This is a genomic window from Cohnella ginsengisoli (assembly GCF_029525555.1).
Lineage (GTDB): Bacteria > Bacillota > Bacilli > Paenibacillales > Paenibacillaceae > Cohnella > Cohnella ginsengisoli.
In genome coordinates this window covers 575,934-631,846 of record NZ_JAPDHZ010000004.1, presented here as the reverse complement: position 1 = coordinate 631,846, position 55,913 = coordinate 575,934, and the positions used below count along the sequence as shown (strand labels likewise).

The 55,913-nt window shown below is 59.0% G+C and carries 60 protein-coding genes and 9 pseudogenes (2 of these 69 cut by a window edge); all 69 read right to left on the bottom strand.

The annotated features are described in order from the left end of the window. Nucleotides 1-1,034 carry the 5' portion of a flagellar biosynthesis protein FlhF gene (locus OMP38_RS24020; protein ID WP_277567325.1) on the bottom strand. Its footprint begins 559 nt before the window's first position, so the window shows 1,034 of its 1,593 coding nt (coding positions 1-1,034); its start codon is at nt 1,032-1,034; the stop codon falls past the left edge of the window. Then, nucleotides 1,031-3,082 carry a flagellar biosynthesis protein FlhA gene (gene flhA, locus OMP38_RS24015; RefSeq protein WP_420869726.1) on the bottom strand — a complete coding sequence of 684 codons (2,052 nt, stop codon included), beginning with the start codon at nt 3,080-3,082 and terminating at the stop codon, nt 1,031-1,033. Before flhA ends, OMP38_RS24020 begins: the two co-directional genes overlap by 4 nt. A gap of 29 nt (nt 3,083-3,111) precedes the next feature. Beyond that, nucleotides 3,112-4,188, bottom strand: a pseudogene (flhB, locus tag OMP38_RS24010) (flagellar biosynthesis protein FlhB). Nucleotides 4,189-4,253: 65 nt separating this feature from the next. Further along, complete coding sequence (fliR, locus tag OMP38_RS24005; RefSeq protein WP_420869744.1) at nt 4,254-5,036, bottom strand: flagellar biosynthetic protein FliR; 783 nt, start codon at nt 5,034-5,036, stop codon at nt 4,254-4,256. Nucleotides 5,037-5,043: 7 nt separating this feature from the next. After that, nucleotides 5,044-5,313 carry a flagellar biosynthesis protein FliQ gene (gene fliQ, locus OMP38_RS24000; protein WP_090117374.1) on the bottom strand — a complete coding sequence of 90 codons (270 nt, stop codon included), beginning with the start codon at nt 5,311-5,313 and terminating at the stop codon, nt 5,044-5,046. Between the two features lie 24 nt (nt 5,314-5,337). Then, complete coding sequence (gene fliP, locus OMP38_RS23995) at nt 5,338-6,069, bottom strand: flagellar type III secretion system pore protein FliP (protein ID WP_420869742.1); 732 nt, start codon at nt 6,067-6,069, stop codon at nt 5,338-5,340. Between the two features lie 11 nt (nt 6,070-6,080). Further along, nucleotides 6,081-6,584, bottom strand: a complete 504-nt coding sequence (locus OMP38_RS23990; protein WP_277567321.1) for a flagellar biosynthetic protein FliO — start codon at nt 6,582-6,584, stop codon at nt 6,081-6,083. Between the two features lie 16 nt (nt 6,585-6,600). Then, nucleotides 6,601-6,963 (bottom strand): response regulator, encoded by a 363-nt coding sequence (locus tag OMP38_RS23985; protein ID WP_090117377.1) that lies wholly within the window; start codon nt 6,961-6,963, stop codon nt 6,601-6,603. Next, nucleotides 6,881-8,290 carry a flagellar motor switch phosphatase FliY gene (fliY, locus tag OMP38_RS23980; protein ID WP_277567320.1) on the bottom strand — a complete coding sequence of 470 codons (1,410 nt, stop codon included), beginning with the start codon at nt 8,288-8,290 and terminating at the stop codon, nt 6,881-6,883. Before fliY ends, OMP38_RS23985 begins: the two co-directional genes overlap by 83 nt. Then, entirely contained in the window at nt 8,280-9,281 is a 1,002-nt protein-coding gene (gene fliM, locus OMP38_RS23975) for a flagellar motor switch protein FliM (RefSeq protein WP_277567319.1), read from the bottom strand. Before fliM ends, fliY begins: the two co-directional genes overlap by 11 nt. A gap of 33 nt (nt 9,282-9,314) precedes the next feature. After that, the gene (locus OMP38_RS23970; RefSeq protein ID WP_277567318.1) at nt 9,315-9,797 is read right to left on the bottom strand and encodes a flagellar basal body-associated FliL family protein; all 483 of its coding nucleotides are present in this window, start codon (nt 9,795-9,797) and stop codon (nt 9,315-9,317) included. Next, entirely contained in the window at nt 9,794-10,027 is a 234-nt protein-coding gene (locus OMP38_RS23965) for a flagellar FlbD family protein (protein ID WP_090117381.1), read from the bottom strand. Before OMP38_RS23965 ends, OMP38_RS23970 begins: the two co-directional genes overlap by 4 nt. A gap of 87 nt (nt 10,028-10,114) precedes the next feature. Continuing rightward, the gene (flgG, locus tag OMP38_RS23960) at nt 10,115-10,939 is read right to left on the bottom strand and encodes a flagellar basal body rod protein FlgG (protein ID WP_277567317.1); all 825 of its coding nucleotides are present in this window, start codon (nt 10,937-10,939) and stop codon (nt 10,115-10,117) included. A 97-nt stretch (nt 10,940-11,036) separates the two neighbouring features. Continuing rightward, on the bottom strand, nt 11,037-11,438 hold the full coding sequence (locus OMP38_RS23955) for a TIGR02530 family flagellar biosynthesis protein (protein ID WP_277567316.1): 402 nt from the start codon (nt 11,436-11,438) through the stop codon (nt 11,037-11,039). Further along, nucleotides 11,431-11,883 carry a flagellar hook assembly protein FlgD gene (gene flgD, locus OMP38_RS23950; RefSeq protein WP_277567315.1) on the bottom strand — a complete coding sequence of 151 codons (453 nt, stop codon included), beginning with the start codon at nt 11,881-11,883 and terminating at the stop codon, nt 11,431-11,433. The genes OMP38_RS23955 and flgD overlap by 8 nt, the downstream gene beginning before the upstream one ends. A gap of 25 nt (nt 11,884-11,908) precedes the next feature. Next, nucleotides 11,909-13,315, bottom strand: a complete 1,407-nt coding sequence (locus OMP38_RS23945; RefSeq protein ID WP_277567314.1) for a flagellar hook-length control protein FliK — start codon at nt 13,313-13,315, stop codon at nt 11,909-11,911. A 43-nt stretch (nt 13,316-13,358) separates the two neighbouring features. Further along, nucleotides 13,359-14,267 carry a MotE family protein gene (locus tag OMP38_RS23940; protein WP_277567313.1) on the bottom strand — a complete coding sequence of 303 codons (909 nt, stop codon included), beginning with the start codon at nt 14,265-14,267 and terminating at the stop codon, nt 13,359-13,361. Nucleotides 14,268-14,299: 32 nt separating this feature from the next. Further along, nucleotides 14,300-14,683: a flagellar export protein FliJ gene (gene fliJ / locus OMP38_RS23935; RefSeq protein ID WP_277567312.1), complete on the bottom strand. Its 384-nt coding sequence runs from the start codon at nt 14,681-14,683 to the stop codon at nt 14,300-14,302. 70 nt (nt 14,684-14,753) lie between these two features. Beyond that, nucleotides 14,754-16,070: a flagellar protein export ATPase FliI gene (gene fliI, locus OMP38_RS23930; protein WP_277567311.1), complete on the bottom strand. Its 1,317-nt coding sequence runs from the start codon at nt 16,068-16,070 to the stop codon at nt 14,754-14,756. Then, nucleotides 16,060-16,185: a hypothetical protein gene (locus tag OMP38_RS23925; protein ID WP_277567310.1), complete on the bottom strand. Its 126-nt coding sequence runs from the start codon at nt 16,183-16,185 to the stop codon at nt 16,060-16,062. Before OMP38_RS23925 ends, fliI begins: the two co-directional genes overlap by 11 nt. Beyond that, nucleotides 16,151-16,894, bottom strand: coding sequence for a FliH/SctL family protein (locus OMP38_RS23920; RefSeq protein WP_277567309.1), 744 nt, complete (start codon nt 16,892-16,894; stop codon nt 16,151-16,153). The genes OMP38_RS23925 and OMP38_RS23920 overlap by 35 nt, the downstream gene beginning before the upstream one ends. Further along, nucleotides 16,887-17,903 (bottom strand): flagellar motor switch protein FliG, encoded by a 1,017-nt coding sequence (fliG, locus tag OMP38_RS23915; protein ID WP_277567308.1) that lies wholly within the window; start codon nt 17,901-17,903, stop codon nt 16,887-16,889. Before fliG ends, OMP38_RS23920 begins: the two co-directional genes overlap by 8 nt. 11 nt (nt 17,904-17,914) lie before the next feature. Further along, nucleotides 17,915-18,235 (bottom strand): LPXTG cell wall anchor domain-containing protein, encoded by a 321-nt coding sequence (locus OMP38_RS35050; RefSeq protein WP_338130626.1) that lies wholly within the window; start codon nt 18,233-18,235, stop codon nt 17,915-17,917. Between the two features lie 129 nt (nt 18,236-18,364). Then, a pseudogene (fliF, locus tag OMP38_RS23910) lies at nt 18,365-19,499 on the bottom strand (flagellar basal-body MS-ring/collar protein FliF); the annotation flags it as partial. Nucleotides 19,500-19,543: 44 nt separating this feature from the next. Continuing rightward, on the bottom strand, nt 19,544-19,858 hold the full coding sequence (gene fliE, locus OMP38_RS23905) for a flagellar hook-basal body complex protein FliE (protein ID WP_277567307.1): 315 nt from the start codon (nt 19,856-19,858) through the stop codon (nt 19,544-19,546). A gap of 60 nt (nt 19,859-19,918) precedes the next feature. Further along, a complete protein-coding gene (gene flgC / locus OMP38_RS23900; RefSeq protein ID WP_090117392.1) occupies nt 19,919-20,368 on the bottom strand; it encodes a flagellar basal body rod protein FlgC in 450 nt (149 codons plus the stop codon). Nucleotides 20,369-20,414: 46 nt separating this feature from the next. After that, entirely contained in the window at nt 20,415-20,822 is a 408-nt protein-coding gene (gene flgB / locus OMP38_RS23895; protein ID WP_277567306.1) for a flagellar basal body rod protein FlgB, read from the bottom strand. 235 nt (nt 20,823-21,057) lie between these two features. Then, on the bottom strand, nt 21,058-21,825 hold the full coding sequence (gene codY, locus OMP38_RS23890) for a GTP-sensing pleiotropic transcriptional regulator CodY (RefSeq protein WP_277567305.1): 768 nt from the start codon (nt 21,823-21,825) through the stop codon (nt 21,058-21,060). Nucleotides 21,826-21,860: 35 nt separating this feature from the next. After that, nucleotides 21,861-23,255 (bottom strand): ATP-dependent protease ATPase subunit HslU, encoded by a 1,395-nt coding sequence (hslU, locus tag OMP38_RS23885; protein ID WP_277567304.1) that lies wholly within the window; start codon nt 23,253-23,255, stop codon nt 21,861-21,863. Nucleotides 23,256-23,278: 23 nt separating this feature from the next. Further along, a complete protein-coding gene (gene hslV / locus OMP38_RS23880; protein WP_277567303.1) occupies nt 23,279-23,821 on the bottom strand; it encodes an ATP-dependent protease subunit HslV in 543 nt (180 codons plus the stop codon). Nucleotides 23,822-23,961: 140 nt separating this feature from the next. Further along, a pseudogene (gene trmFO, locus OMP38_RS23875) lies at nt 23,962-25,289 on the bottom strand (FADH(2)-oxidizing methylenetetrahydrofolate--tRNA-(uracil(54)-C(5))-methyltransferase TrmFO). Nucleotides 25,290-25,370: 81 nt separating this feature from the next. Then, a pseudogene (gene topA, locus OMP38_RS23870) lies at nt 25,371-27,469 on the bottom strand (type I DNA topoisomerase). A gap of 80 nt (nt 27,470-27,549) precedes the next feature. Further along, nucleotides 27,550-28,671, bottom strand: coding sequence for a DNA-processing protein DprA (gene dprA / locus OMP38_RS23865; protein WP_277567302.1), 1,122 nt, complete (start codon nt 28,669-28,671; stop codon nt 27,550-27,552). Between the two features lie 81 nt (nt 28,672-28,752). Continuing rightward, entirely contained in the window at nt 28,753-29,679 is a 927-nt protein-coding gene (sucD, locus tag OMP38_RS23860) for a succinate--CoA ligase subunit alpha (RefSeq protein ID WP_090117399.1), read from the bottom strand. Between the two features lie 27 nt (nt 29,680-29,706). Then, nucleotides 29,707-30,867, bottom strand: a complete 1,161-nt coding sequence (sucC, locus tag OMP38_RS23855; RefSeq protein ID WP_277567301.1) for an ADP-forming succinate--CoA ligase subunit beta — start codon at nt 30,865-30,867, stop codon at nt 29,707-29,709. 284 nt (nt 30,868-31,151) lie between these two features. Continuing rightward, complete coding sequence (locus tag OMP38_RS35045; protein WP_338130624.1) at nt 31,152-31,574, bottom strand: magnesium chelatase subunit ChlI family protein; 423 nt, start codon at nt 31,572-31,574, stop codon at nt 31,152-31,154. Nucleotides 31,575-31,656: 82 nt separating this feature from the next. Next, nucleotides 31,657-32,790, bottom strand: a pseudogene (locus tag OMP38_RS23850) (YifB family Mg chelatase-like AAA ATPase); the annotation flags it as partial. A 194-nt stretch (nt 32,791-32,984) separates the two neighbouring features. Further along, nucleotides 32,985-33,200, bottom strand: coding sequence for a YraN family protein (locus tag OMP38_RS23845; protein ID WP_277567638.1), 216 nt, complete (start codon nt 33,198-33,200; stop codon nt 32,985-32,987). 178 nt (nt 33,201-33,378) lie between these two features. Further along, complete coding sequence (locus tag OMP38_RS23840; protein ID WP_277567300.1) at nt 33,379-33,747, bottom strand: EscU/YscU/HrcU family type III secretion system export apparatus switch protein; 369 nt, start codon at nt 33,745-33,747, stop codon at nt 33,379-33,381. A 36-nt stretch (nt 33,748-33,783) separates the two neighbouring features. Continuing rightward, complete coding sequence (locus OMP38_RS23835) at nt 33,784-34,608, bottom strand: hypothetical protein (protein ID WP_277567299.1); 825 nt, start codon at nt 34,606-34,608, stop codon at nt 33,784-33,786. After that, nucleotides 34,508-35,140, bottom strand: coding sequence for a hypothetical protein (locus OMP38_RS23830; protein WP_277567298.1), 633 nt, complete (start codon nt 35,138-35,140; stop codon nt 34,508-34,510). The genes OMP38_RS23835 and OMP38_RS23830 overlap by 101 nt, the downstream gene beginning before the upstream one ends. Beyond that, nucleotides 35,046-35,603, bottom strand: a complete 558-nt coding sequence (locus tag OMP38_RS23825) for a hypothetical protein (protein ID WP_277567297.1) — start codon at nt 35,601-35,603, stop codon at nt 35,046-35,048. The genes OMP38_RS23830 and OMP38_RS23825 overlap by 95 nt, the downstream gene beginning before the upstream one ends. 83 nt (nt 35,604-35,686) lie before the next feature. Continuing rightward, nucleotides 35,687-36,334 (bottom strand): ribonuclease HII, encoded by a 648-nt coding sequence (locus OMP38_RS23820; protein WP_277567296.1) that lies wholly within the window; start codon nt 36,332-36,334, stop codon nt 35,687-35,689. 132 nt (nt 36,335-36,466) lie between these two features. Next, nucleotides 36,467-37,336, bottom strand: coding sequence for a ribosome biogenesis GTPase YlqF (gene ylqF, locus OMP38_RS23815; protein ID WP_277567295.1), 870 nt, complete (start codon nt 37,334-37,336; stop codon nt 36,467-36,469). A 96-nt stretch (nt 37,337-37,432) separates the two neighbouring features. Further along, nucleotides 37,433-38,149, bottom strand: a complete 717-nt coding sequence (gene lepB, locus OMP38_RS23810) for a signal peptidase I (RefSeq protein WP_277567294.1) — start codon at nt 38,147-38,149, stop codon at nt 37,433-37,435. Nucleotides 38,150-38,285: 136 nt separating this feature from the next. Continuing rightward, on the bottom strand, nt 38,286-38,627 hold the full coding sequence (gene rplS / locus OMP38_RS23805) for a 50S ribosomal protein L19 (protein ID WP_090117408.1): 342 nt from the start codon (nt 38,625-38,627) through the stop codon (nt 38,286-38,288). 234 nt (nt 38,628-38,861) lie between these two features. Continuing rightward, nucleotides 38,862-39,524, bottom strand: coding sequence for a tRNA (guanosine(37)-N1)-methyltransferase TrmD (gene trmD / locus OMP38_RS23800; protein ID WP_420869724.1), 663 nt, complete (start codon nt 39,522-39,524; stop codon nt 38,862-38,864). A 67-nt stretch (nt 39,525-39,591) separates the two neighbouring features. Next, nucleotides 39,592-39,669 (bottom strand): annotated as a pseudogene (locus OMP38_RS36190) (tRNA (guanosine(37)-N1)-methyltransferase TrmD); the annotation flags it as partial. A 35-nt stretch (nt 39,670-39,704) separates the two neighbouring features. Then, on the bottom strand, nt 39,705-40,229 hold the full coding sequence (gene rimM / locus OMP38_RS23795) for a ribosome maturation factor RimM (RefSeq protein WP_277567293.1): 525 nt from the start codon (nt 40,227-40,229) through the stop codon (nt 39,705-39,707). A gap of 120 nt (nt 40,230-40,349) precedes the next feature. Next, nucleotides 40,350-40,583: a KH domain-containing protein gene (locus OMP38_RS23790; RefSeq protein ID WP_277567292.1), complete on the bottom strand. Its 234-nt coding sequence runs from the start codon at nt 40,581-40,583 to the stop codon at nt 40,350-40,352. 31 nt (nt 40,584-40,614) lie between these two features. After that, nucleotides 40,615-40,887 carry a 30S ribosomal protein S16 gene (gene rpsP / locus OMP38_RS23785; RefSeq protein WP_090117412.1) on the bottom strand — a complete coding sequence of 91 codons (273 nt, stop codon included), beginning with the start codon at nt 40,885-40,887 and terminating at the stop codon, nt 40,615-40,617. Nucleotides 40,888-40,929: 42 nt separating this feature from the next. After that, entirely contained in the window at nt 40,930-42,315 is a 1,386-nt protein-coding gene (gene ffh, locus OMP38_RS23780) for a signal recognition particle protein (RefSeq protein ID WP_277567291.1), read from the bottom strand. 70 nt (nt 42,316-42,385) lie between these two features. Next, nucleotides 42,386-42,748, bottom strand: coding sequence for a YlxM family DNA-binding protein (gene ylxM, locus OMP38_RS23775; RefSeq protein ID WP_277567290.1), 363 nt, complete (start codon nt 42,746-42,748; stop codon nt 42,386-42,388). Between the two features lie 161 nt (nt 42,749-42,909). Continuing rightward, complete coding sequence (locus tag OMP38_RS23770; protein WP_277567289.1) at nt 42,910-43,110, bottom strand: hypothetical protein; 201 nt, start codon at nt 43,108-43,110, stop codon at nt 42,910-42,912. Nucleotides 43,111-43,117: 7 nt separating this feature from the next. Then, nucleotides 43,118-44,017, bottom strand: coding sequence for a stalk domain-containing protein (locus OMP38_RS23765; RefSeq protein WP_277567288.1), 900 nt, complete (start codon nt 44,015-44,017; stop codon nt 43,118-43,120). A 110-nt stretch (nt 44,018-44,127) separates the two neighbouring features. Further along, a complete protein-coding gene (locus OMP38_RS23760) occupies nt 44,128-44,961 on the bottom strand; it encodes a sugar phosphate isomerase/epimerase family protein (RefSeq protein ID WP_277567287.1) in 834 nt (277 codons plus the stop codon). A gap of 55 nt (nt 44,962-45,016) precedes the next feature. Beyond that, a complete protein-coding gene (locus OMP38_RS23755) occupies nt 45,017-45,997 on the bottom strand; it encodes a zinc-dependent alcohol dehydrogenase (RefSeq protein WP_277567286.1) in 981 nt (326 codons plus the stop codon). A 283-nt stretch (nt 45,998-46,280) separates the two neighbouring features. Beyond that, the gene (locus OMP38_RS23750; protein ID WP_277567285.1) at nt 46,281-47,528 is read right to left on the bottom strand and encodes a pyridoxal-phosphate-dependent aminotransferase family protein; all 1,248 of its coding nucleotides are present in this window, start codon (nt 47,526-47,528) and stop codon (nt 46,281-46,283) included. A gap of 6 nt (nt 47,529-47,534) precedes the next feature. After that, a complete protein-coding gene (locus tag OMP38_RS23745; protein ID WP_277567284.1) occupies nt 47,535-48,428 on the bottom strand; it encodes a Zn-dependent hydrolase in 894 nt (297 codons plus the stop codon). Further along, nucleotides 48,310-48,792: a zinc-binding metallopeptidase family protein gene (locus OMP38_RS23740; protein ID WP_277567283.1), complete on the bottom strand. Its 483-nt coding sequence runs from the start codon at nt 48,790-48,792 to the stop codon at nt 48,310-48,312. Before OMP38_RS23740 ends, OMP38_RS23745 begins: the two co-directional genes overlap by 119 nt. 5 nt (nt 48,793-48,797) lie before the next feature. Continuing rightward, a complete protein-coding gene (locus OMP38_RS35040; protein WP_338130651.1) occupies nt 48,798-49,550 on the bottom strand; it encodes an amidohydrolase family protein in 753 nt (250 codons plus the stop codon). A gap of 319 nt (nt 49,551-49,869) precedes the next feature. Then, a pseudogene (locus tag OMP38_RS35035) lies at nt 49,870-49,974 on the bottom strand (hypothetical protein); the annotation flags it as partial. A 240-nt stretch (nt 49,975-50,214) separates the two neighbouring features. Next, the gene (uraH, locus tag OMP38_RS23730) at nt 50,215-50,565 is read right to left on the bottom strand and encodes a hydroxyisourate hydrolase (RefSeq protein WP_277567282.1); all 351 of its coding nucleotides are present in this window, start codon (nt 50,563-50,565) and stop codon (nt 50,215-50,217) included. A 17-nt stretch (nt 50,566-50,582) separates the two neighbouring features. Next, nucleotides 50,583-51,104 (bottom strand): 2-oxo-4-hydroxy-4-carboxy-5-ureidoimidazoline decarboxylase, encoded by a 522-nt coding sequence (uraD, locus tag OMP38_RS23725; protein WP_277567281.1) that lies wholly within the window; start codon nt 51,102-51,104, stop codon nt 50,583-50,585. Next, nucleotides 51,101-51,556, bottom strand: a pseudogene (locus OMP38_RS23720) (nucleoside deaminase); the annotation flags it as partial. The pseudogene OMP38_RS23720 and the gene uraD, both read right to left, overlap by 4 nt. Nucleotides 51,557-51,598: 42 nt before the next feature. Beyond that, nucleotides 51,599-52,096: pseudogene (locus OMP38_RS23715) on the bottom strand ((2Fe-2S)-binding protein); the annotation flags it as partial. Further along, nucleotides 52,050-54,371: a xanthine dehydrogenase subunit D gene (gene pucD, locus OMP38_RS23710; protein WP_277567280.1), complete on the bottom strand. Its 2,322-nt coding sequence runs from the start codon at nt 54,369-54,371 to the stop codon at nt 52,050-52,052. The gene pucD and the pseudogene OMP38_RS23715, both read right to left, overlap by 47 nt. Further along, nucleotides 54,362-55,306 carry an FAD binding domain-containing protein gene (locus OMP38_RS23705; RefSeq protein WP_277567279.1) on the bottom strand — a complete coding sequence of 315 codons (945 nt, stop codon included), beginning with the start codon at nt 55,304-55,306 and terminating at the stop codon, nt 54,362-54,364. Before OMP38_RS23705 ends, pucD begins: the two co-directional genes overlap by 10 nt. Before the next feature lie 24 nt (nt 55,307-55,330). Further along, nucleotides 55,331-55,913 carry the 3' portion of an ABC transporter permease gene (locus tag OMP38_RS35030; protein WP_338130650.1) on the bottom strand. It continues 347 nt past the right edge of the window, so the window shows 583 of its 930 coding nt (coding positions 348-930); the start codon falls outside the window, past its right edge; the stop codon is at nt 55,331-55,333.

Sequence of the window (55,913 nt, the reverse complement as noted above, 5' to 3'; positions counted from 1 at the left end):
CCGACCCCGGTTGGACCGACGAAATGAACGATGCGCGTATCCGGCTCGATGCCGGCGTCCAGCGCCGGCGCAAGCCATGCTTGGAGCAATTCTCGCGCTTCGTCATACGCCAGACGTTCGGGAACGGATTCGGCGTCTTCTCCTTCATCCGCTTCCAAGCGTGACTTCAGCTTCGCGGAAATGGCGGCTGCGAATTCTTCGACGTAAACCGGCTCCACGCCCTGCTGCGCGAGCAGGCGGCTAAGGCGAAGCACGGGCTCGGGCATGCGCTGCGGGGCCGGCTCGCGGCCGGATTGGTGACGGAGGAGATCCTTCATGGCTCTCAGCTCGGCTAACAGCTCTGCCGTTTCGACCGGCGCGACCGATTGCGCCGAAGGCGATGGCGATGCATGCGCTTTAGCATGCGTCGGTTCGACCGACGCAAACGATTCGTCTTTGGCTGCCTGCAGGAGGTCGACGACGCTACGATCCGTCGCAGTATGAGCGCGCGCAGACGCGATAGCCCGGCTCATCGCTTCGTCAAAGCTCGCTTGCGCGGAAGTCAGCGTCTCCTTAGGCACGTTTGCCGCATGTGGAGCGCTATTCCGGCCGTTGTCTTCGCCGGCTTCGCGGAGGAAGCTATCCTGCCCGCCGGAAACGGGCTGCGCTTCTGCAACTGCAGCGGGACCGCCTAACGCCCCGCCCCCGTATCTTTGCCGAATGGCGCTGGCAGGAAGCGGTTGGACTGCGGGTTCCGAGGCGCCTCGCGCCAGGTCCGAATCTGAAGACTGCTCAGGTATTGACGCAGCGCTCAGCTGTTTTTTGAAGGCTTCCGGCTGTTGACGCACTATCGGCTTCGCAGAAGGACGCGCATGCGGTTTGGCGGACTCGTCGACCGCAGCGATCACTTCCATCCGCTTTTTGCGGAACATGCCAAGAAACCCGCCTGTGCGGATTTCTTTGGTGTTCAAGATGACGGCATCGGAACCGAGCTCGCTTCTGATTTGTTGGACGGCCTGCGGCAAATCATCCACTAAGTATCGTTTGACCTTCATGCATTCACCACCCCGACGCTTTGTACTTCAATATTGGGTTCAAGCTCGCTGTAGGAGAGCACGGGAATGTCCTGCAGACTGCGTTCGATCAATTGGCGCATATACATCCGAATGTTCGGAGAAGTCAGGATGATCGGTTGCTGGCCGGCTTGAAGCGTTTTGTTGATCTGCTCGCTTAGGCGGTTGTAAATCGCTTGCGTCGAGGAAGGCTCCATCGCCAGGTAGCTGCCCTGCTCGGACTGCTGTACGGATTCGGCGATCCTTTTTTCGACGCCCGGGCTGATCGTAATGACGCGCAGCGGTTCGCTCGGATTGGCGTATTGCTGCGTGATCTGCCTGGACAGCGCTTGTCTGACATACTCGGTCAGCACGTCGGGATCCTTCGTATACTTGCCGTAATCGGCAAGCGTTTCGAATATCGTCACAAGGTCCCGGATCGAGATTTTTTCCTTGAGCAGCTTGGCGAGCACCTTCTGAATGTCCCCGATCGTGAGGATATTCGGCACGAGCTCTTCTACGAGCGTCGCATAGCTCTCGCGCACGCTCTCGACGAGGGACTTCGTCTCCTGGCGTCCGAGCAGCTCGTGCGCATACCGCTTGATCACTTCAGTCAGATGCGTCGCGACGACAGACGGCGGATCGACGACGGTATAGCCGGACAGCTCCGCGCGCTCCTTCGTCGCTTCGTCGATCCAGAGCGCCGGCAGTCCGAACGCAGGCTCCTTGGTCGCGATCCCCGTGATCGAATCGTCCTCGAAGCCAGGGCTCATGGCGAGATAATGATGCAGCAGCAGCTCGCCTCGCGCCACCGTATTGCCCTTCATCTTGATGACATATTCGTTCGGCTTCAGTTGGATGTTGTCCCGGATTCTTATGACTGGCACAATAAGTCCAAGTTCTAACGCACATTGACGCCGGATGAGGATAATCCGGTCGAGCAGATCCCCGCCCTGCGACGTGTCCGCCAGCGGGATGAGACCGTAGCCGAACTCGAATTCGATCGGATCGACCTGCAGCAGGCTGATGACGCTCTCCGGACTGCGGACTTCTTCGATTTCCTTTTCTTCGACGAGCTGCTCTTCCGCTTTTTGGCGCTTCGCCACGTTCAGCTGCATGCGATAGCCGGCAATTACGAGAATGACCGCGTATGGAAGCGTGGCCAGCGGGCCGATCGGCGTCGCGATCCCGAGCAGAATGATCGTGCCTGCCACGATATAGAGCAGCTTGGGATAACGGAACAGCTGCTTGGTGAGATCCTCCGCCATATTGCCTTCGGAAGCGGCTCGGGTGACGATGATGCCTGTCGCCGTACTGATGAGAAGTGCCGGAATCTGACTGACCAGACCGTCGCCGATACTGAGAATCGAATAAGTGCTAAGCGCTTCAGTGATATTCATGCCATGAACGGCCATACCGATAATAAATCCGCCGATAAGGTTGATCGTTACGATTATGATACTGGCAATTGCGTCGCCCTTAACGAACTTGCTCGCGCCGTCCATGGCGCCATAAAAGTCCGCTTCCTTCTCGATCTTCTCCCGCCGTTCTCTCGCTTGTGCCTCATTGATCATGCCGGCGTTGAGATCGGCGTCGATGCTCATTTGCTTGCCGGGCATCGCGTCCAAGGTAAAGCGGGCCGCGACTTCGGCTACGCGTTCGGAGCCTTTGGTGATGACGATGAACTGCACGACGACGAGAATAAGGAAAACGATAAATCCGATCGCGAGCTGCCCGCCGGCGACGAAGCTGCCGAACGTAGCGACGACCTTGCCCGCTTCGTGCTCCGACAAAATCAGACGCGTAGTCGATACGTTAAGCGCTAGCCTGAACAAGGTCGTGATCAACAGCAACGTCGGAAAGATGGAAAAGTGCAGGGCATCCGTCGTATTCATCGCGATCAAAATGATCATGAGCGCCGCCGATATGTTGACGATCAGCAGCAAATCCAGCAGATGCGTCGGGATTGGGACGACCATCATCAGGACGATGCCGATGATGCCGACCAAAATGCTAACGTCCCGAATTTTCAAAGGTCTTCCCTCCCGCATGATTATCTCTACCAATTACTCGGGCCCGATTAAACATGACGGCGCCCTTTGAGCCTGTATACGTAAGCCAGCACCTCGGCTACCGCTTGGAACAAATCCGCAGGGACTGCGTCCCCGATATCGGTTCGCTGGTACAGCGCGCGTGCGAGCGGCTTGTTTTCCATCGTCAAGACGCCATTTTCTTTAGCGATCTGACGAATCCGGAGAGCCAAATAATCCTGGCCTTTTGCGATCACTCGAGGCGCGTCCATTTTAGATGCATCGTACTGGAGCGCGACCGCGAAGTGCGTCGGATTCGTGATGATGACATCGGCTTTCGGTACTTCCTGCATCATCCGCATCAACGCCAAGCGGCGCTGCTTTTTCTTTGATCTTGCCTTTGATGAGGGGGGTCGCCCTCCGAGTTCTTATGCTCGTCCTTGATATCCTGCTTACTCATCTTAAGACTTTTTTCATATTCGTATTTCTGGTAAAAATAATCAGCGATCGCGAGAATGAACAGCGTCACGCCTACCAATAAGCCAAGCCTGACGGTCAGGCTTGCAACATAGGAAAAAATATCTTCAACCGGCACGTATGCAAGCGACATAATCTTATCGTGCTCTGCCCAAATGGTTAAGTAAACGATAATGCCGACGGCGATCAATTTAAGAGAGCTTTTGAGAAACTCGACGATCGATCTCAGACCGAACAAATTCTTTAAACCGCTCAGCGGATTAAGCTTGCTGAATTTGGGTTGCAGAGGCTGAGTGGTAAATAACCAGCCGACTTGAACATAGTTCGCGCCTAGCGCGACAATGATCGTTACGATCAGAATCGGAGCCAGAATAAGAAGCAATTGAAGTACATAGTTCGCGAAAAGCCCCATGACGTTCGCATCCGTGACTTCCATCGTCATTTGTCTTCTAAATATATCGCCGAACAGGGCGAGAACGCGCTCTCGAAAAAACGGGCCTAACGCCATCAGAACGCTAACTGTCGCCACCAGAATAAATGAGCTGGCGATTTCGGCGCTTTTGGCGACTTGGCCTTTTTTGCCTTGCATCCGAATGCTTTTTCGCCGTGCCCTTTTCGGTTTTTTCTCCGGCGAACAATTGAAGGTTCATCCGCAAGCGATTGGCTGGCACGAATATTCTCCCCTTCGCTGCGATAGCGGACGTACGCGCCCTGTTTAAGTCGTTTTCATAATGACGAACATCTTTTCCAAGGCATCGAACATGCGATCGAATACGATTTGGAACAGCGTGCTAAACCCGGGCATTAACAAAATAATGAGTGTCAACCCTATCAATAATTTGATCGGTACGCCGATAACAAAAACATTATACTGGGGAGCAGTGCGCGCCAATAGGCCCAAACCGACGTCGGTAACGAACATGGCAACGACGAGCGGCGCCGATATTTGCAGCGCAAGCATAAACGTATCCGCGAACGTATGGACGAGGAAATCCGTCAATCTACCTTCATATATCGTCTGAAAAAAACGATTGTCTAAAGGTAACCATTTATAGCTGTTCATGATCGCGCCCAACAGGTAATGATGGCCGTTTGTAGACAAGAACACGAGCATCATCAGCATGAATTTTAGATTGCCGAACAGTGGCGCCGAAATGCCCGAGATCGGGTCGAGAATATTCGCAATACCTAGACCGATCTGCGTATCGATAAGCGTACCGGCGGTTTGAATCAAAGTAAAAAAAAGGGTTGCGGTATAACCGATCACCAGTCCGGCCAATATTTCCTTAAGAACCGCCCCGATATAAGCGGCATCGGTCGGTACCGGAGAATCGAAGCCCACCGTCAAAAACACGAGAAGAGAGATATAAACGCTAATGCCTGCTTTAAACGTTCGCGGGAGCGAGCGAGACGAAAAAATCGGCGCTACGAGCACAAACGATGAAATTCGACAAAGGACGAGCATATAGGCTGGCACGACCTGCATGATATCTTGGATCGTCATATCAGCCGATGTAATTCGCCAGATTGCCCAGCAAGTGGCCGGTAAAGTCGACCATCGTATTCAGAATCCAAGGACCGAACACCAGAATGGCCAAAAACACGGCTACGATCTTTGGTATAAAAGCAAGCGTCTGCTCTTGGATCTGCGTCGTCGCTTGGAATATGCTGACGAGCAGGCCCACGACGAGACCGATGACCAGCATAGGCGCGCTCACTTTAAGAACGGTGAACAGCGCTTGTCCGGCCAACCCGATTACGAATTCCGCACTCACTAGCGATCTTCCCCTCTTGCTCCGTCAAGTTTGAAAACTCGTCAGGAGCGATTTGACGATCAGATACCAACCGTCCACGAGCACGAACAACAGGATCTTGAACGGAAGCGAGATCATGACGGGGGGCAGCATCATCATCCCCATGGCCATCAACGTACTGGCGACGACCATATCGATTACGAGAAAGGGAATAAAGATCATGAATCCCATTTGAAACGCGGTCTTAAGTTCGCTGATCGCATAGGCGGGCACGAGCACCGTGATCGGGATATCCTGATAAGATGCCGGCTTCGCCGTCTTCGTATAGTTCAAGAATAACAGCAGGTCTTTCTCTCGCGTATGTTTGTACATAAAGGCTTTCATCGGCACCGAAGCTTTTTCCAGGGCGACCGTCTGCGTGATCTCGCCCTTGAGATAGGGCTGAACCGCCTGTTCGTTCACCTGTGAAATCGTCGGAGCCATTATAAAAAAGGTGAGAAATAAGGCAAGCCCGATCAGCACTTGATTGGGCGGCGTCGTCTGCGTGCCGAGCGACGTGCGGACGAATCCGAGCACGATGACGATACGCGTAAAGCTCGTCATCAGCACCAAAATCGATGGCGCCAAACTCAGGACGGTCAGCATGAGCAGCAGCGACAAAGACGAAGCTCCCACAGGCTGAGTGCCGTCGCCGGCCGTGATGCTGATGATCGGCTCGGCGTAAACGGACGAGGCCGCGGCGAATAACGTACCGGCGCTCAAAACAAAACTAAACATTAATTTGCGTTTCATGGTTCTTCCGTCCGATCCGCTGGCCGGCTGTCCGACAGCAGGCGATCGACCTGCTGCTTGCGCTCGGACAGCTGACGCAGGCGTTTTTCCAACGTTTGTTCAAAGCTGCTCGCATCCGTACCGCGTTCGACGACGCCGGAGGATTCGGAAGTGTCGCCCCTGCGGTTCAGCCATTGCTTGAGCCAAGGAGGAACCGGAGACTTGGCGGACGCATCGGCATGATCATATTGGGCGATTAGAGCCGCCACGACTTCGGGGTCTGTGATAGACTCCAGCAGCTGTACATTTTCCCCTACGCCTAGCACGTAGATGCGATTGTTCCACTCGACGATCTGCATCGACTTGTTCGCGCCTAGCGTCAATCCGCCGAGCGACCGCATGGATCGGTTGACCCACCACCCGCGGTTGCGTCTGCCGACGAATCGAAGCAGCATCACGATGCCGCCGATCATCATCAGCAGCACGAGCAGCACCCACAACATATCCCAAGATGAGGTCATGCCGTTCGTTCGCCCGTCAACCCAGCGTTTTTTTGATCGCTTCGATAACGCGGTCCGCTTGGAACGGCTTCACGATAAAGTCTTTGGCGCCGGCTTGAATCGCGTCGATGACCATCGCTTGCTGGCCCATCGCGGAGCACATGATGACTTTAGCGTTGGAGTCCATTTTGCGGATTTCCTTCAGCGCTGCGATACCGTCCATTTCGGGCATCGTAATGTCCATCGTGATGAGGTCCGGGGACAATTCCTTGAATTTTTCGATCGCTTGCGAGCCGTCTTGCGCTTCTCCTACGACCTCATAACCGTTTTTCGTCAAGATGTCTCGAATCATCATGCGCATGAATGCTGCGTCGTCCACGACCAAAATACGATTTGCCATAACGATTTCCTCCCAGGATGCTGATTATTGGATTTTTTTGAACGCGATCCCACTGACTGACGATGTCTGTCACACGAACGCCAAAGTTCTCGTCGATGACGACGACTTCGCCTTTGGCGATCAGCTTGTTGTTGACCAGAATATCCACCGGCTCGCCGGCCAGCTTGTCCAGCTCGATGATCGAGCCTTGGGACAGCTCTAGAATATCCTTGATTTGTTTGTGCGTCCGGCCCAACTCTACTGTGACTCGAAGCGGTATGTCAAGCAAAAGATTCAAATTGGTCTCGTCCGCGTGCGCGCCGCCCCCGGCAGGGAACCCCGCAAACTGAACAGGCTGTACGTTGACATTGCGGCCAGCCGGTCCGCCAAGGGTTTGCGGCTGCTGCGGCGGCATGGCGTATTGCGGTTGAGCATATTGAGGTTGAGCGTACTGAGGCTGTGCATACATCGGCTGCTGCGGCGGGTATCCAGGAGGCGGATATGCGCCGGGCGGCGGATAGTCGTATGCAGGTTGAGCTTGTGGTTGCGGCGCTGCAGCTTGCGGCGGAGGCGCGTACTGAGGCGCCTGCGCAGCCGGAGCGCTGGGCTGCAGGGCCTGCGCGGCTGGCGCCGCAGCCGGAGCCGGCGTTTCGTCCATGCCGCCGATGAGCGAGTGTACGAGTTCTTTGGCGAACGCCACCGTCAGGAGCTGCATAATCGTCGAATCGATCAAGTCTCCGATTTTCAGGCGGAACGAAATTTTAACGAACACTTTATCAGGCGGTATCTTTTCGATGCCGGTGTTCTTTTGAACGTCCATTACGTCGACCGCCGGCGGAGAGATGTTCACGAAGCGATTGAAGATCGTCGACATCGACGTCGCCGACGAACCCATCATTTGATTCATCGCTTCTTGAACGGCGCTGATATGAATCTCATTCAACTCTTCGGTCTGCACGTTGCCTTCGCCGCCGAGCATCAAGTCTGCGATCACTTGCGCATCATGCGTCTTGATCACCAGCGAATTGATGCCTTCGAAGCCGTCTACATAATCCACGTGAACGGCGACATGCGGTCTCGGAAACTCGCTGACGAATTTATCGCGAGAGATCATCGACACTTTCGGCGTCGTAATGTCGACCTTTCTGCTCAGCAGCGTCGATAGCGCGGTAGCCGCGCTGCCGAACGTAATATTGCCGATCTCCCCGAGCGCGTCTTGTTCCAGCGGCGTGAGATAGTCGTCGATATGCATCTCAGCATGCGCCGCGGGCGCCGGTTCCTGATCGCCGGCAGATTGCCTCAGCAGGGCGTCAATCTCCTCCTGGGACAAGTAATCCTTACTCGTCATGGGCTTCTTCCACTCCTTCGTCGATGATCTCGAGGATCTGGACCGCAATCTTGTCCCGAACCGTGCCGGGGCTGCCGATATACTTCAGCTTGTCCCCGACTTTAATATCCAGGCCGCTGTCTACGCTCTTGCCGAGCGTAATGACGTCGCCGACGCCGAGATTTAAAAACTCGTGGATCGAGATTTGAGAGGATCCGAGTTCCGCCGCGATCGGCAGCTTCGCTTTCGTGACCCGCTGCTCCAACTGCCTGAATTCTTCAGGCGCACGCGATTTCTTTTGGGATACGAACCAGTGGTGCACGGACAGCTTGGACATGATCGGCTCGATAACGACATGCGGTATGCATAAATTGATCATCCCGGTCGTATCTCCGATCTTCGTGCTGAGCGAGATCAAGGCGATGGTCTCGTTCGGCGATACGATCTGCATGAACTGCGGATTCGTCTCCAGCGCCTCAAGTCTTGGCTCGATATCGATGACGGTTCGCCAGGCTTCCTGCAGCGTCTCCAGCGCGCGGCTGAATATTTTCTCCATGATGATATTCTCGATCTCGGTCAAGCTGCCGATCTTGGACGGTGCGGAGCCCGCGCCGCCAAGCAGCCTGTCGAGCATGGCGAAGGCAACGTTGGGGTGTACCTCCAACACCATTCGACCCTCGAGCGGTTCCGCTTCGAAAATGTTCAGAATCGTCATCTTCGGGATGGATCGGATGAATTCATCGTAAGGCAGCTGCTCGACCTGCACGACATTGATCTGAACGAACGTCCGCAGTTGAGCAGAAAAATACGTCGTCAGAAAGCGCGCGAAGTTCTCATGGATACGCGTCAAGCTTCGGATGTGGTCTTTGGAGAATCGCGTCGCCCGTTTAAAGTCGTAAGCTCTGACCTTCTTCTGGGTATCCTCCTTGCGAAGCTCCTCGGCGTCCATCTCGCCGGAGGACAGCGCAGCCAGCAAGGCGTCGATCTCGTTTTGAGACAGAACGTCAACCAATTTTGTTCACCCCTTTCCCGTATCCGGCGCGACTTACAGCTCTTGCATTAAGAAGTTCGTAATGCCGATCTTGACGACCTTGCCTTTGGTGAGCACCGGATTGATCTCGTTCAGCAGCTCGGCCACCAGCTCGTCCTTGCCCTTCGTGCCTTGCATCTCGTCCGGCGTCGTATTCCAGAGCGCGCGATTGATGATGGGCTTGATGACGCTGTCTTTGATCTCGTCGAATTCGGCTTTCGCTTTTGCGTTGTCCAGTTGGAAGGTGAAGCCGAAGATTACGATGTAGTTCGTATCGGACAAGTTCGTTTTTATATCGTTTAAATCGGATGTGACCTTGCTCCGTTCTTCCGCGGAGAGCGCTTCGGCCTCTACGTGCTTCACGCTCTCCTGTACCGCCGTTTCCGTGTCTACGGCGTCTTTCTTGCCGAAGAAAGTGGACCAGGAATAGAGCCCGGCGATCACGATCAGCGTGATCGCCAGAAGCAGAGATACAAGCCAAGGCAACATTTTTTTCATGAAGAAGCTCCCTCCGTTTGCGTATCGGACGGACTCGTGAGCGCAGCCATGATACCAATGCTTCGCAGGTAATGGCGAATGGAGCGGATCACATCCGAACTATTTTCGACGACGATGTATTTTTTGCCGGTCGTGAGCGTGACGAGCGTATCCGGCGTCTGCTCTACCGATTCGATCAGCAGGGCATTAATAAAAAATTGCGTTCCGTTAAGCCGCGTGACGGCGATCATGGGAATCCCTCCGTGATTGGGGAGGGATTCCCCCTCCCGCGGTGATTCTGGACTTGCGTGTGATCATTATGATGCGGATACTAACGATTAACGCTTCAGGTTCACGACTTCTTCGAGGATCGAGTCCGAAGTGGTGATGATACGCGAGTTCGCCTGGAATCCGCGCTGCGCGACGATCATCTCCGTGAATTCGCTTGTCAGGTCGACGTTCGACATTTCCAACTGGCCGGCAACGATCGTGCCCGTGCCGCGTTCCGCGTCTTGCGCGGCGCCGAGATTCAGCTCGCCTCCCGGATTCGCGTTCGGCGTTACGCGGTACAAATTGCCGCCGATCTTTTCCAAACCGCTCGGGTTGACGACCTTGGCGACGCCGATTTGAATGCCGGTATCCACCTGATTGCCGTCTTGGTCGATCGAGACGATGCTGCCGTTCTGAGAGATGGAGAACGAGGTTACGCCCTCATCCAGCGTGATCGGCGCGTCTCCGTCGGCGGATACGACGAACATCCCGTCGCCGTTGACCAATTGACGGTTCGCGTCGAGCGTGAAGTTGCCTGCGCGCGTCAGATAAGTCGCATCGGAGTCTCCGCTAGGCTTGACTGCGAAAAATCCGTCGCCGTCGATCCGCAGGTCGGTCGGCACGTTCGTGGTCATCGCGCTTCCCGCCGTATGCACGTTGTCGATCGAAGCGACCGAAACGCCCAGACCGATCTGTTTGGCGTTAACGCCGCCGGAAGTCCCCTCGACTGGCGACGTGACGCCGGACATCGACTGGCTCAAAATGTCCTTGAACATAACGCGGCCTGCCTTGAAGCCGACCGTATTGACATTCGCGATATTGTTGCCGATAACGTCGAGTTTGGTTTGGAATCCCCGCATGCCGGATACGCCCGAATACATGGAACGCAACATTAAAATTCACTCTCCATTTAAGTTTCCTTCGCAGACGAACCGCTTCAATCATTCCACGGTACAGGCCTCCTCGGGAGGTCCGGCCTTTTCTGCTTGGCTATTTTACGAAGACGGCGCTATCGATGTTGGTGAACACGTGCTGTTGCATCGACTTGTCGTCCATGGCCGTTACGACGGTGCGGCTCGGTACGTTGACGATCATCGCCACGTTCCGGTAAAGCACGAGCGAGTCTTTGGCGCCCTTCGCGGAAGCTTGATCCACGGCCGATGCGATCGCGCTCAACTGTTCGGGACCGAGCTTGATGCCTCGTTGGGAAAGACGCTGTTCGGCATGATGGCTGAATTTCAGCGATTCTGAGGCTAGCATCGTTTTAAATGCTATGCCGTCCGGCGACTTCGATTCTTCCGTATTGCGCAACCCTTGACGCGTCGCCGACGTCAATGGAATGGCAGGCCTGCCTGCGCGTCCGACGCTCAGACCGGACAGCGGATCATTCACCGGTCTCCGCCTCGCCCTCCTGCGCGGCGATGGTCACGGACGTCAAGTCCTTGATCGCCACTTCGTCTTTGCCGATAACGGCGAACTGGTCTCCGTTTTTCATCTTGATCGAATCGACGACGCCCGACTTCGTTACCGTCGAACCATTATCCGTCGCGCCGAGCCATTCGACCTGCTTGCCGATCAGACTGGAGGCTAACGCCGCGGATTGGCTCAAGCTATGCAACTCGGTGGCCATGTTCATCGTCTGTTCTAGAGACGAGAAAGTCGCCATTTGAGCGATGAAATCTTTGTCCTGCATCGGCTCCATCGGATCTTGATTTTGAAGCTGCGTCAGCAGAATCTTCATGAATTGATCTTTGCCGAGCTCCGAGCTCGCTCCAGTAGGTTCCGTCTTGTTCAAGGTCGAATAGTTCGACCAAACCGTTTTCGAGATCGTTGCCATTTTTTCGGTCACCTCCTTGCTTTACTTATGCCGTGACGTTGAGGGAACCGCCGAAGCCTGCTTCTCTTAAGGTGGCGGATCGTTCGAGCTCCTCTTCGAATTCCTCCAAGGTTTCTACGGCGTCCGTAGACCGTTTCGATTCGCCGCCCTGCGATTGCCGCCTCCGCTGCTCCTGGTTCATAAAGGACGGGCTGTCCGCAGCGGGTTGCTGCTGTTGAACGACCTCCACCCGTTCTACCTGGATGCCTTGATTCTGGAGTGTTCCTTTAAGCTGCGCCATTTGAGTTTCGAGCAATTCCTTGGCAGCTTCATTGTGCGTAACGAATTGCGCGTTCAGGACGCCGTTTTGAATCGATAGGCGAATCTGCATTTCGCCCAGATGCTCCGGATGCAAATTGATGTTCGCTTCGGAGATCCCGTTTCCGCCCGTCAGCTTAAACTGCTTCACGAGAAACTTGTCCATCTGCTCCGCGAATTGATGCCCCGGGACCGTCACAGGCGCCTGCTGTTTGACGTTAGCAGAGAAATCCGCTTTAATGCCGGCATCTGAAGCGATCGGTTGCCAGTTAAGATTCACCGGTTGCTCCTCAGTATCGACAGTCGCATCCGCGAGCGTCGCTTGTTCGGAAGCGGCGCCTTCACCCTGCGCGGACGAAGCATGCAGGTTCCAGTAGACGACCGGCTCCTTGAATACCGGATAGGATCGTTTGACCTCAGCCTGAGAAGCGGCAGTATCGCCAACGTCGGCATCCGGTTCGGATGATTGTACGGCAGACGCCCCTAGCGTCGTCCCTAGCGGTTTGCGATCGGTTTTGGTCTGCGAGGGACCCGGCTGCTCCGTTTGCAGGAATCGTTGAATCCCCGCCCCGGCTTCGGCTACCTCGGCCGCCGACATTTGACCGTTCTCCAGCATCGAGCGCACCGTTTGGATCGCGTCCCTCAGTGCCGGCACGATGACAGAAATCTGCGCTTGCTCGGCGAACGGCGCGCTCGTTGCGACTCCGTTCTGCAGAGCGTCGGTTACCGCGTTCCCGGGAACGGCGGCTTGCCCCGCATTTTGTTGCAGCAGCGCTTGGAGACTGGCCAGCAGCTCCGCCATTTTCTCCAGCAGCGAATCAGAAGACTGGGTGTCCTGATCGACCTGACCGAGCTTGTCCTCCAGCCCGTTCAGCAGCTGGGCGAGCTCGCTTTCGCCATCCGTCGAGACTTCGCCGTTCGAATCCTCAGGCGATGCGCCTAATACTGCGGTTAGCATGCCGAGCAATCCTGCCATCGGAGTGGGATTTGCCGTCCCCGCACCGGCGGTCGTGCCCGCTGCGTCAATCTTTTGTACCAACACGCCCTGGAAAATGCCGGCTGCGACCGAACTTTTGGACGAGCCCGTACCGCTAGCGTTCGCGCTTGCCGTTGCGTTCGTCGATTGAACATTCATTGTTTTCACCTCCCTTCGATGAGGATCGTCCGTCGAGCCTCGTTTATGGGTTTGCCGGTACAAGCTTGCTTACGAGCGTCGCAGCCTTTTCCGCGTCTTTTTGCGACATGGCCGCGAGTACGCCGGATCTGGCGGTGTTATCCATCGCGCTCAGGATCCGCAGCGTTTTCGTCTGCTCCGTGCTCGCCATCTTCAGCAAGAGATCAGCCGCGCTTGCTGCGTTCATCGAAGAGAAGGTGCTCGCGAGTGCAGCGCTGTCGAGCGGACTCGACGCCGTCTTCGTCTTGCTTTCCAGTTGTTTGACTCTGGCTTGAAGCGCCGCGATCTGCTGGTTGGTCACGCCGTCGGCATCCTTAAGCCGCATCGTGATATCCGCCGCTACAGCCGGGGTCATCTTTTCGAGGATGCGGCCTCTGGAGGCATCGTTCATCGCGCCCATGACGAGCGCCGCTTCCTCGGCAGTCAAACTCTCCATAATCGGAGCGGCCTTGCCTGGCGTCATCTTGCCGTACATATCGGCCAGCCCGCGGATCTTGGCTTGATAGGCATCCTGGTTGATCTGATGGTCGCTCGCCTGTTTGTCGAGAGCGGCGATCTTTTCCTGAAGATCCGCGATCGTCTTCTGCTGCGTGACGCTTTTGGCGTCAGCGGCCTTAAGCGCAGCATCGCGCTGCGACAAAAGCGCCTTTAGCTCGGCTAATTTCGTACGAGCCTCGCTTACCGACTCGACCTCCGACTGCTGCGCGGGATCTACGGTGCTTTTCACGTCCGGAACGAGCGAATCGATGACCGGTATTTGATTGCCGATCGTCTGCGCTTTCTCGCGCCAGGAAGGATTGAACATGAGCAGCAGGACGAACAACAAGATTGCCGTAAATACGATCGGCGTTATAAAAAAGAGAAAACGTTCAAATCCGGAATAGCCGTTTTTTTCCGCGCTGGCATCCGCCACGGCCTTCCCCTCCATTCATCGAGCTGACTAAGTTACCTTCTGGCCGATGCTCTCCGCAGCGCAATTTCGTCCAATTCGTTCTGCTCGCGGATGAGCGCTTCCTGCCGGTACTTTTGCAGCGATTTGGAGCGTGCGTTTTGCCATACCTTCTCGTCCACCATTTTGTCGGTGAGGAAAACCTGACGCTGCTGGACATGCTCCTCGGCCGCGCGCACGCCTTGTCTTTGTTGCCTGATCCTGTCGTCCAAAAAAGAGATGTAATCCTGCAGCAGGTGAAGCTCGGCTAGCGCAGTCGGTCGCGACGAACGTTCTGACAACTCGCGTTCGTATGCGCCGCGCTCCTGTCGGAGCTGTTCGAGCTGCTCTTCTTCGCTACGAAGACGTCCGAGCGACGCGGCGTATTCCCATTCCGCCATCGACTTCTCGCTTCCCTTAAGATCTACGATCTTCTGCAAAAGGATATCGGAACCGCAAGAATATTCAGCCTCATCTCTTGTAGAAGTCAATGACCAACCGTTCCTGCGCCTGCTGCAGCGTCAGCTTTTCCGTTGTCCGCTGCCTGCAGTAATCGTTGATGGCGTCGATAAATTGAATGGCTTTATCGATCTGGGGGTTCGTCCCCCGCTGGTACGCGCCGATATTGATCAAATCCTCCGAATCGCGATAGACGGATAACAAACGCTTCAATTGTTCTGCGGCATCCTGCTGCTCGGAGGCGACGATATCCTTCATGACGCGGCTGATGCTGGCCAGTACGTCGATGGCCGGAAAGTGCCCTTTGTGGGCCAAATGCCTGCTTAATACGATGTGGCCGTCCAAGATGCCGCGAACGGCGTCCGCGATCGGCTCGTTCATGTCGTCGCCGTCTACCAGCACGGTATAAAAAGCGGTAATGGATCCGGCAGGTCCCGTCCCCGCCCGCTCGAGCAGCTTCGGCAGCGCGGCGAAAACCGACGGCGTATAGCCTCGCGTAGCCGGCGGCTCTCCGATGGCGAGTCCGACCTCGCGGAGCGCCATCGCGTACCGCGTGACCGAATCCATCATCATCATGACGTTCATGCCGCGGTCCCTGAAGTACTCTGCGATCGAAGTGGCGATTAACGCGCCTTTGATCCGAATCAATGCAGGCTGGTCGGATGTCGCCACGATGACGACGGATCTGGCAAGACCTTCGGGGCCAAGATCGCGTTCGATGAACTCGAGCACTTCCCGTCCGCGCTCTCCGATCAGGGCGATGACGTTGACGTCCGCCGACGTATTGCGCGCGATCATGCCAAGCAGCGTGCTCTTGCCTACGCCCGAACCGGCGAATATACCCATCCGTTGTCCTTGCCCGACGGTCAGCAAACCGTCGATGCAGCGAACGCCGGTTCCCAGCGGATCGGTCACGCGCGGGCGCTTGAGCGGATTGCTCGGTATGCTTTGCGTCGAATACCTGGGCATTCGCGCCGGCAATCTCCCGCCGTCGAGCGGTCGGCCGAGTCCGTCGAGCACTTGTCCGAGCAGCTCGGATCCGACCTGCACGGTCAGCGGCCGTCCGGTTGCGACGACGTCGCAGCCGGGCCCGATCGCCTGAAGCTCGCCTAAGGGCATCAACAGTACGCGGTTGTCGCGAAAGCCGACGACCTCAGCCTCGATCGGAGAACCGCCCCGAACCGGATAGATGAGGCATACCTCGCCGATCGCCGCATCCGGCCCTTCGGACTCCACGGTCAGGCCGATGATCTGCGCCACTTTGCCGTTTACGCGGACCGGATCGATATGCTTCAGCGCCTCGGCGTATTTCCCGAGATCAAGCGCCATCCGCGTTCGCCCCTTCTTCGGTAGAATGAGCCGCGATTTGCAGCAGTTCTTCGCGAATCGTCTCCAGCTGCGTATCGACTCTAGCGTCGATGCTGCCGTAGGCGGATCGGATCACGCAGCCACCCCCCTCTAACCGTAGGGTCAGGGACGATCTGAAGCTCCGCTTGCGAATCGACGGACAGCGCGAGCTCGTCTTTGGCTGCTTCCACGAATTCGAACTGATCGGGCGCGACGCACAGCGTGATGATCCCCTGCTCCTTGCGCCGTGCCAATGCCTGCTTCATCAGGTCCAGCGCCTTCTCCGGCGCGCCTTCCAAGGCGCCGCGCACGATTTTGCCGGCGATGTCGCAGCTCAGCTCGACGACGAATCGCTCCGCTTCGGCAATGATTCGCGCTTTGGCCTCGTACGCCTGCGACACGACGCGCTGCGCTTCCTGCATCATCTGATCCATCCTGGCCAGCGTCTGATGCTCAGCTTGCTCAGCACCGCTTGCGAAGCCTTCCTCATAGCCTCTGCGCTTAGCATCTTCTACGAATTCGGCATCTTCAGCCCTTCGCCCCTCCCACCACGCCGCCGCTTCCGCTTCGGCTTCGGTCAAGATTCGGCTCGCCTGCTCGGATGCGTCCTGAAGAATGTCCTTCGCCGTCTCCTCGGCATCGGCCAATATCCGGTCTTTAAGCTGAAGCGTCTCTGCGCCGACCGCTTCATCTTCATCAGAATCGGCGCCGCCGTGCTTCATCGATTGAGAGACGAATCGAATCTGCTCTAACCGCTTCAGTTGTTCGACTGAAATGACATGAGAGGATTTGATCAGATTAGACAATGATATCGTCTCCTCCGCCGCGAGCGATGATGATCTCGCCGGACTCCTCGAGCCTGCGAATCGTCGCTACGATGCGCGTCTGCGCTTCTTCGACGTCGCGCAAGCGGACGGGACCCATGTATTCCATCTCTTCGCGGAACGTCTCGGCCATGCGCTTCGACATGTTGCGGAAAATCGCGTCTCGCACTTCTTCGCTCGCGACTTTGAGCGCCAGCTGCAGATCCGCACTTTCGACGTCGCGGATGATCCGTTGGATCGAACGATTGTCGAGATTGACGATATCCTCGAACACGAACATCCGCTTCTTGATCTCTTCGGCCAGCTCCGGATCCTGAATCTCGAGCGAATCGAGGATGGTGCGCTCCGTACCGCGGTCTACGCCGTTCAAAATTTGAACGATCGCTTCGATGCCGCCAGCATTCGTGTAATCCTGGGTGACGGTCGACGAAAGCTTCTGCTCGAGCACCCGCTCTACCTGTGCGATGACATCCGGCGAAGTGCTGTCCATCAATGCGATTCTTCTGGCGACATCGGCTTGCTTTTCGGTCGGCAGCGAGGACAGAACCGCCGACGATTGCTCGGGCGCAAGGTAAGAAAGCACGAGCGCGATCGTTTGCGAGTTTTCGTTTTGGATAAAATTCAAGATTTGCGTCGGCTCCGCCTTGCGAGCGAAATCGAAAGGCCTCACTTGAAGCGTTGCGGTCAGACGATTCAAAATGTCGTTCGCCTTTTGCGAGCCGAGCGCCTTCTCGAGAATTTCCTTGGCGTAAGTGATGCCGCCTTGCGTCAAGTACTCCTGCGCTACGCATATTTGATGGAACTCGCTGAGGATCGATTCCTTTTCGTTGTGATCGACTTTGCGGACGTTGGCGATTTCGAGCGTAAGCTGCTCGATTTCTTCCTCCCGCAGATGCTTGAAAACTTGAGCGGACACTTCGGGTCCGAGCGTGATGAGCAGAATCGCCGCTTTTTGCCGGCCGCTCAGCTGCATTTGCGTTCCTTTAGCCATATATGCCACCTCTATTCATCCACCAGCCATGTGCGCAATAGATTGACGAATTCGTCCGGTTTGCGCTTCGCGAGCCCTTCGAGCTGCTTGCGGACCTGGCTCTCGTTCGTTACGCTCTCGATGTCGATCGTCGGCAGCTCCGCGCGCGGCGCGTCGAGCAGTTCTTGCGCGGCCGCAGCTTCGGCTTCCCTTGCGTTTTTGCGTCTGCGGTATACCAAATATCCGGCACCGCCCAGCAGCGCTAGCGCCGCTACGCCGATTCCCGCCAGCCAGAGCGACGAGGAGGATACGCCACCGCTACCCGCGGACTCGTTAGAAAATTCCTGCGACACGACGGAAACGCGATTTGCTAGGTCCGCGTCCGACAACGTTTGTCCGGAATCCGCAAGCAAGATCCGCACATTGTTGCGGAGCATTTGTTCGAGCTGCGTCTGCTTCTCCGGCGTCATGACCGTCGAATCGACGGCTACGCTGATCGCGAGATCCTTGACCTGATAAGGCGCGTACGCAATGTTCGTCGTTTCCCGGCTCGGTTCGTAGTTCGTCGTGCCGCTCGTGCTCTCGGAGCTCGCCGTTCCGGAAGTGCCCCCCGGACGGATAGTTCGGCACGTCGGTCGATCCGGTGCCCGCGACGCCGCCTGCCGTTCCCGTGCCGCCGGTCGTCGATTCGCTTTGCGTCTGCTCGCTGATAACGATGCCTTTGTTGTCGTTGTTATCAAGCGGCTTGACCAGATTGAGCTGCGTAGATCTCTGATCGAAATTGAGCGTCGATACGACGCTGACGACGAAATTGTCCATGCCGACCGTCTTGGCCAATATCGATTGAATGTTCGTCTTTACGCCGCTCTCGTACTGTTTTTGTATCGCGAACTGCTCGTCGAGGGCGCTGCCTCCGACCGCTCCCGTACCCCCAAGCTTGGCGGATGGAGCGAGATCTCCTGTCGTGCTTGTAATCGTGATGCCGTCGTATTCGAGATTCGGGACCGATGTCTTGACCAGTTTGTAATAGCTGTCGATCTCTTCTTGTTTAGGCCGGTATCCGGGTTTGAAGGTGATCTGCACGGAAGCCGTCGCGAGCTCCTTGTCCGAATCGTTGAGGAAAACGGATTCTTCGGGCAGATTGATCAGCACCTTCGCCTTCTTGACGCCCTGCATGCCTTGGAGCAACTGCTGCACTTCACCGTTCAGCGCGTTGCGGTACTTCACCTTGAATTCCTGATCGGTCGTGCCGATCGTCGAGGAAGATTGGCTCAGTTCCTCGAACCCGATGCTGCCGTTTTGCACGAGACCTTGAGAACCGACATCGACCCTTACTTTGTCCGCCGATGCGCTCGGAACGGAAATGCTCGTGCCGCCATCGCCGAGCTTGTAAGGAATGCCGCTCCCGTTCAGATACTCCATGATAGCCGCCGCGTCGCCGCTGTCGAGATCCTGGAAGGCCAGCTCGTACTGCGTTCGCGTAAGCAAATAGGAAATGAAAATGATAAAGATCAGAATAAACGCCGCGGAAGAAGCTAATATCCATTTTTGCTTTTTGCTGTATTGATTCCAAAAACCGATCAGTCTATCTCTCAAGCGGGCCCATCTTTCGTTCACAATTTCACCTCATCTGCGGACTTTGGATGCTTGTCTAACCCAAGTTACATCTGCATCCGCATGACTTCTTGGTAGGCCTCGACCACTTTATTGCGAACTTGAGCGGTCATCTCGAGACTGAGTTCGGCTTTGGTGGAAGCGATCATTACATCGCTCACATCCGCGTTTCCTACTATAAATTGATCCGTCACTTCATGCGAATTTTGCTCTTGAGCAGCTACGCTATCTACGGCCTTTTTCAGGAAATCCGCAAAGCTTGCCGTCGCTTCGGAAGGCGTCGTTCCGGCCTGCGCGTTTTGAAGCTGGGACATCGAAGCGGCCGTAATGCCGGAAGCGCCCAAAAGATTATTTATAATCATGTTTCAATCCATCCTCGCATGGGTAATGATGTTCATGGATACTGAGAGCAAATACATAAATTAAGTGCCTCTGCCGATCTCAAGCGTTTTGGAGAACATCGATTTGCTGGCATTGAGGGCCGTGACGCTGGCTTCGTAGGAACGCGTAGCCGAGATCATGTCGACCATTTCCTTCAACACGTCAACGTTAGGCATGCTGACCATGCCGTTTGCGTCGGCGTCGGGATGAGTAGGATTGTATACCTGTTTGAATGGCGTCTGGTCGTCCTTGATCGCCGTCACTTTAACGCCCTGGGCGCCCGTCGCGTCCATCTTGTCATTCAACAAATTTTGGAACGTCGTGTCGACTGGCGCGACTTCTACCATTTTCCTGCGATAAGGAACGAATTTGCCGTCGACATACGATGCGCGCGTCGTTTCCGCATTCGCGATGTTCGACGAAATGACGTCCATGCGCAATCTTTGCGCGGTCAAGGCGGAAGCGCTGATATCGAAGCTTCCCAGAATCATTAATGCCCCTCCTCGAGTGGGTCTTCCTTTGGTTCAAAGCGTACGCTTATTTACCCATTCCTGTGCGCATCATCTTTACGTCATGGTTCAGCTGTTGGATATATAAGTTATAACGCAGTTGATTCTCGGCAAGCTTGGTCATCTCGCTGTCGATATCTACGTTGTTGCCGCTGTTGTTAAAAATCGTCGTCTTGTCCGTCAGCACTTGCGCGTCCGGAAGCGAGCCCGAAGCGCCAATCGCGATATGTCTCGGATCCGTGCGTTTCCCGATTATTGTCGATCGCCCAGTGTTGTCCATCGCCTGACTCAGCAGTTGCTCGAATTGAACGTCCGACCTTTTAAAGTTAGGCGTATCGACATTGGCCACATTGTTTTGCAGAACGCTCTGCCTCAACGAAGCCGCATGCAATGCGCCCTCGAGCCGCTGGTAGCTTACGCCGCTCAGCAAATCCATGTCTCTACCCCCTTTATTAGAAAACTATCACTTCTCTAATAATAACTTCGTCCTAAAAATCCAAATTCCTCTTTTTTTTCGACAAAGTCTTCATCGGAAGTGGAAAAAAGTCGATATATAGGAGATTAAAAAATTCTAAAGATATCATCTATGAGCGGACCTAATCTGACAATAAGAAAAAAGCCCTAATCTTCACGAGGAAGTTTAGGGCAATTATTGTTTATATCTGGGATATTCAGGATTTTCTAGCCGCCAATTCCGGCAGCAATTTCGGATTCATAATTCGAATGTAAGTCCCTTTCATACCAAGCGACCGCGTCTCAATAACCCCGGCGCTTTCCAGCTTTCGAAGCGCATTTACGATGACAGACCTCGTAATTCCCGCTCTGTCCGCGACCTTCGATGCGACGAGAAGGCCTTCTTTTCCTTCTAATTCCTCAAAAATCTGGTCGACCGCCTCCAACTCGCTGAATGATAGCGAACTGACCGCGATCGCGACGACGGTCTTGCTTCGTGATTCCAGTTCGGCTTCTTCCGCCCGTTCCCTTAAGATCTCCATGCCGATAATTGTAGAACCGTATTCCGCAAGGATGAGGTGATCGTCGCCGAAAGGGCCCCCTTCTCGGGCAAGGACTATAGTCCCTAATCGATCCCCTCCTCCAATAATTGGAACAATTGTCACATGTGTGTCCGCAAAAGCGATATCGACCGGCGCCAAGAGCGACTGTACGTCAACATCTACCGCCGTCGTCTCGATTCGAAGCAGTCGCGCGTTCGTTTCGTTCGGAAAACGATATTCTTCTTGTCCTTCTTGCTTCAGCATCCATTCCTGAAAATGAGAAGGTAAAGCGGCCCCTAATATTTTTCCGCGCCTGCTAACGACGAACACGCCGCCCGTAAGCGTCCCTCGCAAGCCTTCGGCCATTTCTCGAAAGCTTAACGATTTCCCCGCGGCCTTCTGCAACAGCGCGTTCAGCGTGCGGGTCTTTTCCAACAGCGTCATGACTGCTTCCTCCTGCCTGACTTAAGCAACGGCTTTTACAATATATATTGGCTTAAATCGCGATTGCTCGCAATCGTGCCGAGCTTTTCCCGCACATACTCCGGCGTGATCTCCAGTCGCTCGAGCTGCAGCTCCGGCGCCTCGAAGGACAAATCCTCAAGCAGTTTCTCGAGCAGCGTATGAAGCCGCCGCGCGCCGATATTTTCGGTATTGCGGTTCACGTCCTGCGCCATATTCGCCAGCTCCGAGATCGCCTCCCGCGTGAATTCTACCTCGATCCCTTCGGTGCGCAGCAGCGCCGCGTATTGTTTTGTCAACGCATTTTCCGGTTCCGTAAGGATTCGTACGAAATCTTCGTCCGTCAAGCTGCTCAGCTCGACACGGATCGGAAAACGCCCTTGGAGCTCGGGAATCAGGTCCGACGGCTTCGCGACATGGAAGGCGCCCGCGGCAATGAACAAGATATAATCCGTCTTGACTGGACCGTATTTGGTCACGACGGTCGAGCCCTCGACGATCGGCAAAATGTCGCGCTGCACGCCCTCACGCGACACGTCAGGCCCCTGCCCGCGGCCGTTGCTGGCGATCTTGTCGATCTCGTCCAGGAAAATAATGCCGGATTGTTCAGCGCGCCGAACCGACTCGGCGACGACCTCGTCCATGTCGATCAACTTGCCCGCTTCTTCCTGTACGAGCACCTTGCGGGCGTCGCGGACGGGCAGCTTGCGCTTTTTCCGCTTTTTAGGCATGAACTGGCTTAGCATTTCCTGCATGTTCTGGCCCATTTGCTCCTGTCCGGGACCGGAAAACAGATCCATCATCGATGGCGTCTGGTCTTCGACCTCGACCTCGACAAGTTCGTTTTCCAGCTTGCCGCCTTCGAGCTTGGATAAGAGCTCGGCACGCTTGGAGACAAGATCCGCGTCGACCGGTTCGGGCTCCTCGGCCTGCGCGTTCGCATTGCCGCCGAAAAGCATCTCCAGCGGATTGCGCTGCGACTTCGCCTTTGCCGGAGAAGGCGCGAGCAATGCGGCTAACCGCTCATTGGCCGCGCGGACGGCCTTATCTTTCACCATTTCCGTCCGTTCTTCCTTCACCATGCGGATCGAGGTTTCGACGAGATCCCGAATCATTGATTCGACGTCGCGACCTACGTAGCCGACCTCGGTAAACTTCGTCGCTTCAAGCTTGATAAAAGGCGCATGAACGAGCTTCGCAAGCCTGCGGGCGATTTCCGTCTTCCCGACGCCCGTCGGTCCGATCATCAATATGTTTTTAGGCACGACCTCGTCTCTCAGCTCGTCGGGAAGTCTGCTGCGGCGATACCGGTTGCGCAGCGCCACGGCCACCGAACGCTTGGCGGGTTTTTGACCGACGATATATTTATCCAGCTCGGCCACGATCTGGCGCGGGGTGAGTTGATCGTTCATCGCTATCCCTCCACTTATCCGATTCAAATCTCTTCGACGACGAGATTGTCGTTCGTGAATACGCAAATTTCGGATGCGATCTGCAGCGCGTTTCTCGCTATCTCAGCCGCCGTAAGCTGCGGCGCATGGCGCTTCAATGCGCGAGCTGCGGACAAGGCGAAACTGCCGCCGGATCCGATCGCCAAGATCCCGTCGTCGGGCTCGATGACCTCGCCGTTCCCGGACAACAGCAGCATGCCCGTGGCGTCTACGACGAGCAGCATCGCCTCGAGACGGCGCAGTACGCGATCCGATCGCCAGTCTTTGGCAAGCTCGACAGCGGCCCGCTGCAGGTTGCCATGATGCTCTTCCAGCTTGCCTTCGAACTTTTCGAACAACGTAATCGCGTCCGCGACCGAGCCCGCAAATCCGGCCAGCACCTGGCCGCGATACAGACGGCGCACTTTTTTGGCCGACGCCTTCATCACCATGCTATTGCCGAACGTGACCTGGCCGTCTCCAGCGATCGCGCCCTTCCCATTGTGTCGGACGGCGCAGATCGTCGTCGCGTGAAAAGTTGCTTCCATGCTTATTCCTCCTTCATAAATCGCCAATGAATCATGCTTCGGTTCTTTGTCCGACATTGACCTTTTTCGAAATCGGCATCTATTGCGCCAAAGAAGCGGTCAGCTCATCATGCGCTGCCGCTGCTTCGATTGCTTTTGCCCTAAGAACCCGCCAACCGCGATTCCTCGGCGAATGTCCGGACCGCCTCAAGCGCGCGTTCCGCGATCGCCTCGTTTTTCTCTTTCTTGCTCTTCACTTTCCTGCCCAGCGGCGGGAACAATCCGAAGTTTGCGTTCATCGGTTGAAAATGGCGAAAATCCGCCGTCGTAATGTAATGCGCCATGCTGCCAAGCGTCGTGTGTTCAGACAGCGTCACCGGTGCCAGCCCCCTTGCGAGGCGGCCCGCATTCAGCCCTGCGATCAATCCGGAGGCAGCCGATTCGACGTATCCCTCGACGCCGGTCATCTGTCCGGCGAAAAAGAGCGAATCTCTTTCCCGATATTGATAGGTAGGCCGCAGCAGCTTCGGAGAATTGATGAACGTATTGCGATGCATAACGCCGTAACGCACGAATTCCGCATTTTCGAGCCCGGGGATCAACGAGAATACGCGCTTCTGTTCGCCCCATTTTAGGTGGGTTTGAAAGCCGACGAGATTGAACAGCGTGCCTGCTGCATTATCCTGCCGCAGTTGTATGACCGCATGCGGCAGTTTGCCGGTCCGCGGATCGACAAGGCCTACCGGCTTCATCGGGCCGAACAGCACCGTCTGCTTGCCGCGGCCCGCCATTACTTCGATCGGCATGCAGCCTTCGAAATACATTTCTTCTCGAAATCCTTGATCTCGGCCGTCTCGGCGTTCGTGAGCGCCTCATAAAATGCGTCGAATTGCTCCTCGGTCATCGGACAGTTCAAATAAGCGGCTTCGCCTTTGTCGTACCGCGATGCCAGAAAAACTTTGTCCATGTCGATCGAGTCTTTCTCGACGATCGGCGCCGCCGCGTCGTAGAAATAAAAATATTCTTCGCCGAACAAGTCTTTGATCTGCGCCGACAATTCAGGAGAGGTCAGCGGCCCGGTCGCGATGACGACGATGCCGTCCTGCGGAATCGAGGACAGTTCTTCGTTAACGACGGTGACGAGCGGATGCTCGCGTAAGCGGCTCGTCACTTCGCCCGAAAAGCCTTCTCGGTCTACTGCAAGGGCGCCGCCAGCAGGCACGGCATGGCGATCCGCAGCCGACAAGATAAGCGATTGCAGCAGTCTCATTTCTTCTTTAAGTACCCCGACCGCATTGGTCAGGCCGTTGGCTCTTAAGCTATTGCTGCATACGAGTTCTGCGAAGCGGTCGGTGTGGTGGGCCGGCGTTTTGCGAACGGGCCTCATCTCGTACAGCTTAACCGGTACGCCTTGGGAAGCGATCTGCCAAGCCGCTTCGCTGCCTGCAAGTCCTGCCCCTACCACCGTCACGGATGGATATGTATTCACGATCAGTTACCTCCTGCCCTGCAAATGCATTCGGCTCTCTCGATCGCAAGACGCGCTTGCGATCTGGAGAGCCGCCTATTTTTAGTCGAACGCTTCTTCGAGTTCTGCAGCCTCTTCCTGATGCGTGCACGCAGTGCAATGCCATTCCGTCTGGCCTCTCACGCGTTTCTCCACCATCATGCCGCCGCAATCGGGACAAGCTTTCGGTACCGGTTTGTCCCAAGAGACGAAGTCGCATTCCGGATACTTGTCGCAGCCGTAGAACATGCGTCCCTTTTTGCTGCGCCGCTCGACGACCTGTCCGCTCTTGCACTTCGGGCAAGTGACGCCAGTCGCTTTGACGATCGGCTTCGTATTGCGGCATTCGGGAAAACCCGAACAAGCAAGGAACTTGCCGAATCTGCCCATTTTGTATACCATCTGGCTGCCGCATTTCTCGCAGATCTCGTCGGAAGGCTCGTCTTTGATCTCGATTTCTTTCATTTCTTCCTCGGCCACTTCAAGACGCTTCTCGAACGACTTGTAAAATTCGCCGATGACGTCCACCCAATCTTCTTTGCCGTCTTCGACATGGTCGAGGTCGCCTTCCATATGCGCAGTGAATTCGGCATCCAGGATTTCGGGAAAAAACTCCTCCATCAGTTGAATGACGAGTTCCCCCGAGCTCGGTCGGGAAAAACTTCTTCTCCTCGATGGCGACATAGTTACGTTTTTGAATCGTCTCGAGCGTCGGCGCGTACGTGCTCGGACGGCCGATACCGAGTTCCTCAAGCGCCCGCACCAGGCGTGCTTCAGTATAACGCGGAGGGGGCTGCGTGAAGTGCTGCTTCGGCTCGACAGACTCCGTTAGCACTTTGTCTCCGGTCGTCAGCGCAGGCAGCAGTCGCTCCTCGTCAGGCGTGTCGTCATCGCTGCCTTCAACGTAAACCTTCATAAACCCGGCGAATTTAAGCTTCGAGCCGGCCGCGCGGAATGTCGCTTCTCCGCTCGTCAGATCGACCGTCATCGTGTCGAGCACGGCGGAAGACATCTGGCTCGCGACGAAGCGCTCCCAAACGAGCTTGTAGAGCCGTAGTTGATCGCGAGACAGATATTGCTTGACCTCTTCGGGCGTTCGCATAACCGAGGTCGGCCTGATCGCCTCATGCGCGTCCTGCGCGTTGGCATTCTTTTTTTAAATAGACGCGCGGCGTTTCCGGGTAGAAGCTCGCCCCGTATTTTTCCTCGATGAAACCTTTGGCTTCCTCTTGCGCGATCGGCGAGATGCGCGTCGAGTCCGTACGCATGTACGTGATAAGACCGACCGTTCCTTCGGCGCCGATGTCGACGCCTTCATACAGCTGCTGAGCGACCTGCATCGTTTTGGACGCGCGGAAGTTCAGCTTTCGTGCCGCTTCTTGCTGCAAGGAGCTCGTAATAAACGGCGGCGAAGGGTTGCGCTGCCTTTCCTTTTCCTTGATCTCTCCGACGGTAAACGGACGATCGCCGATTTTTTCAAGTACTTTATTGACGTCCGCTTCGGTGTGAAGCTCGCTCTTGTCGCCGGCCAGCGAATGGAACTTCGCTTCGAACGCAGACGCCCCCCTGCTTCAAGTGAGCGGTGATGCTCCAATATTCGACGGGCTCGAATACCTTGATTTCGTTTTCCCTGTCCATGATCAGCTTGACCGCAACCGATTGAACGCGGCCTGCGCTCAAGCCCTTTTTCACTTTTTCCAAAGCAGCGGGCTGATCTTGTAGCCGACCAGCCGATCGAGCACGCGCCGGGCTTGCTGCGCGTTGACAAGATCCATGTTGATCGGGCGAGGCGTCTTGAATGCGTCTTTGACGGCCTGCTTCGTAATTTCATTAAATACGACGCGACAAGCGTCCTTTTCGTTCAACTCCAAATAATGGGCAAGATGCCATGCGATCGCTTCGCCTTCGCGATCGGGGTCGGCCGCGAGATAGACGCGCTTTACCCGCTTGCTGGCGTCCTTCAGCTCTTTGAGGACGCTCCCCTTGCCTCTGATCGTTATATATTTCGGTTGAAAATCGTTTTCCACTTCCACGCCGATCTGGCTTTTCGGTAAATCGCGGATGTGCCCCATGGATGCCTTGACGATATACTTGCTGCCTAAATACTTGCCGATCGTCTTGGCCTTGGCCGGGGATTCTACGATGACGAGTGAATCCGCCACGTCAAAACCTCCTCTCCTACGGTCAACGGGCCCTTGGCTGGACCGTCGTCCGCTGGAAAATCCGGAATCGACGGGACGGCTCAAAGGGCTATATATACGGAACCGGGCTGCTGGTGTATTCGTTGCTTTATTTGTAAAGATATCAGAACCGCGTGTAAAAGTCCAAACGTGAGGCCGCTGCGATGGCACAACTCCTCCGCGGAAGCGGGCCCGTCGGCTAGCAGACGGAATATCCGCGCTTCCTGTTCTGTCAGCTCCGGCTCGCTGTACGAAGGCATTGCGGGAATCCGAACGCCGCCTAGATAGCGACGGTAATGCTTGATCACATCCTCCGCTTCAAGCACTTGTGCGGCCGCTCCGTCGCGAAGCAGCTCGAGCGTGCCGCGGCTTCTCGGCGAGCTGATCGGACCCGGGACTGCGAATACGTCTCGATTTTCTTTGATCGCTTCGTTTGCCGTAAGCAAAGCCCCGCTGCGCGATGCCGCCTCCACCACGACGACTCCGAGCGACAATCCCGCGATGATTCGATTGCGCATCGGAAACATGCCGGGATGAATCGAGACGTCCGGCGGCGTCATCGAGACAATTAAGCCCTCTTCGACGATTCGCCTGTATAGCACGCGGTTTTCCGGCGGGTAAACCACATCCGCCGGCGAGCCAAGCACCGCCACCGTCCCGCCGCTGCCGCGAAGCGCGCCGGCATGGGCGGCGGCATCGATGCCTTTGGCCATTCCGCTCGTTACCGCGAGCCCGGCATGACTGAATGCGGCCGATAAATCCTCGGCCGCCCGCTTGCCGTATATCGTCGCTTGGCGCGTGCCGACGACGGCAACCTGCGGTCTAGCAAGCAATTCCAATCGTCCAATATAATAGAGCACCCAAGGCGGTCTGTAAATATGCCTAAGCAAATCCGGGTAGTCCGGATCCATCGCCGTTATGACGGATAGTCCGGTTTTCTCCCATCGGGCACGGCGCTGTTCCATTCGTCGGCTTTCCAGGCTCGCGGCAACCGCCTCCGAGCGTCGGACGGATAGCCCCAATTCCCGCCATTCGGCAGGTCTTCGCAGCGCTGCGTCCTTGAGACCGTCTTTTGCCATAATCGTGTTGATCGTTTCCCAGCCGACGCCTTCCGTCTCGTGTAGCGCCGCCAACGTATCGCGCATCTGCTCGAGCAATCCCGGCACAACCTTCCTGTTTTTCAATAAAACAAACAGCCTTCCACGCTCCGTTTGGAGCGCGGAAGGCTGCCTGCCATCCGAAAAATCGCCTATTTTGTCTAAAAATTAGCTTTTGCACTTCTCCAGCATGCCGCGCTCTTCGAGAACCGCGACCAAAGTCGCGCCCATGTCGGAAGGCGTCGGCGCAACGCGAATGCCGCATTCTTCGAGCACTTTGATCTTCTCGGCAGCGGTGCCTTTACCGCCGGAGATAATCGCACCTGCATGACCCATACGCTTGCCGGCAGGCGCCGTAGCGCCGCCGATGAAGCCGACGACTGGCTTAGTCATGTTGGCTTTGACCCATTCAGCCGCCTCTTCTTCGGCCGTGCCGCCGATCTCGCCGATCATGATGACCGCGTACGTATCCGGGTCTTCATTGAACAGGTTCAAAATATCGATGAACTCGGAGCCTTTGACAGGGTCGCCGCCGATGCCCACCGCGGAAGATTGGCCGATGCCGCGCGTCGTTAATTGATGCACGGCTTCGTACGTCAGCGTGCCCGAACGGGATACGACGCCGACGTGACCCTTCTTGTGAATGTAGCCCGGCATGATGCCGATCTTGATCTCGTCCGGCGTGATGACGCCAGGGCAGTTCGGTCCGATCAGGCGAGTCTTTTTGCCCTCCATGTAACGCTTAACCTTAACCATGTCGAGCACCGGGATGCCTTCGGTGATGCAGATGACAAGGTCCAGCTCCGCGTCGACCGCTTCGATGATCGAATCGGCCGCGAACGGAGGCGCGACGTAAATGACGGACGCGGTCGCGCCGGTCTTGGCGACGGCTTCCCGAACCGTGTTGAAAATCGGCAGCGTAACCTTCGTGCCGTTCTCCAGATCGAAATCGATCGTTTGGCCGCCCTTGCCCGGCGTAACGCCGCCGACCATTTGCGTGCCGTATTCGAGTGCGCCCTTGGCGTGGAACGCGCCAGTTGCCCCCGTGATGCCTTGGGTAATGACCTTCGTATTTTTATCGATCAAGATGCTCATGACTTCACACTCCCCGGTTCTCCCTGATTATTTCACCAGCGCGACGATCTTCTGGGCGCCGTCCGACATCGAATCCGCGGCCACGATGTTGAGGCCGGAGTTGTTCAAAATTTCCTTGCCGAGCTTGACATTCGTGCCTTCGAGGCGAACGACGAGCGGCTTGTCGAGACCCAGCTCGCGCGCAGCGGCAACGACGCCCTCGGCGATGATGTCGCACTTCATGATGCCGCCGAAGATATTGACGAAAATGCCCTTTACGTTCGCGTCGGACAGGATGATCTTGAATGCTTCGGTTACTTTCTCTTTCGTCGCGCCGCCGCCGACGTCGAGGAAGTTGGCCGGCTCTCCGCCGAAATATTTGATAATGTCCATCGTTGCCATAGCAAGGCCCGCGCCGTTGACCATGCACCCGATGTTGCCGTCAAGCGCGATGTAGGACAGATCGTATTTGGAAGCCTGGATTTCCTTCTCGTCTTCTTCGTCCAGGTCGCGGAGCTCCACGATATCCTTGTGGCGGAACAGCGCGTTGGAATCGAAATTCAGCTTGGCGTCGAGGGCCATGACGTCGCCGCCGCCGGTGACGACCAGCGGATTGATCTCCGCGATGGAGCAATCCTTGTCCACGAACGCTTGATACAGCGAAAGCATGAACTTCGCCGCTTTGTTCACGAGTTCGTTCGGAATGTTGATGGCATAAGCGATGCGGCGAGCCTGGAACGTCTGCAGGCCGATCGCCGGATCGACGATTTCCTTGATGATTTTCTCAGGGGAGTGCGCGGCGACTTCTTCGATCTCGGTGCCGCCTTCTTCGGAAGCCATCAGGACGACGCGGCCGGTGCCGCGGTCGACGACCAAGCCGACGTAATATTCCTTTTTGATGTCGCAGCCCTCTTCGATCAGCAGGCGCTTGACTTCTTTGCCTTCCGGGCCCGTCTGGTGCGTGACCAGAACCTTGCCGAGAATGTCGGAGGCATATTGGCGAACCTCGTCCAGGCTTTTGGCTACCTTGACGCCGCCGGCCTTGCCGCGTCCGCCGGCATGGATTTGCGCTTTGACGACCGAGACGGCCGTACCGAGCTCTTCGGCAGCCTTGACCGCTTCGTCGACCGTAAACGCGACCTTGCCGCGAGGTACGGCGACGCCGTACTGTCTCAAGACTTCCTTGCCTTGATACTCATGAATATTCATGGCCCTGCATCCTCCCGTTTAAAACGCATCATAACAACCTTGTAGGCACTTCGTACAAGCACCAAACCTTACCCATTGTATCACTTTTCGACTTGGCGTTCCTCTGTTTTTCATCAAACTTTTAGATGACTTTGGCAACGATTTCATCTAAAAAGGAGAATGAAAGGCCTTTAAACGAGGCACACGATGTTTAACATGGCCCAATGGGCAGGCGCCATATTCATCGATTCCGCACTTTGATTCTAATAGGCGCGCCCATGTGTCCGTGGTTGATTTCAACTGCCCTAGTTGACTGCGGCTTTGCGATCTGCCGCGATTCCGTCGCCTCGCGAAGACGATTCCGGCTCGCCGCCGTCTCCTGCAGCCTGCATTTGTCGGATTGCGCCAGGCTCATAGCCTGTCGTTTGTCTGTCCAGCGCTCGATACTGCACCGCTTCGGCGACATGCTCCAGACGTACGGCATCGCAATCTTCGAGATCCGCGATGGTCCGGGACAACTTCAAGATGCGGTCGTGAGCGCGATAACTTAGGCCTAGCCTGCTATACATGCCGGTCAAAAGCGCCTCCGCGTCGCTCGCAAGCTTTGCGTGAACGGCCAACAATCGTCCCGACAGCTCGCTGTTCCACCGAATTCCGGCTTCTGCATAGCGCCGCTGCTGCCGTTCGTATGCGACGCCCAGCTTTTCCCTCGCTTCTTCGGACGACATTCCGCCGCCCCCCGAAGCTGACGGGCTGTCTCGGAATCTCGACTTGGAGGTCGATCCGGTCGGCCAGCGGTCCGGACATCCTGGCGCGATATCGGGCGAGCGAGCCGGCCGAGCAGGTGCATGGCTGCTCGGTCTGGTCGCCGCCCCAATAGCCGCAGGCGCAGGGATTCATCGCGGCCGCCAACATGAAGCTTGCGGGAAAGCGCGTCACGCCGCGCGCCCGTCCGATCGTCACATGACGGTCTTCAAGCGGCTGTCGGAGCGACTCGAGCGCGCTTCGCCCGAATTCGGGCAATTCGTCCAAAAAGAGAACCCCGCGATGCGCAAGCGTCACTTCGCCAGGCTTGGGCACGGGCCCTCCGCCGATCAAGCCCGATGTCGAAATCGTGTGATGCGGCGCACGAAAAGGACGCGCTCGAATCAAGCCGGCGCGGGCGCCCTGAAACTTTCCGCTTACGCTGTAGATCTTAGTCACCTCTAGCGCCTCTTCGTCCGCAAGCGGCGGCAGCAGTGACGGCAGCCTCCTGCAAAGCATCGTCTTGCCCGTACCCGGAGGCCCTAGAAAAAGCAGATTGTGCATTCCCGCAGCGGCAATAAGGAGCGCCCGCTTGCCCTGCAGCTGACCGGAAACGTCCGATAAGTCTGGAGAGGCGTCTAAAGCAGGCTCGCCAATCTGCGCCGTCTCGACAGGCTGCGACGAAGCGTTCGTCCCGCTACGGCCGCGAATCCAATCCGCCAGCGACGCGACCGATTTGACCTCGATGCCTTCGATCAATCCGGCTTCATGGGCGCTAGCTGGCGGCACGTATACGCGTCGCAACCCGCCCGATCGGGCATTCTCTGCCATCGCCAGCACGCCCGGTACGGCCTTGACATCCCCGTTCAACGACAATTCTCCGATAATTAAGGCGCCCTCCAGCTCATCCTGCGGCATCTGGCCGCTCGCGCACAGAATACCAGCGGCGATCGCCAAGTCGAACGCGCTCCCTTGCTTGCGCATGTCCGCGGGCGCCAAATTGACCGTAATGCGATCAAGCGGAAACTTCATGCCTGCGTTTTGAATGGCTGCCCTCGCGCGATCGATCGACTCGCGAACGGCAGGATCGGGCAGTCCGACCACGTTGACCTGGGGCAAACCTGCCGCGATGTCCACCTCGACCTCAATGAGCTTGCCTTCAACGCCGAGCACGATGGCGCTTAACAATTTGCAGTACATAAAAAATACACCTTCCCTCCGCAACGTATCTTCGTCGCCGGAGCAAGGTGCTTCCCTGCGTTCCGCATCCATTTTATTTCCTTACCGTTAAGTCTAATGACGCATCGGCCGCTTGTCAACCATTGCCAACGGAATAGCCGCCGGGAATTTTGCAGCCTATGATCCAGCCAACCTTGAGGATCAAGCGGCAGCGTTCAAAATGCCCCGATCAGATGCCGCACTTCCGTGATTCTGCCCGCCTCATCGTTCGTCACCGCCACGACGTCAAACCTTGTCCGCGTCCCTTCCAGACCCGCGAACCGCAAATAGACCTGGGCCGTCGCGCGCACCTGCACGCACTTGCGGGGCGTGACGGCTTCGAGCGCCGTTCCGAACCGGCCGTTTTCCTTTCGTGATCGGACTTCTACGATGACGGTAACGTCGCCGTCCGTCGCGATGATGTCCAGCTCCCCCTGTGCGGCAGCGCCAGTTCCGTTCGCGTATGCGATACCCCAGACGTTCCAAAAAAAACGGCGGCTTCCGCTTCGGCGTTGTCCCCGCGCATTTTACGAAGATCCGGCCTCCGAACGCTCGACCTCGGATTTCGCGTCAATTCGGTTGGCCTCCGTTCCTCAGAGACGCCCGCTTATCGGACCGGTAGACGAAGCTCAGCACTTCTGCAACGAGCTGGTACAGCTCCTGCGGGATTTCCTGCTCCAAATCCAGCTTCGAAAGCACTTCGACGAGCGAAGCATCCTCTTGGACGGGAACGCCGTTCTCCGCGGCGCGCTTCAATATTTCTTCGGCGACGGCGCCTTTCCCTTTGGCGACGACCACCGGCGCGGACCGAATCTCCGGATTGTACTTGAGCGCGACTGCCTTGCGGGGAACGTAGCGTTCGCCTTCGACTGCATCCCTGATTCCGTCAGGACGATCGGCCCCTCCGGCCTTCCGTCCGTTGCCTTTCGGCTGCTCCATACGCTTCCCACCTTGCTATTTCCTTGTGCGGGCCGGTTAAGCCCGATAATCGATGCCTTTGTAAAGCTTGGCGGCATATGCGCCCCCGGGCGCTTGGCCGGCTTCGGGCGCGCTCGCCTCGGCGGCCGGTCGCTCCGGATAGGGAGCTGCAGTCAAAGACATCAGCCGGTATCCTGCCGATCTAAGTCCATCCGCAGCCTCGCCCTTCGCAGCCTCGATCAGCTCCGCTACTTCGGGGTCGTCGTTCAACAATCGAAGCGAGACCGATCGATCGACGACCTGCACGTCGACGACGGTACGTCCCATATGCCGCATATCGAGATCGAACAGAAGCCTGCAATTGTCCGGGTCCAACTCGCCGCGACGGCCTCGCCGCGCTTCAATATGGACTTTGGCCGTCGTTTCTCCGTCCTGTCCCTTCATCGGAACGAACAAGGTCAAATGACTCATCATCGCCGTATTCTGTCGTTCCGCCGAGAGAAGGAGCTGCTGCCCCGTAATTTGCTGGACGAGGTTTTGCGCCGCTTCGCGCAGCGCCGGCGGAGCATCGTCGCTTGCGGTCAGTCCGAGCAGCAAGCTCTTTAACGAATCGGCCTGCCGCGCCGCTTCGTTCGAAGTTGGGTCCGCCCCGTTCGACAGGCCGGCCTGCAGCTCGCTCCAAGCTCCGCTTTTGAGCGCCGCATGCTCATGGTTCGCGCCAAGCGCGTTCAGCAGCTTGCCGATCCAAGACGGCTCCTTGTCCGCGCTCGACACGATGGACCTATCGCCCGTACCGGAGCTGCCATCCGTACGCGGGGGGAACGGTCGAAGCTCCCGCATCGGTTCGGCCTCGCCCGGATCCGGCAACATCGTCAGCCTCATCCGGCGAAGGCTCCGCGCTTTGCAATCCTGACGCAGCCGTATCCGGCGCCCGCCGGCCCGGCGCTTCCGCCCCATGCGCCGCGCCCTCGGGATCTACCGCCGAAGAGGCGGGCTGCGGCATAACGCCCTCACGGCTAATGGCCTCTTGGCGGGCTGCGGCTTGCCGACCCGCCTTGGCGGGCTCTGCGAGCCCGCCAAGGCCGTCCGTCTGCCGCTCCATGCTCGGCGCCGGCTCCTGAACCGCCGCACGATTGCCGCCTCCCGCCTTTTCGCCGGCGCGAGTAATCAAGCTCGCGTCGTCCGCTGCCTGCCCGTCGACCAGCGCGGACACCTCGCTAAGCAGCGACAAGATTCGCCGCGTGGCTTCGGCCGTTTCCGGCTTGACCGACGGGTCGGCAGCCGTCCGCCCCGCAAGCTCCGCCAGCGTGGACAGCTGTTCATGCAGCGGCGGTCCGTACAGCGCCTGCTTGAGCGAGCCGATCGTCGTCTCGGTCGGCTGGAGTCCTCGCCTGAAGGCGACCCCCCGCCGCATTCATCCACTCCTGCGCGTCGGCGCCAGGCGGCTTGGCCGTTGCCGCCTGCGCGAACCAGTCGGCCGTATCGCGCGTGACGGGATAGCCGTCGCGCGCGAGCCCGCGGAGCAGCTCGCGGCTCCACGGCTGCTCGGGCAGTCCGAAGGCTTTGACGCCCTCGCGGATCAGCGTCTCGTCGGCCCCATCCGCCTGCGCGGCATCCGCCAGCGGCCGCAAGGAGATCAACCCCGAAGACGAGTCCGGACGCACCTGCAGCAGCGTGCTCTGGCCGACGGACAAATCCGCCTCGAGCTTGGCCCTGACAGGCACGCCGTTGATGTTCATGAGCGCGTCCTGCCCGTCCAGCATCTCGATCAGCACGCCTCGCACGATCTGTCCGATCCGCAGTTCCAGCGCTTTGACGTCGGACGGCTGGCTGTCCTTCATGAACGCCCGCATCAAAGAACCGATGTTCATGTCCAATTTGGCGCAGCTCCTTCCTCGTGCCTGCCTTCGGCAGGGCTGAAGGTTATGTATTCGTTTATCGGTTGCGGCACGTCAATCCGTTAAAAGAGCGTTTGCTGCTCCGCGTCGTACTTCGTCAAAAACGACCTGCGATGCAGCGGCGTCGGCCCCAGCGCGAGCAGCGCTTCGCGATGAACCTTCGTCGCGTATCCCTTGTGGTCCTTGATGCCGTATCCGGCGTAATTCAAATCCCATATTTGTTCGCAAAGCCGATCCCGCGTCACCTTGGCGACAATCGAAGCCGCGCCGATCGACTGGCTTAGCAGGTCTCCCTTGATAATTTTCGTTTGCGGGAGCAGCAAATCCACCGTTTCCGCGTCGATCAAGAGGTGATCCGGCTTCGTCGCGAGCCCCTCGACCGCGAGCTTCATCGCCAGGCGCGAAGCCTGCCGGATATTGATTTTGTCGATCGTCCCGGCGTCGACGCGTCCGACCGACCAGGCGACCGCGTTCGCGAGAATGAGGTCGTACAGCTCGTCCCGCTTTTTCTCGCTCAGCCGCTTGGAATCGTCGATCCCTTCGAGCAAGAGGCCAGGCGGCAATATGACGGCCGCTGCGACGACGTCGCCGAACAAGCATCCTCTGCCGACTTCGTCCACGCCGGCGATGGCCGTGGCGCCCTCGGTCCATAACGTTCGCTCATAGGCTAATCTGTCGATTTCAATCGGTATCTCGGTTTTCAATTCCATCTCCGCCTTCGATGCCTGCGTTCGTATTTGTTCTGTCTTCTATTGTCCGTCAACTGCGTCGATCCGGCAACTGTTTTTCGCCATTCAATCGCCCCTATAAAAAAAGACCCGCCGACCGAAGTCGACGAGCCTTCAACTGATTACAGGCGATTCGAGCGAAATCCGCCCCAGCTTGCCGGAACGCAGATCGCGCAGCAGAACGCCCGCGGCCTTGTCGTAGTCCACGTGACCGCCGCTGCCGAGGCAGCCCCGGCGCCGGCCGATGTCGGCCAGCACGTCCGCCGCCGACGCCATATCCGGAAGCGTCGCAGGGAGCGCGTCCAATCCGTAGCGTTCGACCATCGTGTCCCTGTACGCATCAGCCAGATAACGGATCAGCGTACAGCCGACCTCGTCCACGTGGAGCACTTCTTCTTTGATCGCGCCCGTAGCGGCCAGCCTGAAGCCGACATCGGCATCCTCGAACTTCGGCCACAAGATACCCGGCGTGTCCAGCAGCTCAAGTCCGCCGCCCGTTCGGATCCACTGCTGGCCCTTCGTGACGCCGGGCTTGTCGCCGGTTACCGCCGCGCTTCGTCCTGCCAGCTTGTTGATCAGCGTAGACTTCCCTACATTCGGAATGCCGACGATCAAAGCGCGGGCGGGCCTCGGCTTAAGGCCTTTTGCGATCTGCCGATCGGTCTTTTCCTTAAGCAGCGCCTGGACGCGAACCGCGATATCCTTGACGCCCGTGCCGGTGCTGGAGTCGATCAGGAGCGCGCTATGACCGAGCGCCTGGTAGTGAGCCAACCAAGCCGCGTTCGCGACCGGGTCTGCCAGGTCCGCCTTGTTCAGCAAAATGAGCCTGGGCTTGCCGCCCACGATCTCGTCGATCATTGGATTGCGGCTCGCTTCGGGGATGCGCGCGTCCAGCAGTTCGAATACGACGTCGATCAGTTTAAGCTTTTCTTCGATTTGCCTTTTGGCCCGGGTCATATGACCGGGGAACCATTGGATGGTCAAATGAAACGGCCTCCTTAAGTATGCGTCTCAGGCAGCGCCCGCTTGTCTATTCGGCAGCCGTCGCCGTCATCCAAGACGCATCGCGTCAAGTACGGCTCAATACCCTTTGCCGATATATTTGATCTTGTCGAGCGGCCAGAAGACGAGCTCGGCCCGGCCGACGACGCGGTCGATCGGCACATAGCCGATCATGCGGCTGTCCTTGCTGTTCGGACGGTTGTCGCCCATGACGTACAGCATGCCGTTCGGCACCTTGCCGTCGGGGAACGTCTCGTTCGGGAAGTCGCTGCTCCATCTTTCATCGTTGTACAGCTGACCGGACGCATGCATCTCGTCGTACGTATCCTGCAAATACGGTTCCTTAATCTTCGTACCGTTGACGTACACGTCGTCGCCCTGGACCTTGACGGTATCGCCGCCGACGGCGATGACCCGCTTGATATAGTCCCTGTGCTCGTCCGGCACGTGAAAGACGATGACCTCCCCGGCCTTCGGCTTGCGAATATCGTACAAAGCCTTGTTCACGATGATCCGTTCGCCGTTCCAGAAGTTCGGCTGCATCGACTCGCCGTCGACGATAAACGGGTTGAACAGCAGCCAGCGTATCAATACGACGAGCACGCCCGCGATCGCCAGCGCCTTGACCCATTCGACGGCTTCTCTGCCGGCTTTGGACTTGCCGGCGCCGGGCGAGGGCGGAGGCGCCCCGTTCGCGCCGGGCTCCCCAGGGGAAGCTTCCGGAACGGATTGCCCGGAAGGCGAGCCGGGTACGGACGAATCGCCGAACGCGCTCCCCCGTTTGCTCCCATTCATTCCGTTTGTCAGATTGATCCATAAGCTCGCCTCATTTCTGCCTCAGCTAAGTATACCCGCCGCAGGGTATGTATTCGCTTGCGCGAAGAACGCAAAAAGAGGGCTTGAACGAATGCCAAGCCCCCTTGCTTTTTCATTATCGAATTTCCTTGATGCGAGCTGCCTTGCCGCGCAGGTTGCGCAGGTAGTAGAGCTTCGCACGGCGAACCTTACCGCGGCGCGCCACTTCGATCTTCTCGATGCGGGGCGAGTGAACCGGGAAAGTACGCTCGACGCCGACGCCGTAGGAAATCTTGCGAACCGTAAAGGTCTCGCTGATCCCGCCGCCGCGACGCTTGATCACGACGCCTTCGAAAAGTTGTACCCGCTCGCGGGAACCCTCGACGACTTTAACGTGAACCTTCAGCGTGTCGCCAGGACGGAATGCCGGAATGTCCTTGCGCAGTTGCTCTTGGGTGATCGTTTGAATCAGACTCATGGGGGTGTCCCCTCCTTCCGCCATAGACGTTCGTGCCGCTCCCCCGAATCTTCGTATCCGGATCGTAGCGCGCAGAGGACCGCCCGATTAATCATGCCTTAACCTCGCGGCACGAGGCCGAACATAGGCTTCGACATACACAACATTTGAAATTTTATCACAAACGCCCGCCGCATTCAAGTCCGAATTTATGCAAGCAGACGGCAAACTGCGCATCGCCGAGGAAAGGACGCCTTAGCGAGCGTCGTTCTCGTCCCGCGAGTGAACAGCGCCCTGGAGCCATTTTTTCTCCTTGTCGGTCAGCTCCGCACGATCCAGCAGCTCCGGTCGGCGAGCATGCGTCCGCAGCAGCGATTGCTGCCTGCGCCATTTGTCGATCTCCGCATGATGGCCCGACAGCAGCACGTCCGGTACTTGAAGGCCGCGGAAATTAACGGGACGCGTATAATGGGGGTATTCAAGCAGGCCGTCGCTGAACGAGTCGGTGACGGCGGAGCTCTCGTTGCCCAGCACGCCGGGCAGCAGCCTGACGACCGCGTCGACGACGGTCATGGCGGGCAGCTCTCCGCCCGTGAGCACGTAATCCCCGATCGACAGCTCGTCCGTCACCAGATGGCTTCGGATACGCTCGTCGTAGCCCTCGTAATGTCCGCAGATGAAGATGAGATGCGCCTCCCGGGACAACTCCTGCGCTTTCGACTGCGTGAACGTCTCTCCTTGCGGGCACATCAGAATGACGCGCGGCGGACGCGAGCCTTCCGTCTCTGCCTGTCCTTCTATCTCCGACTCCGGAGCTAGCGCCCCAGCCTCGGCCGCATTGTCGCCCGGTTCGGGCAGCGCTTTTCTTCCCGTCACCGCCTCTACGGCAGCGAAAATCGGGTCCGGCTTCAGCACCATGCCGCCCCCGCCCCCCGTAAGGCGTGTCGTCGACGGTATTATGCTTGTTGTTGGCGTAGTCGCGAAAGTTCACCGTATTCAGAGAGACGAGCCCGCGATCGCGCGCTTTGCCCAAGATGCTGCTGCCGAACACGCCTTCGATCATCTCCGGGAAAAGCGTCAGAACGTCTACGCGCATCGTCAGAGCAATCCTTCCATCAAATGAACTTTGACCTTGCGGGCGGCGATGTCGACTTCCTTGACGACCTCGTCAATATACGGCAGCAGCAGATCTCCGCCCTTCGGACGCTTGACGACCCAGACATCGTTCGCGCCAGGGGACAGAATCTCCTTGACGAAGCCGAGCGCCTCGCCTTCCTCGGTGACGACGGCGCAGCCGACGATATCGCTCAAATAATATTCGTCTTCTTCCAGCTCCACGCGGTCTGCGGCTTCGACTTTCAGCTCCCAGCCTTTGTACTTCTCGACCTGGTTGATGTCGTCCCAGCCCTTCAGCCGCACCACGAACATGTTTTTTTGCTCGCGGGCGCTCACGACCTCGACCTCCGCAGGCTGTCCGCCGGCTTCCGGGTTCACGAGGAGGAGCCGGCTGCCCGCGCGGAACCTGACTTCGGGAAAGTCCGTTTGCGGCCACACCTTGATCTCGCCCCGCACGCCGTGCGTATTGACGATTTTGCCGACGTTCAACAGTTGTTGCTCTGACAAGGGAACGCCCCCTTTTACGATAGAATATCCCGATGCGCTGCCTGCGCATACGCCTTCATTCAGCTCAAAAGGACGAAAAAGCCCGGTACGCTGTTCGCGCGCCCGGACTTCAGCTGCCTGCTATTCGGATACGATGTCCACGATGACGCGTTTGTGGGTCTTGACCGCGGCGGACGAGACGACCGTGCGCAGCGCCTTCGCGATCCGCCCCTGCTTGCCGATGACCTTGCCGACATCGCCGGGATGAACGGTAAGCTCGTACACCAGGCCTCGCGCGTCTTCCTTGACCTGAATTCGTACGTCTTCCGGATGATCCACCAATGCCTGTGCAATAACCCGTATGAGTCGTTCCATGGCCGTTAGCCTCCGGGAAAAATCCGACGTCTTACTTCGAGAGCTTGGATTCGTGGAACTTCTTCAGAACGCCAGCCTTGCTCAGGAGATTGCGGACCGTATCGGACGCTTGCGCGCCGGATTGCAGCCACTTCAGCGCCTTCTCCTCGTCGATCTTCACTTCGGCCGGTTGAGCGACCGGGTTGTAGATGCCGATCTCCTCGATGAAGCGGCCGTCGCGCGGGGAGCGGGAATCAGCTACGACCACGCGGTAGAAAGGGGCTTTGTGAGCGCCCATACGCTTAAGACGAATGCGAGTTGCCATTTTAAACTTTCACCTCCTTAACGAGATCTCGATCCTTGCGAATTAGAAAGGAAACTTCATGCCCTTGCCGCCTTTGCCGCCGAGCAGATTCTTGAGGCCCTTCATCCCGCCCTTGGGTCCCTTCGGTCCCATCATGCCGGAGAATTGCTTCATCATCTTCTTCATGTCCTCGAACTGCTTGAGCAGCCGGTTCACGTCGGCGACGGTCGTGCCGCTGCCGGCCGCGATCCGCTTGCGCCTGCTGTAGTTGATCATATCGGGCTTCTGCTTCTCCGCCTTCGTCATCGACTTGGCGATCGCTTCGGTGCGCGAGATCTGCTTTTCGTCGATCTTGAAGTTCGGATTGGCCTTCAGCTTGTTCATGCCGGGCATCATGTCGAGCAGCTGGTCGAGCGGCCCCATCTTGCGGACCTGCTCCATCTGCTCGAGGAAGTCGTCGAAGGTGAACTCGGCCGTGCGCATCTTGCGCTCGAGCTCCTTCGCCTTTTCCTCGTCGATGTTCGTCTGCGCCTTCTCGATGAGCGACAGCATGTCGCCCATGCCGAGGATCCGCGACGCCATCCGGTCGGGGTGGAATGCCTCGAGCTGGTCGATCTTCTCGCCCGTGGAGGCGAACTTGATCGGGCAGCCCGTGACCGCCTTGACCGACAGCGCGGCGCCGCCGCGGGTGTCGCCGTCAAGCTTGGTCAGCACGACGCCGGTCAGCGCGAGCTGCTCGTGGAAGCTCTTGGCCACGTTGACGGCCTCCTGGCCGGTCATGGCGTCGACGACCAGCAGCACCTCGTCCGGATTAACCGCCGCGTGGATCTGCTTGATCTCTTCCATGAGCGCTTCGTCGATCTGCAGCCGGCCCGCGGTATCGATCAGCACGTAGTCGCGGCCCTCTTCCTTGGCGCGCGCCACGCCCTGCCGGGCGATCTCGACCGGGCTGACCTGGTCGCCCAGGGAGAATACCGGCACGTCGATCTGCCCGCCGAGCACCTCGAGCTGCTTAATCGCGGCGGGGCGATAAATATCGCCTGCCACGAGCAGCGGCTTGTGGTTCTGCGACTGCAACAGCTTCGCCAGCTTGCCCACGAGCGTCGTCTTGCCCGCGCCCTGCAGGCCTGCCATCAGGACGACCGTAGGAGGCCGGTTCGACTTCGCGAGCTTGGACTGGGTGCCGCCCATCAGCTCGATCAATTCCTTGTGAACGATATCGACCACGACCATGCCGGGCGTGAAGCTCTTCGTCACTTCCTGGCCGACGGCCTTTTCCTTCACTTTGGCGATGAAGTCCTTGACGACCTTGAAGTTAACGTCGGCCTCCAGCAGCGCCAGCCGCACCTCGCGCATCGCCTCGTTGACGTCGTCCTCGGACAGCTTGCCCTTGCCCCGCAGCTTGCCGAACACGTTCTGAAGCCTTGTCGTCAATCCCTCGAATGCCATAAGCCGGTCCCTCCCTTCTTCAAAAATCTCGCATCTATTCGTTCAATCATATCATTAGTCGGGTTCGCGTTCAAAGCTCGCCGTCTTCCGATCCGCGGAGGCCTGCGGCCGTCCTGGCCAACGCCTCGCGGTGCGGCTCCGGGAGCCCGCCGATCTGGCGGTCGAGCGCGTCCAGCCAGCCGTGAAGCCGAACGTGCCGCGCCATGAGCCCGAGCTTGTCCTCGTAGCTCTCAAGCGCCTGCTCCGCCCGCTTCAGATGCTCGTATACCGCCTGCCGGCTGATCTCGAAGTCCGAAGCGATCTCGCCGAGCGAGTAATCGTCGTGGTAATAAAACTTCAGAAACGTCTGCTGCTTGTCGGTCAGCAGCGGCCCGTAAAAATCGAACAGCATGTTCATCCGGGTCGTCTTCGCGAGTGCGCGCTCTCCTTGCATCACGATCACTCCTATGCTGTCAAGGGAAACGACTTGACACGCCGCGTCCGAAAACTATCATAAGCTTTCGCCCGGACGTTGTCAAGGCAAATACCTTAACACTATAAAAAAGAACCCATGCCTCGGGAAAACGAGGCCATGGGTTCCGGCGGGAGGAGCGGTTATCGTCTCATGAAAAAGCCGAGCAGCTTCTCCGTCTCCGGGTCGAACACGATCGTGAGCGGTCCGATCAACGCGTCCTGATCCGTGCTGTAATAAACGGCGATCAGCTTGCCGCCGGCAGCTTTGATCTCCTCGACGCGCTTCTTCTCGGCGTCGCCCGCAGGCATCAGTCCGGCGCTGTCCGGTTCTATGACGGCCACCTGGGCTTCATTCTTTTTTGGTCAGCAGGTGCGGCATCTGCTCCGCCGGCACGAGCTTCCAGGCGATCTCGCGGTAAGCCGCGATCTGCTCGGCGGTCGGCTGTGCCTCCAGCACGACGACCGTATCGATCGGCGCGGCCTGGCCTTCGGTAACCGTCGGGCCGTAGTACGCCCGCACCGGCGTGCCGGGCTTAAGCTGCGTCCAATCGGCCGGCCGGCCTTCCTTGTCGACGAGACGCGTTTCTTTGCCGGACTGGAGGGTAAGCACGGGCGTATCGACGCCGTTTTTCAATTCGGAGAATCGGATCTTCCAGCCTCCGTCCGCTTTTTCAATGGAATAGACGGCCGATTCCTTGACGAGCCGCTCGGCCGTTACGGTGACGGAAGCTGCATGGGATTGCCCTGGATAGCTCATGGCGATGACGGGTCCGTATTCGGCGACGACGTGCATGCCGGCTTTGAGGTCGGCTGCCGCGATCTTCTTGCCGTCCGCATCGGAGATGGTCGACTTGGCGTCGGCCGTCAGGATGATCCAAGCATTCGGCCCGGTACCGAGCACTTCGAGCCTGACGCCGCCGTCCGCGGTCGCGGTCGCGCTTGCTACGACCCCGGAGGTCGTAATATAGCCGGCTTCTTCCGCCGGAGGCGTTTGTTTGCTCGTCAGATCCAACTGCTTTTGATTCCACGTGATGCCGTAACCGAAAGCTTCGGCCGCATCGCGAACCGGTATATAAGCCTTTCCGTTGATATATACCGGATGAAGCTGCGTTTGTTCACCGTTCACTGTGACGGAGATATCGCCGCGGAGCTGGCCGGTCACTTTCTCGACGAGTCCCGCCGCGCTGGCGCCCGTCGCGGCGAGAAGCCCGGCCGCGGTCGCAAGTATGATCCATTTCTGTTTTTTCATAATGATGCTCCCTTCTGTACGCGCGATGTGTAGTGATCAAGCCTTTGCATGGTCACTGACGCGCCTTCGCGTCCAAAAGTTACACCCGTTGAGCGGTTTCGCCCATTTTTTTATAAAGAAATATCCAGCTCCCGGGCCACGGAACGAATATAACGCGCCGCTTCCGCGCCTTCTTCTGGCGCATGCAGATGTTCGACGATGAGCGACGTATCCGGGTCCAGCTTGTTCAGCTCCCGAAGAAAGGTCCGATAGTCCAGACCGCCGCGGCCCGGCACGACCTCGTCCAAATGCATCGTTAGCTTGCCGGCCAGCTTGATGTCTTTGGCATGACAATTCCGGATATACGGACCGAGCTTGGCGAAAAAGTCGCGGATCATGTCGCCATTGTTATAGTAGATTCTCGGACTCGAGACCATGTTGACCGGGTCGAAATGGACGGCGAACGCCCGGCGGTCGATCGCTTTTAAGAGCGCGAGATACGTATCGGCGGAATCCGGAAAAATCCAGGGCATCGTCTCCAGCGCGAAATACGTGCGCGTCGGCTGCACGGCGTCGATAATCTCGCGTACGGTGTCTACGATCAGCGCGAAGGTATCGTCCGAAAAGTTGTCCGGATGCGGACCGTCCCATTGTTCGCCGCGGGATCCGGCGATATTGACGCAGCAGCGCGCGCCGATCGCATCCGCGAGCGCTAGCCGCCGTTTGCAATGGGCCAGCGCCTCCTGCCGTACCGCCTCGTCGGGGCTGATCGGATTGCTCCACGCGCCGACCTCGGAGATCGTAATGTCGTTCGCCTCCGCCGCTCGCACATAGGCGCGTACGACGTCGTCGGACGTATCGGTCAAATCGGGACAAACGGCGGAACGGTAACCGCCTTTAAGCACCTCGTTCACCCACGATTCAGGCGTGCTCGTATCTCCGAAAAGCTGGCTTCCCAATCGCATGCTTTACGTCCTCCCCGGTTCGTTTTCGAATGGCGCATCATTATATACGACTGCCTTAAGCAGCGTCTCGTCGCCGCCCATCACCTTGCCGAATTCGGACGGCAGGTCCGCGAGACGGAATCGGTGCGTCACGAACGCGAGCGGGTCCAGCTCGCCCGCGACCGCCATCCGCTGCAGCTCGGCGCCGTCTTCCATCGAAGAATACAGCGACCCGACGAGCGTGAGATGCTTGTGGATGAGACGGCTCGAGTCGAACGGGAACTTCGCGCCTTCTCCGATCGTGACGATCGTGCCCCCCGATCGCGATGTGCTCGAAGATTAGATCGTAGGAGGCCGCCTTGCCCGAGCAGTCAATGCCGTATCCGAAGCCGGAATCGCCGGCAACTTCGCGCAGCCGCCCTGCCGCGGCCTCGTCCGGAGAGAAGGCGATGGATGCGCCAAGACGCAGCGCGGCCTCTCTGCGCGCGGCGATCGGATCGACGGCCGCCACGACGGCGCCCCTCGCCTTGCATAGCGCCACGGTCGCGAGGCCGATCGGTCCGCAGCCCGTTACGAGCACGCTGTCGCCCGCGCCGAGACGCGTTCGCTTTAACGCCGCGTAAGGCGTGCCCCAGTTATCGAACAGCAGCGCGCCCTGCTCGAAGTCGATCGCGGGATCGAGCGGCAGGCAGTTGCGCGCAGGCACCGCCATCCGTTCGGCGAAGCCGAAGCCCATATGGACGAGCGGCGCGCTGCCGCATCGCACGAACCGTCCCGCGCGGCATGATTCGCATTCGCCGCAGCCCTTCACGTTGTTGACGGCAACCCGGTCGCCCGGCTTGAAGTCGGTCACGCCGGCGCCGGTCCTGACGATCACGCCGGCGGCCTCGTGCCCGGCCACGTAATCGCTCGGCGTTTCGACGTGCCAGAACCATTTATCCGATCCGCAAATGCCGCAGGCTCGGGTCTCGACCAGCACATCCTCGGTTCCAAGTTCGGGATCCGCGCGATCGACGACGCGCAAATCCTGCGGACCGAAGGCTTTTACCGTTTTCATCGGAAATCGCACCTCCATTATCGCAAAATTCGTTTGGGTTATTATTGATGTAAACACGTGTTTACGACCTTTATTATAGCAGACGGTCGGCGCACTTCAAACCGACGCCACCTTCGGCAACGACCGTTGTAAGACCGTTGATCTGCTTCTATATTTAAAACGCTGAGCCATCGACGAATATCGCATGTGAATCTACGGCATCACATGGTAACGGCTCATCTATGCAGCAGCAAAAAGCCCCCTTCCCAGCAGGAAAAGGGGACTGCATTCCGGATCTATGCCTTTACTCAATCTCGCCCGCTTCGTAAACGTCCAGCGCTGCCTGAACAGCCGCCCCCGTCTTGACGCTTGCGCCGTGCCTCGCAAGCACCGCCTCGAACGCGCCGAGCAGCCGAAGCACATTGTCCCTGCGGCAGCTGTAGCCCATCGTGCCGATGCGCCAGATCCGTCCCTTAAGCGGGCCGAAAGAGTTCGCGATCTCGATGCCGAACATCGACAGCAGCATCGCGCGCACGGATTCGCCGTCGATGCCTTCGGGAATCTCTACGCAGGTAACGACCGCCATTTTGCACGACGAGTCGCCAAACAGACGCATCCCCATCGCTTCCAGCCCCGCGACGAGCGCGGCCTCGTGACGGCGATGCCGGGCCCAGCGAGCCTCCAAACCTTCCTGCAGCGCGATGCGCAGCCCTTCGCGCAGCCCGTAAAGCATGCAGGTCATCTCCGTATGATGATTCAGCCGCGCGGCGCTCCAGTAATCTTGCAGCTGGGCCAGATCCAGATAGTTGCTCTGGATAAACCGGCGCCCTTCCGCCGGTTCGAGGTTCGCCATGCCGGGGACGCGCAGACCCCGCTCCACGCGCTTGCGCGCAAGAATTTTCGCTTCGGCACGCGCGTTGTAGGTGATCGGCGCCATGCCCGACGGCACGGACAGACACTTCTGCGACCCGCCGACGACGGCGTCGAGCTGCCAGGCGTCCGTCTCCACGGGCATGCCGCCGAGCGTAGCGACCGCGTCGACGACGAGCAGCGCGTCCGTCTCGCGGCACGCCGCGCCGATGCCGTCCAGCGGCTGCACGCGCCCCGTCGACGTCTCGCCGTGCACGACGGCGACAAGCTGGGGACGCTCCCGCCGGATCGCGTCCGCGATATCCGCCGGATCGAACACGCGCCCCCATGCCTGCTCCAGCGTCACGACCTCGGCGCCGCAGCGCTCCGCGATCTCGTGCAGCAGATGGCCGAACCGCCCGTAGATGGGCACCAGCACCTTGTCGCCGGGCTCGATCAGGCTCGTCAATGCCGCCTCGATGCCGGAGCGCGACGTGCCGTCGACCGGATACGCCCAACGGTTGTCGGTCCGGAAGACGAGCCGCAGCATCTCCATCGTGTCGTTCATGAGCGCGGTGAATTCAGGGTCGAACTGGCCGAGGATCGGATAGGACAGCGCGCGCAGCACGCGGGGATCGACCTCGACCGGGCCCGGCGTCATGATCGAGCGGGGCGACGGCGACAATTCAGCGTATGCTCTCATGATCATCTACTCCTTGTAGGCCAGATCGTACAAGACGGAAACGAGCACGGCAGCCCCTTCCGCAAGCTGCTCGGGCGACGTGTATTCGTCGGGCGAATGGCTGATTCCCGCGCGGCTAGGCACGAATATCATCGTGGTCGGACAAAGCGGCGCCAGCAGCTGCGCGTCGTGACCGGCGCCGCTGACCATGCGATGATAGGACAGCGACAGCCCCGCGCAAGCGGCCTCGACGCGGGCGGTCAGCCGCCCGCTCATCGGCACGGGCTTGGTCGCGAGCCATGGCGTCACCGCGAGCTTAAGCCGGCGCCGGTCCGCGATCCTTTGAATCTCGCTGAGCACGAGATCGGAAAAGGCCGACAGGCTCCATTCGTCCGAATGGCGGATATCGAGCGTCATCTCGACGAAACCGGGGATGACGTTCGGCGTATTCGGGCGCGCTTCGAGCTTGCCGACCGTGGCGACGAGCGGCTCTCCCCACGACGAGGCGAGCGATTCGAGCTTCAGCGCGATCTCCGCCGCGCCGGCGAGCGCATCCTGGCGCAGCGTCATCGGCGTCGTGCCGGCATGGTTGGCCGCGCCTTCGATCGAGAGCGAATACCTGCGCTGTCCGACGATCGTCTCGACGATGCCGATGCGCCGGTTGCGATGCTCGAGCACGAGCCCTTGTTCGATGTGCAGCTCCACAAAAGCCGCAAGCGGCGGCAGCCGGCAGTCCGGGCCGTCCGCGCGGCCGAAGCCGGAGGCTCTCATCGCCTCTTCGAGGGAAACGCCGTCCTCGTCTTTATATCCGCCGGCGTGCCGCCAATCGTAAATGCCGGCCGCATTGCCGGAGCCCCAATAAGCGATCGGAAACCGGCTCCCCTCTTCCTCGCAAAAGGAGACGACCTCGAGCGGCCGCAAAGGCTTGCCGTACGTCCGGCGCAAAAAAGCCGAGCGCCGCGATGCCGGCGGCGATGCCGTAAGCGCCGTCGAACTTGCCTCCATGCCGGACCGAATCGACATGCGAACCGGTCAACACCGCCGCTTCGCCGTCCCGCTTCCCCGGGAGACGTCCGTATAGGTTGCCCACGTTGTCGTACCGGACGGCTAATCCCGCTTCCTCCATGCGTTCGGCCAGCGCCGCCTGCGCGCTGAGCCAGGAAACGCCGTACAGCAGCCTTGTGACGCCCGGATCCTCCGGATCGTCGGTATGGGCGGCCATCTCGTCCAGCAGCGCCATAATCTCGTTTTTGAAGGCATCGATCGGAATTTCGGACAGGCTCATCTGATTCACCCTTTCCTCGGCGGGCTCAATGGTTCGCCGCAGCCCGCTCGAACGATTCCCTCGTTCAGCGAATAAACCAACTGGCCGCGCACGAACGTGTTCACGACCCTGCAGGAGAACGTTCTTCCGATATAAGGACTGTGTCGATGCCTTTGGTACAAATCCTCGCGCTTCAGCGTATAGGCGGCCGCCGGATCGACGATCGCCAGATCGGCGTCCAGGCCGACAGCGATCCGCCCCTTCCGGCCGTCGAGCCCGAAACGCCGCGCGGGACCGTCTGCGAGCAGCTTGGCGATGAGCGGCAGCGGAAGCCCCCGCTTCACGGCGCCTTCGTCCAGCATCAGCTCCAGGCTGCTCTGCGCGCCGGCGATGCCGCCCCAGGCGCTCATGAACGTGCGGCCCTCCATCGACTTCCAAGCCTCCGGCGAAGGAGAGTGATCCGAGGCGATCACGTCGACCAAGCCCGCGGCGACCTGCTCCCACAGCCGCTCGCGCCGCGCATCGTCGCGCATCGGCGGCGCGCATTTGGCCGCGGGGCCGATGCGCGCCATGTCCCGGTCGCTTAGCGTTAGATAATGCGGGCATGTCTCGGCCGTGACGTCGAGCCCCTCTCGCTTCGCCCGGGCGATCAGCTCGACCGCCTCCGGGCTGCTCAAGTGCACGAAGTGCAGACGGCAGCCCGTCTCCCGCGCGAACAGCAGCGCGCGGCTCACCGCCTCGAGCTCCGCCACGACGGGCCGGGAGGCGATGAAGGCCACCGCGTCCGTCCGGCCTTCGGCGGCTGCCTTCGCCGCGAGGCGCGAGGTGATCGCGTCGCTCTCCGCGTGCAGGCCGAGGAGACCCCCCGAACGAAGCGATCGTCCGCATGCCCTCCAGCAGCGTTACGTCGTCGACTTCCCTGAATCGGTCCTCCGTTTCTCCGCCCGGATCGGACAGAAACGCCTTGAAGGCGGCGACGCCGGCCTCGTGAAGCGGCTTCAGGTCGTTCGCGTTGCCCGGCACGAGCCCGCCCCAGAACGCATAGTCGACGCTCGATACGCCTGCGGCGCGATCCGCCTTCATCGCAAGCGCCTCCGCGTTCACCGTCGGGGGCAGTCCGTTCAGCGGCATGTCGACGAACGTCGTGCAGCCGCCCGCCGCAAGCGCCGCGGAACCCGTCGCGAAGCCCTCCCAGTGCCCCATGCCCGGCTCGTTGAGATGGACATGCGCGTCCACCATGCCCGGCAGCACCCATTTGTCCCGCGCATCGACGAGCTCGGTGTCCGGGCACGCGCGAAGGTCCGCGCCGATCGCGGCGATTTTTCCGCCCTTAATGCCGATGTCGAGATGCGCCGCTTCATCCGGCAGCGCGACCAAGCCGCCTTTGACGATCAGGTCATAGCCGTCCCCCATCTCCTATCTCTCCTTTCGCCGAACCGCCTTTCAACTGCCCCGGTATGTGCTGTATCCGCCCGGCGAGACCAGCAGCGGCACGTGATAATGGCTCGACGGCTCCGATACCTCGAATCGAATCGGCACCTGGCTCAAAAAATAGGCATGCGCGTTCCCCCGAAAATAATCGCCGACGCCGAAAAGCAGCTCGTATGTCCCTTCCGCAAGCAGATCGCCTTCCAGCAGCGGAGCGTCAAGCCTGCCTTCCTCGTTCGTGAACGCTTCCCCAAGCAGCGTTCGCGCCGTCAAGCCTTCGCCTATGCCGAACAATTGCACGCGCATGCCAGCCGCAGGGCGCCCGATCGACGTATCGAGCACATGGGTCGTCAGTTTGCCGCTCATGCCTAGCCGCCTCCCTTCTATTCGTCCGCCAGCAGATCCGCGAGCCTGAAGCCCGTAATACGCGAGATTTGCGCGATCGCTTCCGCCAGCTCCCGCTCCGCGTCATGGTTCGAGCGCATCCGCATCGCTTCCAGAATCTCTTTCTTGCCTTTGCCCTTTACGGCGAGGATAAACGGGAAGCCGAATCGCTCCACGTACGCCTTGTTCAGGTTCGTAAAGGTCTCGTACTCCTCCGCCGTCAAGCGGTCGAGCCCCGCGCCGGCCTGCTCCGACGCCGAATAAGGCGTGACGGCAAGCCGCGTCCCGAGATCCGGATGCGCCCGCAAAAACGCGATTAGCCGATCCTTCGGCGACCTGCGGACGACGTCCATCATCGCTTCGTGAAGCGCGCCGAACGACGAATACGGACGACCTGGCCACGCAGCCTCCGCCACCCAAGGCGAATGTTCGAACACGCTGCCGAGCGCCGTTATGAACTGCTCCCGGTCAAGCCCGTTGATGACCGACAACGACATTTTCCCGACCGTCTCGCCGCTCATTTCCAATATCCCTCGTGGACCGCCACGACCTCATGCTCGATCTCGGGAAATGGCCCGACGACCTCGATCGGCTTTCGGCCCCTGGCCAGAATGTCCCGGCAGGGCATGTCGAGCGTCGGATTTTGCTCGTCGTCGCCGGTCAGCTCGGCCAGCCGACGCTCGGAAATGCCGTACACGACCCGTCCGACGTTGCCCCAATAGATCGCGCCCGTGCACATCGCGCACGGCTCGGCCGTCGAATACAGCGTGCTGCGCCACAAAAAATCCTTCGGATATTCGTGCGATGCGCGCTGCATGAGCGACGTCTCCGCATGGCCGGTGCAGACGCGAGCGGTGATCTCGACGTTGCCCTGCTCCATGAGGACGTCGCCGTCAGGACCGACCAGCACGCAGCCGAACGGCGTATTGCCCGCGGACCGCGCCTTGCGCGACACTTCCACGCATTTGCGGATGTAAAACAAATGAAGCTCCTTCTCGTTACCGCTCATCCCGTTTGCTCCTTTTTCAGCTCGATCGCTTTTTTTGACCGCCCGCCAAATGCCGCCGTAGCCGGTGCACCTGCACAGATTGCCCGATAGCGCCTCCTCGATATCCGCGTCGCTCGGCGACGGATCGTTCGCCAGCATCGCGGTGACCGACACGACCATGCCCGGCGTACAGTAGCCGCATTGATACCCGCCTTCCTCGAGGAAGCACCGCTGGACCGTCGTCAAGCCGCCTTCGGACAAGCCCTCGATCGTCGTGACCGATTTGCCCTCGCATTGGTAAGCCATCGCCAGGCACGAATTGACCGCTTTGCCGTCCACGAGCACCATGCAGGCGCCGCACCGCCCCATCTCGCAAGATCTCTTCGTGCCGGTAAGGCCCAGATCTTCGCGCAGCACGTGCAGCAGCCGCTTCGACGGCGGGACGTCCAGCGCCGCCTCCCTGCCGTTAACGTTGATGTTAAGCTTGGCGGAAGGCCCCGCCGATATTGGCGCTCTCTCGATCATGTCGCTCGCCTCCTTCATTGAAGCGGATCGGTTCCTGCAGCAAGGCGGGATCGATCGGCAGCTTGCTCGCGCGTTTGCCGGTCGCCCGGTAGACCGCTTCCGCGATCGCCGGCGCCAAGCCCACCGAGCCCAGCTCGCCCAGCCCCCGCGGCCCATGCTCGTCGCCTTCGGGCAGTTCTTCGATCGCGTCCACCGTCACGGCACCGTTGTGCTCGACGATCGTCGGCACAAGGTAGGTGTCCAGGTTTTTGGTCAAGTAATGTCCGCCGCTCATGACCGCGTCCTCCGTCAGCGCAAAGCCGAGCGCCATGCTGCTTCCCCCCTCGATCTGGCCGAGGTAGCCTTGCGGATTAACGACGGGACCGGCGGCGACGGCATGGTATTGGTCGACGACATGCACGCGCCCGGTCAGGGTGTTCACTTCGACCTCGACCGCCACGGCGGAGTACGAATACATATAATGCGCGCCGACCCGGTCGACCGGCGACGTCGGATAACTGAAGTGCGCCTGCGCCGCGATCGGTTGCCCGGCGGCCCCAGCGAGCGCGGCGTAGCTTAAAAGAAGCCGGCCGTCCCCGGCGTCGCGGATGCCGTCTTCGCCGATCGCCAGCGTCTCCGCGGGCAGCGCGAGCGCGCGGGAAGCTGCCTCGAGCAGCTTTCCGGCGAACGGGCCGCGGAGCCGGCGCAGCGATTGCCACATCATGCTCGTCGCCCGCGAGGCGGTCGTGGAGCCGCTGTCGGGGACGACGTCCGTGTCCCCGATCGTGATGACGATGTCGCGCTCGGCGAAGCCGAACGTCTCGATCAGCATCTGCATGAGCGACGCGATCAGTCCCTGGCCGAACTCCTCGTAGCCGAAGACGGCCTCGATCTTCCCGTCCCCCCGCAGCTGCAGCCGTCCGCCCGCAGGATCGGGGATCCCGACGCCGAGTCCTGCGCCGTGCATGACATAAGCGGCGCCGATGCCTCGCTTTAGCCACGGCGCGGACGACACCGGCGCAGGCGACTCGCTTCTTCTTCGCCAAAGCGCGCTTCCCTCGAGCGACGCCCACACCTGACCGGCGCCGCCCGTCACCGAGATCGGCTGCCCGAGCGGGCCGGGATCCTCCGCTCGCCGCAGATTGCGGCGCCGCAGCTCCCAAGGGTCCATGCCGAGCAGCGCGGCCAGCCGGTCGAGCTGTCCCTCCAGCGCGAAGATCGCCTGATTTCCTCCGAAGCCTCTGAACTCCCCGGACATTCCGTTGTTGGTAAAGGCCGACACGGTGTCCACGTCCACCGCCTTGAAACGGTACGGACCGACGACATGCTCCGTCGCGAAGTTCAGCACCTCGGCGCCGAGCGTCGAATACGGACCTTTGTCGGCGATGACGTATGCCCGGTGCGCGACGAGCCGTCCGTCCGCGTCTACGCCCGTTTTCATCGTAATCTTCATCGGATGGCGCTTGAGGCCGGCGCGAACCGACTCCCACCTGGAGTTGTGAAGCTTCACGGGACGGCCGGTCGCCAGCGCCAGCAAGGCGCCGTACGGCTGCACGTTCAGCTCGTCCTTGCCGCCGAACGAGCCGCCGATCGGACTCGATACGATGCGGATGTCCTCCTCGGGCTTCGCCAGAATCCGGGACAGCTGCATCCGGTCCATGAATCCGTGCTGCGTCGGGGAGTAGGCCGTGAGCCTGCCGTCCTCGCCCGGCACGAACAAGCCGCCTTCGGTTTCCATATACGTATGCATCTGCCGGGGCGTGGAATAAATCTCCTCGACGATATGCGCGGCTGCGGCGAAGCCGGCCTCGATATCGCCGAACTTGTACCCGTTGCGGTGGAACACGTTGCCTTCTTCGTACAACAATGGCGAATCGCCCAGGATCGCGCGCTCGGGATCGTCCACGACCGGCAGCGGCTCGTAGTCGACCTCGATCGCCGCCAGCGCGAGCTCCGCGAGCTCGTCGGAATCCGCGGCTATGGCCGCGACGGCGTCCCCGATGAAGCGGACGCGATCCTCGCAGAAAACCGGATAATCGGGGCGGGCGATGCCGAAACGGTTCAGCCCCGGCACGTCCTTCGCGGTTAGCGCCGCGTGCACGCCCGGCAGCGCCAACGCCTTAGACACGTCCACGCTGCGGATGTACGCGTGCGGGTGCGGACTCCGGAGCACCCGGCCGATGAGCATGTTCGGCAGCGACAAGTCCGTCAGGTATTCCAGCTCGCCCGTCACTTTGCCGCGGCCGTCGGGACGGATGCGCCAACGGCGGCCGCTCGTATCTCGGTTCAGCAGCACGGCTCTCCCTCCTCTCCGGACGCGCGGGCATCGAGGCCCGCCTTCCATAACGCGGCCGCGACGAGATTGGCCGCCGTCATCCGCCGGTATGCCTCGCCTACGAACGGATCCGGCTTGGGCGCGTATTCGTCGTTGACCGCCGCATGCAGCGCCGCAAGCAGCGACGCGTCGGGCGTCCGGCCAAGCGTCAGCGCTTCAGCGGCCGCCAGGCGCGCCGGGATCATCGTTCCGCCGCCGGCCGCGATGCGGATATCCGCGACCGCGCCGCCTTCGTCGAACGCGACGTTCAGCGCCACGTTCACGACCGGCGGGACGAACGCTTCGCGGCGGCCGACTTTATGAAAAGCGCAAAAGCGCCTGGTCTTCGAAATCATGGAGATGCCCGAAACGTCGGAAGGCAGGATCGCGAGCAACAAGCCGGGCGCGCCGCTTAAACCCTCTCGATCTCGGCCCAGCCAAGCCGACAGCGGCTCGGCATGCGTGCCGGCATCGTTCAGCCATAGCAACTCCGTATCCAACGCGAGCAGCGCGGTCGCCATATCTCCCGTACGGGAAAGGACGTTGCCGCCGATCGTCGCCAGGTTGCGCACCGCCGGCGCCGCGATGAGACGCGCGGCTTCCTTCACTAGCGGGAAGTCCGCGGCTAGGCCGGGATGGCTGCGGCATTCCGCGAGCGTCGCCAGGGCGCCGATTCGCCAGCCGCGGCCATCCTCGTCCGATTGTTTAATGCCGGTCATGTCCGCCGCGCCGGACAGATCGATGAGTTGCGCGGGGTAAGGGGCGAGTCCGGCCTCCCACTGCGTGCGCAGCAGCGTGCCGCCGGCGACGAATACCGCTCCCTCGCCCAGCTCCCGTTTCAGACGCCAAGCTTCGCGCCCGGAAGCCGGATGCCAGACGGAGGGAGACCGTTGATGCGCTTCGTGCGAATGAGCCATGGCGTTCTCCCCCCTTTTTCGCGACTAGAATCGCTGTTCCCGGATATAAGGCAGTCCAAGCGATTGCGGCGTGCCGGACAGCTTGTTGCGGCTGCGCCAGCCGAGATACATGAGCACGAGGATCGTGACGATGTAAGGAATCATCTTAAGGAAGTAAGACGGAATCTCGCTGCCGATCAGCTGAATCTTGAAGCCAATCGTGTCCATCGCGCCGAAAAAGTAAGCGCAGAGCAGCGCGCGAACCGGGTTCCACCGGGCGAAAATGATGAGCGCGACGGCGATCCAGCCGCGGCCGGCAGTCATCCCTTCGGTCCAGGTCGGCGAGTAGGCGAGCAGCATGTCGGCGCCGGCCAGGCCGATCAGGATGGTGCCGGCGATGACGTAGCCGTAACGGAACGTCTGTACGCGAATGCCCATGACGTCGGCGGTCGCCGGATTGTCGCCGATGGCGCGCAGGTGCAGTCCCCAGGAGGTGCGGTGAATGAACAAATGCAAGACGACGACGAGCAAGAAGCTGAACCAAGTGAGCACGTTCAAGTGGCCGAAAACGTCGCCCAAGAACGGCACGCCGTCCAAAAAGTTCAGGTCGAACTTCGGCACCGAACCC

Bases quoted from the DNA above. Each gene is read 5' to 3' on its own strand.
- fliE (WP_277567307.1), bottom strand. From the start codon at position 19,858: ATGATTATAAATAATCTTTTGGGCGCTTCCGGCATTACGGCCGCTTCG.
- OMP38_RS23765 (WP_277567288.1), bottom strand. From the start codon at position 44,017: ATGAAAAAACAGAAATGGATCATACTTGCGACCGCGGCCGGGCTTCTC.
- flgB (WP_277567306.1), bottom strand. From the start codon at position 20,822: ATGGATTTGCTGAGCGGCGTAAGCTACCAGCGGCTCGAGGGCGCATTG.
- flhA (WP_420869726.1), bottom strand. From the start codon at position 3,082: ATGCGGGAGGGAAGACCTTTGAAAATTCGGGACGTTAGCATTTTGGTC.
- OMP38_RS23830 (WP_277567298.1), bottom strand. From the start codon at position 35,140: ATGCGGCGGGGGGTCGCCTTCAGGCGAGGACTCCAGCCGACCGAGACG.
- flgD (WP_277567315.1), bottom strand. From the start codon at position 11,883: ATGGCAACGATCTCGAAAACGGTTTGGTCGAACTATTCGACCTTGAAC.
- uraD (WP_277567281.1), bottom strand. From the start codon at position 51,104: ATGAGCGGCGAGACGGTCGGGAAAATGTCGTTGTCGGTCATCAACGGG.
- OMP38_RS23705 (WP_277567279.1), bottom strand. From the start codon at position 55,306: ATGGCTCATTCGCACGAAGCGCATCAACGGTCTCCCTCCGTCTGGCAT.
- OMP38_RS23965 (WP_090117381.1), bottom strand. From the start codon at position 10,027: ATGATCGCCGTCACGCGGCTTAACGGAACGCAATTTTTTATTAATGCC.
- OMP38_RS23835 (WP_277567299.1), bottom strand. From the start codon at position 34,608: ATGAGGCTGACGATGTTGCCGGATCCGGGCGAGGCCGAACCGATGCGG.
- OMP38_RS23840 (WP_277567300.1), bottom strand. From the start codon at position 33,747: ATGGAGCAGCCGAAAGGCAACGGACGGAAGGCCGGAGGGGCCGATCGT.
- fliI (WP_277567311.1), bottom strand. From the start codon at position 16,070: ATGGCGCTTGATCTCGGGAAATACGCCGAGGCGCTGAAGCATATCGAT.
- OMP38_RS23760 (WP_277567287.1), bottom strand. From the start codon at position 44,961: ATGCGATTGGGAAGCCAGCTTTTCGGAGATACGAGCACGCCTGAATCG.
- OMP38_RS35045 (WP_338130624.1), bottom strand. From the start codon at position 31,574: ATGTCGTCCGAAGAAGCGAGGGAAAAGCTGGGCGTCGCATACGAACGG.
- ffh (WP_277567291.1), bottom strand. From the start codon at position 42,315: ATGGCATTCGAGGGATTGACGACAAGGCTTCAGAACGTGTTCGGCAAG.
- ylxM (WP_277567290.1), bottom strand. From the start codon at position 42,748: ATGCAAGGAGAGCGCGCACTCGCGAAGACGACCCGGATGAACATGCTG.
- OMP38_RS23790 (WP_277567292.1), bottom strand. From the start codon at position 40,583: ATGGAACGACTCATACGGGTTATTGCACAGGCATTGGTGGATCATCCG.
- rpsP (WP_090117412.1), bottom strand. From the start codon at position 40,887: ATGGCAACTCGCATTCGTCTTAAGCGTATGGGCGCTCACAAAGCCCCT.
- fliG (WP_277567308.1), bottom strand. From the start codon at position 17,903: ATGGCTAAAGGAACGCAAATGCAGCTGAGCGGCCGGCAAAAAGCGGCG.
- OMP38_RS23985 (WP_090117377.1), bottom strand. From the start codon at position 6,963: ATGGCAAATCGTATTTTGGTCGTGGACGACGCAGCATTCATGCGCATG.
- OMP38_RS23945 (WP_277567314.1), bottom strand. From the start codon at position 13,315: ATGAATGTTCAATCGACGAACGCAACGGCAAGCGCGAACGCTAGCGGT.
- fliP (WP_420869742.1), bottom strand. From the start codon at position 6,069: ATGTTTAGTTTTGTTTTGAGCGCCGGTACGTTATTCGCCGCGGCCTCG.
- flgC (WP_090117392.1), bottom strand. From the start codon at position 20,368: ATGATTCTGGGAAGCTTCGATATCAGCGCTTCCGCCTTGACCGCGCAA.
- sucD (WP_090117399.1), bottom strand. From the start codon at position 29,679: ATGAGCATCTTGATCGATAAAAATACGAAGGTCATTACCCAAGGCATC.
- OMP38_RS23740 (WP_277567283.1), bottom strand. From the start codon at position 48,792: ATGAGCCTGTCCGAAATTCCGATCGATGCCTTCAAAAACGAGATTATG.
- codY (WP_277567305.1), bottom strand. From the start codon at position 21,825: ATGACGCTGTTGGAAAAGACCCGCACGCTGAACGCGCTGTTGCAGAAG.
- fliJ (WP_277567312.1), bottom strand. From the start codon at position 14,683: ATGGCGGAATGGGAATACGCCGCGTCGCTCGGACGTCTTCGTAGCGAA.
- rplS (WP_090117408.1), bottom strand. From the start codon at position 38,627: ATGAGTCTGATTCAAACGATCACCCAAGAGCAACTGCGCAAGGACATT.
- OMP38_RS23990 (WP_277567321.1), bottom strand. From the start codon at position 6,584: ATGACCTCATCTTGGGATATGTTGTGGGTGCTGCTCGTGCTGCTGATG.
- sucC (WP_277567301.1), bottom strand. From the start codon at position 30,867: ATGAATATTCATGAGTATCAAGGCAAGGAAGTCTTGAGACAGTACGGC.
- OMP38_RS23750 (WP_277567285.1), bottom strand. From the start codon at position 47,528: ATGAGAGCATACGCTGAATTGTCGCCGTCGCCCCGCTCGATCATGACG.
- hslU (WP_277567304.1), bottom strand. From the start codon at position 23,255: ATGAACGATCAACTCACCCCGCGCCAGATCGTGGCCGAGCTGGATAAA.
- lepB (WP_277567294.1), bottom strand. From the start codon at position 38,149: ATGAATGGGAGCAAACGGGGGAGCGCGTTCGGCGATTCGTCCGTACCC.
- OMP38_RS23970 (WP_277567318.1), bottom strand. From the start codon at position 9,797: ATGAAAAAAATGTTGCCTTGGCTTGTATCTCTGCTTCTGGCGATCACG.
- hslV (WP_277567303.1), bottom strand. From the start codon at position 23,821: ATGGAAGCAACTTTTCACGCGACGACGATCTGCGCCGTCCGACACAAT.
- OMP38_RS23755 (WP_277567286.1), bottom strand. From the start codon at position 45,997: ATGAAAACGGTAAAAGCCTTCGGTCCGCAGGATTTGCGCGTCGTCGAT.
- OMP38_RS23820 (WP_277567296.1), bottom strand. From the start codon at position 36,334: ATGGAATTGAAAACCGAGATACCGATTGAAATCGACAGATTAGCCTAT.
- flgG (WP_277567317.1), bottom strand. From the start codon at position 10,939: ATGTTGCGTTCCATGTATTCGGGCGTATCCGGCATGCGGGGATTCCAA.
- fliY (WP_277567320.1), bottom strand. From the start codon at position 8,290: ATGACGAGTAAGGATTACTTGTCCCAGGAGGAGATTGACGCCCTGCTG.
- trmD (WP_420869724.1), bottom strand. From the start codon at position 39,524: ATGGTGCTGAAGCCGGACCCGATTTTCGCTGCCGTAGAGGCGGTGACG.
- uraH (WP_277567282.1), bottom strand. From the start codon at position 50,565: ATGAGCGGCAAACTGACGACCCATGTGCTCGATACGTCGATCGGGCGC.